A 57,671-nucleotide genomic window follows, 5' to 3' on the forward strand; every position below is an offset into this window, starting at 1 on the left:
AACGCGCGACCTTGCCAAGGTCGAGACCGCGGGTTCGAGCCCCGTCTATCGCTCTCATCGAAGGATGAAGATTTATAATTTCATAACTGCGGGTGTAGTTCAATGGTAGAACACCAGCCTTCCAAGCTGGATACGTGGGTTCGATTCCCATCACCCGCTTGTGCGATAGTGGCGTAGTTGGTAACGCGCGACCTTGCCAAGGTCGAGACCGCGGGTTCGAGCCCCGTCTATCGCTCTTCGGAACTCTGAGGATGATCAGAGTTCTTTTTTGTTGCGAAAAAATCCTCTGCTTTATTTTTATGCAGCAGAGGATTTTTCGCGTTATGTGTTACTGCGTAGCTTATTCAGTTGTTTCACCCTGATCGATCAGAGTATAGAAGGTCAGAAGATAAAGCCCACATAAGCCTACAAGTCCGTAGATGATCCGGGAGAGCCAGCTCATGCTTCCGAACAGGAATGCTACCAGATTAAAATTAAAGAAGCCGATCAGACCCCAGTTTATGGCACCGACCACAGCAATGGTCAGGGTGAAGTACTGCAGACATTTATTTGACATAAGTCACCATCCTTTCGTTATACAGGAAATAGTTTTTCATAGAATCGAAAAAATATACACAGGAATGAGAAAAAGAAAAACGGAAATTTCTGCCAGCCATGAAAAAATCATGAAGGAGAAATTTCCGTTTTCCTTTCATATGCAAGATAAAATGTAAATTTCCGGTTTATCGAATTTGGATCGTAAATATCCGCCAGGCGATTCCGATATCTTACTTCAGCTTCAGAATCTGAGAGGTTGTCTGTCCGCCGCTTACATTCAGAGTTTCTTTGCCCTGAAGCGTTACATCACTGGTAGTATCCTTCAGAAGAAATACCTGGCATACAGTGACGGTTTTTCCGGGATCAATGGTGCTCATGTAGTTATCTACAGCATCATCGCTGGCTTCCGGATAAGTTCCTTCCAGAACTTCTCCGTTCTGGGAAGCCTGTAGGGTGAAGTCTACAAATGCACTGGACTGGGAATCACCGGAGTTTGTATAGTCGTAGTAGATCATCAGACAGGGATTTCCGCCGTAGTCCTTGGAAATCGCAAACTGTTTGAAACGGACGGAGAATTTGTCAGTTGTAATATCAATGGATGCACTTGTGCCCTCAGCAGAAGCCGTGCTGTCTGGGGTGGAAGAATCCTCTGCAGCGGCAGAACTGCTATCTGTGCTGTCATCCGTAAGCTGGGATGATATTTCGTCTTTTACGCTTTTGAAGTTTGCACACATAACCTTGACTGTGGTGTCATCCAGAGAAACGATCTTCCAGTCGCTGCCGATTTTGATCAGAGGATAGGTAATATCGATCTCACTGTATTTCTCATCAGCTGTGGAAGCATTTTCGGCAAGAAGTGCAGCGAGCATTTCCTGGATATCATCCTGTGTCATTTCCTTTCCGGCATAGGCTGCGACAGCAACCTTACGGGTGTATTCCTGAATAGTTGCTGCATAGATATTGGTTCCGTCAATATATTTCATGTGAACCGTTATCCTGGCAGTTCCGTTCTGGATGTCAAATTTGTTTTTGGTGATCTTGTAGGTCATTTTTTTGTTGACGGTAGTGAAGAAATCTGTGTAAGCAGAATCACGGATATCTGCATCATCCAGAGCACTGAGATCATGACTCTGGAGAAGGTTCTCCATTGTGGTAAAATCCATGTTCTGCATGCCTGTGAGAAATTCTTCTGTGGCTTCTACCGGTTTATGGCGCTGCATCATATACCAGGCGGTTCCGCCGGCTGTGGCAGCGATCAGAAGGATGATCAGACAGATCACGAGAGGCTTTTTGCTTTTTTTCTTTCTGTGGGGAGTGTCGCCTTCAAAATCATTGGAGATCAATGATCTGGAGAGCTCATCGTCATAAAAATCATTATTGTCTTCTGTATTCATTATTCCTCCTTACAATAAGTCATTCTGGTTTTCGGGTGGGTAAGTCAGAGGATATCTGTTTGCATTTGCGGGCAAACAGCATCACCCTATGTTACCGTAACGATTATATCATAGGTTTACTGTTTGAGAAACCCCCTGTGTTATGATATACTGGAAGACACAGAAAAAGTGGTTGAGTACAGGTGACAAAGCGGAATGCGAATGCCCGCTTTATGCAGCAGAAAAGGTGAGGTGAAATATATGTTACGGACAATTCAGTATTCATTTCCTTCAAAAGCAGACGGATTGGAAATTTCCTGCTTAGCAGTAGTGCCGGAGTTGGAACGTAATGAGAAATACCGTGGGATCATACAGATCGTTCACGGAATGAGTGAGTACAAGGAACGCTACATTCCTTTTATGGAATATATGGCAGAGCGAAAATATATAAGTGTGATCCATGATCACCGTGGCCATGGGAAAAGCGTACGCAGTAAAGAGGATCTTGGGTATATGTACGGTGGTGGGGCGGATGCCATGCTGCAGGATATCCATACGGTGAACTGCTTGATCAAGGATCATTTCCCGGGTATTCCGCTGATCCTTTTCGGACACAGCATGGGCTCTCTGGCAGTTCGTGCCTATGCAGCTCATCATGACAGCTGTATGGATATGCTGATCGTCTGCGGCTCACCCAGCTATAATGTATTTCGTCCGGTCGGAGTAGCTCTGGCAAAGGCGGGAAAGACTGTTTTCGGGCCTAAACACAGTGCGGGTCTGATCGAGATGATGTCTTTTGGAAGCTATGCAATGCACTTTAAAAAAGAAAAAAACCGTTTTTCCTGGATTTGCTCTGATCCGCAGGTTGTGCAGGATTATTCGGATTCAGAATACTGTGGATTTACATTTACGGATGATGCATATCTGGCACTTTTTGACCTGATGAAAAGAGCCTATGATGTGAAGCACTGGAAGTGTACAAAGCCGGAAATGCCGGTGCTGTTTATCAGTGGGGCGGAGGATCCCTGCATGGGAAATGTGAGACAGTTTGCGAAGGCTGTCCGTGCTATGCGTTGTGCAGGATACCGGGATGTCCGGGGAAAATTATATCCGGGAATGCGCCACGAGATCCTGAATGAGAAAGACAGGGAAAAGGTTTATCATGATATATTTACATATATCTGCAAAAAAGGACTTTGAACGCTCTGTGACAGAGTGATATAATAAAAATCTGAGTGCTCCTGCAGACATCTGTGAGAGGGCGCAACTACTGAGAAAACAGGAGGATTCGTAAATTATGAGAGCAAGTGGGATTTTACTTCCAGTGTCCAGTCTGCCATCGAAATATGGGATCGGATGCTTTTCTGAGGAAGCATATGAGTTTGTAGACCAGCTGGCAAGAGCAGGACAGAAATACTGGCAGATTCTTCCTCTCGGACCTACCGGATATGGAGATTCACCATACCAGTCTTTTTCTACCTTTGCGGGAAATCCGTATTTTATTGATCTGGAGGCTTTTGTAAAAGAGGGATATCTGGATAAAAGTGATTGCGAGGACTGTGACTGGGGTACAAACGAGAGCTATGTGGATTATGAGAAGATTTATAATTCCAGATTTCGGCTTTTGAGAAAAGCCTTTGAAAATTATGACTGTGAGACAGACCAGGAGTACCGTAAGTTTGTAAAAGAAAATGCTGCTTGGCTGGAAGATTACAGCCTGTATATGGCAATCAAGGACAGCCTGAATGGGATCAGCTGGATCGAATGGCCTACGGAACTTAAAAACAGAGAAAAAGCTGCATTGGCTGAAGAAAGAGAGAAGCTTGCAAAAGAAGTGGGATTTTACTGTTTCCAGCAGTTCTGCTTTTTTAAACAGTGGACAGCACTGAAAGCTTATGCAAATGCTAAGGGAGTGGAGATGATCGGAGACATCCCGATCTACGTTGCGTTTGACAGTGCGGATGCCTGGGCACAGCCGGAATTGTTCCAGTTTGATAAGGAAAATATTCCGATCGGCGTTGCCGGATGTCCGCCGGATGCTTTTTCCGCCACAGGGCAGCTCTGGGGAAATCCGCTTTATGACTGGGAATATCACAAGAAAACAGGCTATGCATGGTGGACACGCCGAATGGCAAATTGTATGAAGCTTTATGATGTGGTAAGGATCGACCATTTCAGAGGCTTTGATGAGTATTATTCCATTCCGTACGGAGATAAAACTGCCCAGTTCGGTCACTGGGAAAAGGGACCGGGAATGGATCTGTTCCGTGCGCTTGAAAAGAATCTTGGAAAGCTGGATGTGATCGCAGAGGATCTTGGTCTCCTTACAGACAGTGTGATCGAGATGGTGGAAGAATCCGGATTCCCGGGAATGAAGGTATTGCAGTTTGCTTTTGACGAGAATGAGGACAGTCCGTATCTGACGCACAGATATGAAAGGAATTGCATTGTTTACACAGGTACTCATGACAATGAGACAACAAGAGGATGGTTCCGCAATCTGAGCCAGCATGACCGAAATTTTGCCAGGGCCTATATTGGCTGTGAGGGCAAGCATGAGACTGCGGCAGTGTGGAGCATGATACGTGCGGCGATGTCCAGTGTTGCAGATCGCTGTGTGATCCCGGTACAGGATTATCTCTGCCTTGGAAATGAGGCAAGGATCAATGAACCGTCAACTCTTGGTGACAACTGGAAGTGGCGTATGAAAAAAGGCCAGCTCAATGAAACAATTATTCAGAAGATTTATAAAATGACAAAGCTTTATGGAAGACTTGTAAAAGAAGAAACGGAAGAGAAGGAAAAAACAGAAGCTGACAGGGAAAAGATATCTGACAAATAGAGAAATATAAGGATATCAGAAAGGACAGAAATACATCATGGAAGAACAGAAAAGAGAAAATAAGGAAGAGCTGCAGCAGGAAACTGCTGAGGAAAAGAATTCCGGACAGGGAAATTCTTCCACAAGAAGCAGTCTTCTGTGGATCTTTGCAGGAGGCTATCTTGTGTATACAGGATATCGTCTCTGCGCCAGTGTCATAAGCGGAGCAGAAGACTCCGGTGTGGTATTTCTGGCAGCGGGAGGTATTTTTGTTGTGATCGGAGCAGTGCTTTTGATCATGGCGATCCGTAATCTTGCAAAGGCTGGCGCACAGAAACATGAGCTGGAAGAAGCTGCTGCGAAAAAAGCGGCAGAGGAAGCTTCTCAAAATCCGGAAAACGTGGCAAAGAAAAAAATGTCAATTGCGGAGCGGGCGCATCTTGCGGAAAATCTGGATGACGCACCGGAGGAGAAAGACGAAAAATAAAACTGGATGCAGGTGAGAGTAAAATGCCTGCTGAGATATGACGATTAGTAATAGCAAAAACGGAACATCATAAGGCCAAAAAATCCTTATGTATGTTCCGTTTTTTAGGTCAGGCAGATCACAAAACAGTTATCTGCGTCTTTGCGCGTTTCTGCGCTTTTTTCGAGATTTTTTTCTGTTGGGGGTATGTAAGGTAGACCAGCAGAATGCCTGTACCAGCAAAATTCCGATCATTGCTCCGCAGCTGTCGATCCCTACATCCCTTACGGAAGGTCCGCGGGCCTCTACAAAAGACTGGTGGTATTCATCCAGTCCGGCAAATCCCACACATACAAATCCGGCAAGAAGCATCAGCCAGATTCCCCGAACTCCGTATACATAGAGGGGGAAGGAAATAGATATGGCCAACAGGCAGTATTCTGTCATGTGAGCAGCCTTACGGACATAAAATTCGATACCGGAAGCTTCCTGGGAAAGCTGTTCCAGGCTTTTGCCGGAAGCTAATATTTCGTTTTTGGTTTCTACGATCTGGTAGCTGATCTTGTAGCTCAAGGCACCGGAAACATCTCCGGTCTGTGCGGAAAAAGAGTAGATCACGCACATCATCAGGATCGTAGGTGCAAAAGAAAAAGGTTTTAATAATGTAATCAGTATTTTCATGGCTCTTAATATAGCACTCCCGCATGGAAAAGTCCAGAAAAATACAGAAAAAGAACAGGGAAAAGGAAAAACAGGGAGAGAAGGTTAAATGGGAAGTGGACAGTAAGGACTGAAATGTGTTAGAATATAAAATAAATTTCAGGGGCATTTTTAAGAAAAAAAGCAGCCCGGGATCGAATAGAAGAAAATTACAGGAGGAAATCAACAAATGAGTCTTGCAGATAATATATTCATTGACATGTGCAAAGATGTCATAGAAAACGGAACCAGCACAGAAGGTGAGAAGGTACGTCCTGTGTGGGAGGATGGAACTCCGGCTTATACCATCAAGAGATTTGGTGTTGTGAACCGTTATGATCTCCGGAAGGAGTTTCCGGCACTGACTTTAAGAAAAACAGCGTTAAAGAGTGCAATGGATGAGATTCTATGGATCTGGCAGCAGAAATCCAATAATATCCATGATCTTCACAGCCACATCTGGGACAGCTGGGCAGATGAGAACGGTTCCATCGGAAAAGCCTACGGCTATCAGTTAGGTGTGAAGCATCAGTATAAAGAGGGAATGATGGATCAGGTAGACAGAGTTCTTTTTGATCTTAAGAACAATCCGTACAGCAGAAGGATCATGACCAATATTTATGTACATCAGGATCTCCACGAGATGAATCTTTACCCATGTGCCTATTCCATGACTTTCAATGTAACCAAGGAACCCGGAAAAGACAAGCTGGTCCTTAATGCGGTGCTGAACCAGAGATCTCAGGATATCCTGGCTGCAAACAACTGGAATGTGTGTCAGTATTCTCTTCTTCTCATGATGATCGCACAGGTCTGCGATATGGAAGCCGGAGAGCTTGTTCATGTGATCGCAGACTGCCATATTTATGATCGTCATATTCCGGTAATTAAAGAACTGATCTCCAGAAAACCGTATCCTGCACCGACAGTAAAACTGAATCCGGAGATAAAGGATTTTTATAAATTCACCACCGATGATCTGATCGTGGAGAATTATGAGACATGGCCACAGATCAAAAATATTCCCATTGCAGTATAATTGCATAAAGAAAGAAAGGAAGAAAGAATGAATATTATTGTTGCAGCAGATAAAAACTGGGGAATCGGAAGAAATAATGAACTTCTGGTAAGTATTCCGGCAGATATGAAGATGTTCCGTGAGGAAACTACAGGAAAAGTGGTTGTTATGGGAAGAAAAACACTGGAGTCTTTTCCAAACGGACTTCCTCTGAAAAACAGAACCAACATTGTGATCACCGGCAACCGGGATTATCAGGTAAAAGGTGCGGTGATCGTTCACAGCATCGAGGAAGCACTGAAGGAAGTGGAGAAATATCCGGCAGAGGATGTGTACTGTATCGGCGGAGACAGTATTTACAAACAGATGCTCCCGTACTGTGATACAGCTCATGTGACAAAAATCGATTTTGCATATGAAGCGGATGCGTATTTTCCAAACCTGGATGAGGACCCGGACTGGGAGATCACAGCGGAGAGTGAAGAACAGACATACTTTGATCTGGAATATGCGTTTGTGAAATATGAGAGAAAAGATAGATAATGTGAGCACAGATCATAAAGCAGAATGAGACTGCCCGCTTTGTACAGAAAAACAATGAAGAAATAATAAAAAAACAGACCACCGAAAAAAATACGGCGGTCTGTTTTTTGGTGCTTAATGTTATGTATAATGACGAAAATCCGGTAATTACTCGATTACGTGGATCCATCCCTTCGGTGCTTCGATGCGTCCCATCTGGATACCGGTCAGTGTGTCGTACAGCTTCTGGATGACCGGACCCATCTTCTCCATTCCGCTTGGGAAGCAGATTTCTTTGCCGTGATCATTGATCTTTCCGACAGGAGAGATAACTGCAGCAGTACCGCAAAGACCACACTCTGCAAAATCTTTAACCTCATCGAAGTAGACCTCACGCTCTTCAGCTTCCAGTCCAAGGTACTCCTTTGCAACGTAGATCAGAGAACGACGTGTGATGGAAGGAAGGATGCTGTCAGACTTCGGTGTTACAACCTTGCCGTCTTTAGTAACGAAGATGAAGTTTGCTCCGCCTGTCTCCTCAACTTTTGTACGAGTCTTGGGATCAAGGTACATGTTCTCATCAAAGCCCTGTTTGTGAGCATCTACGATAGCATGAAGGCTCATTGCGTAGTTCAGGCCAGCCTTGATGTTACCGGTTCCGCAAGGTGCGGCACGGTCATAGTCGCTGACACGGATCGTGATCGGTTTGGCGCCGCCTTTAAAGTACGGACCAACCGGTGTTGTAAGGATACGGAACTGATATTCGTCAGCCGGTTTAACACCGATCACGGCGTTGGAACCAAACATGTACGGGCGAAGATAAAGTGTTGCGCCGGAACCATATGGCGGAACCCATGCAGCATTTGCCTTAACAACCTGCTCAACAGCGTCGATAAATCTTTCCTTCGGGAATACCGGCATTTCAAGTCTTGCTGCAGATGCAGCCATACGCTCTGCGTTCAGGTCAGGACGGAAAGTAACGATATGTCCGTCTTCTGTTGTGTATGCCTTCAGACCCTCGAATACACTCTGAGAATACTGAAGCACACCAGCACACTCGTTGAGTACGATATTAGGGTCTGTGCTTAAAGTACCCTCATCCCATTTTCCATCTTTAAAATTAGACACGTATCTGTAGTCGGTTGGCATGTAAGCGAATCCGATGCTGGACCAGTCGATGTTCTTTTTTTCCATAACGATTCCTCCGTTTACAATTTTTACTTTTTACCATTGTAAAACTTTTACGTGATGACTTCAATAGTTTTTTCTTCCTTTTTTTCATTTGCTTGTAATTTTAATATGATTTCGATATAATAAAAATTATCTATGGACTGGAGGGAAAAATGGACAATCACGAATTTGAAGACCTTGGAAAAAAGATTCAGGATATTGTAGATAATGCAGTGAATTCAAACAGCTATCACGAATTAAGCCATACGATCAACCAGACAGTAAATAAGGCCATTGATTCCGGAAGCGAAGCGCTGAAAAATGCGCTGAATTCCGTGTTTGATCCGGGTGCTGATCCGGAATTCCGTAAGAAAAGCTATACATACCAGAGCCCTTATTACGGAAGAAGCAGAAAAGCAAAGCAGCAGGCTGCAAGGAAACAGTCGGAACTGCTCTACGGAAAGACTACCGGTGAGAATCTCAAAGGCATGATGATGGCAGTTTCCGGTGGGATACTTTTAAGTGGCATGGGGCTTGGAGCCATGGTGCTTCTGATCTGGATGGGCATTGGACACAGCGGTGCACTTGCAGCAGGTGTGCTTGGAGTGATGTGTGCAGGCGCAGCAGGTGGCGGTGCTCTTTTGGGAGCAGGAACAAGCCGTCTCGGAAGACTGGGACGTTTCCAGAAATATATCCGTGCGCTGGGAGACCACACCTACTGTAATTTTCAGAAGCTTGCCCAGGCAGCAGGAAAGAACGAGAAATTTGTAAAAAAAGATATCAGCAGAATGATCCAGAAGGGCTGGTTTCTGGAAGGCCATGTGGATGAGCAGGGAACCTGTCTGATCACCAGTAATGAGACCTATCAGCAGTATCTGGAAACACAGAAGCAGCTGGAACTTCGTAAACAGGAAGCAGATCCTAAGGTTCAGCTGGAGGAGAACATGAGTCCGGAAGCCCAGGAAGTCCTGAGAAAAGGAAATGAATTTCTTGTAAAGATCCGTGAGAGCAATGACGCCATTCCCGGGGAAGAAATTTCCGCAAAGATTTCCAGGATGGAAATGATCGTTCAGAAAATTTTTGAGCGTGCAGGAGAGCATCCGGAGGTGATTCCGGATCTTAAGAAAATGATGGATTACTATCTGCCCATGACTGTGAAGCTTCTGGATGCTTATGAGGATATGGATGGACAGCCTGTACAGGGCGAGAATATCACGGCTTCCAAGAAAGAAATTGAAGAAACCATTGATACACTGAATATTGCTTTTGAGAAACTTCTGGATTCCATATTCCGGGATACCGCATGGGATGTATCCACCGATATTTCTGTGTTGCATACAGTTCTGGCACAGGAAGGGCTGACAGAGGATGATTTCGAAAAAATGAAACAGAATGCGGAAATGAAATAAGTACAACGAGCAGATCAGAAGCTGGAATACAGACATCTGCCGGAAGGTACAGTTGATCAAGGAGAATGCTTATGGGAGAAGAATTTAAAGACTTTGAGGTAGAAGCACCGGTGCTGACTTTGGAACCGGATCTCACGGAAGAAAAAGAAGAAATTGCAAAAAAAGAACCGGAGAAACCCCAGGAGCCTGCAGTAGAGGAACCGGTGTTATCTCCCCAGGAACAGAAAATCGTAGAAGATTTTGCAGCAAAGATCGATATTGAAAATACAAACCAGATCCTGCAGTACGGAGCCGGCACTCAGAAGAAGATGGCAGATTTTTCTGATGCAGCGCTGGTAAATGTGAAGACACAGGATCTTGGGGAGGCAGGAGAGCTTCTTGCAAATGTGGTAGGAGAATTGAAGGATTTTGATGCCACAGAGGAAAAGGGATTTTTCGGCTTTTTCAAAAAACAGACAGCGAAGGTGGAAACTCTGAAAAACCGTTACACAAAGGCCGAGGGAAATGTGACGAAGATCACGGAAGCTCTGGAGCAGCACCAGATGCGTCTGATGAAAGATTCTGCCGTGCTGGATAAAATGTATGAGCAGAACCTTGCATACTTTAAAGAACTTTCCATGTACATTCTTGCGGGTAAAAAGAAGCTTAGGGAAGTCAGAGAAGGCAAGCTCAACGAATTGCATCAGAAGGCAGCGGCAAGCGGACTTCCGGAAGATGCACAGGCTGCCAATGATCTGGAAAGCAAATGTGACCGCTTTGAGAAAAAGCTTCATGATCTGGAGCTTACCAGAACCATTTCTATGCAGACTGCACCGCAGATCCGCATGATCCAGAACAATGATACGACGATGATCGAGAAGATCCAGACAACCATTGTAAATACCATTCCTCTCTGGAAAAGCCAGATGGTGCTGGCTCTAGGGATCGCGCACTCCACAGAAGCCGCACAGGCACAACGGCAGGTTACGGATTTTACCAATGAACTTCTGAAGAAAAATGCGGAAACGCTTCACCTGGCATCTGTGGAAACTGCAAAGGAATCCCAGCGTGGTATTGTAGATATTGAAACTCTGAAAAAAACCAATCAGGAACTGATCCAGACACTGGATGATGTGATGAAGATCCAGCAGGAAGGCCGTGAAAAACGTCAGGCAGCAGAGGCAGATATGAGACGTATGGAAAACGAACTGAAAACAAAGCTGCTGGAGATCCGACGTTAGGAGTAAGAGTAAAAAGATAGTTCGGAAAGGAAAGGCAGGGCGTTTGAAGACACCTGCCTTTCAGGATTCATAAAGGAGATTTTTATGTACAGAGATCATACAAAAGTAATAAAAATTGGAAATCGTGTTATCGGAGGAGGAAATCCGATCCTTATCCAGTCCATGACCAATACGAAAACTGAAGATGTAGAAGCAACGGTTGCGCAGATCCTTTCACTGGAAAAAGCAGGCTGTGATATTATCCGCTGCGCAGTTCCTACTATGGAAGCTGCGAAGGCTTTATCCCAGATCAAAAAACAGATCCATATTCCGCTGGTTGCGGACATCCATTTTGATTATCGCCTTGCCATTGCAGCCATGGAGAACGGTGCGGACAAGATCCGTATCAATCCGGGAAATATCGGTTCCAAAGAGAGGATCCAGGCAGTTGTGGATACAGCAAAGGAACGGAATATCCCTATTCGTGTAGGAGTAAACAGCGGTTCCCTTGAAAAAGAACTGGTAGAAAAATATCACGGTGTTACAGCCGAAGGACTTGTGGAGAGTGCTCTTGATAAGGTGCACATCATTGAAGAGATGGGATATGACAATCTTGTGATCAGCATCAAATCTTCTGATGTTCTCATGTGCGCCAGAGCCCATGAACTGATCGCAGAAAAAACACAGTATCCTCTTCATGTGGGAATTACAGAAGCAGGAACTCTGTATTCGGGAAATATCAAATCAGCTATCGGACTTGGGATCATCCTGTATCAGGGAATCGGAGATACCATCCGTGTTTCTCTGACAGGCGCGCCGCTGGAAGAAGTGAAATCAGCCAAAAGGATCCTGAAAACGCTGGGACTTCGCAAAGGAGGCGTGGAGGTTGTTTCCTGTCCGACCTGCGGAAGAACAAAAATCGATCTGATCGGCCTTGCAAACCAGGTAGAGACCATGGTACAGGATATTCCTCTTGATATCAAGGTTGCGGTTATGGGCTGTGTGGTAAACGGACCGGGAGAGGCAAAGGAAGCAGATCTCGGAATTGCAGGAGGCGATGGTGTTGGTCTTCTGATCCGGCATGGAGAGGTTGTAAAAAAAGTACCGGAAACGGATCTTCTGGATACACTTCGTCAGGAACTTCTTACCTGGAATGAGCAGGAGTCATAATGGAGAAAGATTTTTTTGATGTATTTCCGCATCTTAAAGTGAAGAAAGAGCTGGAAGAACTTCTGGACATGGTATTTGTGACAAAGGTTTCCATGAACCCCGGAAGAACTCATCTGAGGGTTTATATCGAAAGCAGCCGCTGGATACACAAGAAGAATATTTTTGCGCTGGAGGATGAGATCGAACGGCAGTGCTTTCCGGGGATTCCCATGACTGTAACAGTTGTGGAAAAATTTCATCTTTCCGAGCAGTATACACCGGAGAACTTTCTGGAAAGCTACCGTTCCAGTATGGAGATGGAGCTGCGCAACTATAACATGCTGGAGTACAATCTGTTCCGTAGATCAAAAATCATTTTTACAGGAAAAGATACCTTGCGTATGGAGCTTCCGGATACGGTTATTTCCAGACAGAAAAGCGAAATACTTGTTGAATATTTTCATAAGGTTTTCTGTGAACGCTGCGGTATGGATCTGAAAGTGGAACTGGATTTTGTGGAAGTGAAAGAGAGTAAATACCGGAAAAATGCTGCACTTCAGATCAAACAGGAAGTGGAAAATGTCCTGAAGCATGCCAAACTCAGCGGGGATCAGGAAAGCGAACCGAAGCAGGAGGATACAGCCAGGGAAGAGACAAAGAAAACCTCTGGAGATAAGAGCGGCGAAAAGACAAACGAGAAGAAATCCGTTGACAAAAAACAGCAGAAGGTTCAGAAGGGGGATTTCCGCGGCAGCTTCGGATTCCGCAGGGACAGCAATCCGGATGTGGTTTACGGCAGAGATTTTGATGGAGAAACGATTCCGCTGGAGAGCATTACCGGTGAGATGGGTGAGGTTATCATCCGATGTCAGGTTATGGATGTGGAAGCTCGTGAGATCCGAAATGAGAAAACGATCCTGATCTTCCCTGTGACCGATTTTACGGACAGTATTGTTGTGAAGATGTTTCTGCGTAACGAGCAGGTTCCGGAAGTGACGGAAAGTGTAAAAAAAGGCGCATTCCTGAAGCTGAAGGGAGTTACCACCATTGACCGTTTTGACAGTGAGCTTACTATTGGAAATATTACAGGTATCAAGAAAATCGCCAATTTTACCAGCACAAGAATGGATACCAGTCCTCAGAAGCGTGTGGAGCTTCACTGTCACACCAAGATGAGCGATATGGATGGTGTCAGCGATGCAAAGGCATTGGTAAAACGTGCCTATGAGTGGGGACATAAGGCTATCGCTATCACGGATCATGGCGTGGTGCAGTCCTTCCCGGAGGCAAATCACTGCTTTGATGCCTGGGGCGGTTGTGTTCCAAAGGAGTCTGATTTTAAGGTGCTCTATGGAATGGAAGCGTATCTGGTAGACGATCTGAAGGGTATGGTCACCAATTCCAAAGGGCAGCGGCTGGATGGAGATTTTGTTGTTTTTGATATTGAGACTACGGGATTCTCAGCACTAACCTGCAGGATCATTGAGATTGGCGCGGTAAAAGTGGAAAAAGGACAGATCACAGATCGTTTTTCCACCTTTGTAAACCCGGAAGTGCCCATTCCGTTCCGTATTGAGCAGCTGACAAGCATCAATGATTCCATGGTCCTGGATGCACCTTTGATAGAGGAAGTACTGCCGAAATTCCTGGAATTCTGTGAGGGCTGCGTGATGGTGGCCCATAATGCGGACTTTGATATGAGCTTTATTATTGAAAACTGTAAACGGCAGGGGATTTCGGATGATTTTACTTATGTGGATACCGTTGGTATGGCTAGATTCCTTCTTCCTGCCCTGAACCGTTTTAAACTGGATACGGTAGCCAAGGCAGTAGGTGTTTCTCTTGATCATCACCACAGAGCTGTGGATGATGCGGCATGTACCGCAGAGATTTTTGTGCGGTTTGTAAAGATGCTGGAAGAAAGAGATATTTTTGATGTGGATGAGATGAACAGGCAGGGTGCGGTTTCACCGGATACCATCCGAAAGCTGCCCACATACCATGCTATTGTTTTTGCAAGAAATGAGACCGGAAGGATCAATCTGTACAAGCTGGTAAGCCAGTCCCATTTAAAGTACTATCACAGAAGACCAAGGGTTCCCAAAAGCATGCTGGAAAAATACAGGGAAGGCCTTCTGGTGGGAAGTGCCTGCGAGGCAGGAGAGCTTTATCAGGCACTTCTTCGCAATGCACCGGATCAGGAGATCGCCAGACTGGTAAATTTTTATGACTATCTGGAAATCCAGCCTCTTGGGAACAATGCGTTTATGCTTGCGGATGAAAAACATGATATGATCAATTCTGAGGAAGACTTAAAAGAGATAAACCGGAAGATCGTAAAACTTGGAGAACAGTTCAAAAAACCGGTGGTTGCCACCTGTGATGTGCATTTTATGGATCCTCAGGACGAGGTTTACCGACGGATCATCATGGCAGGAAACGGATTTTCTGATGCAGATAACCAGGCCCCGCTTTATCTTCGTACAACGGAGGAAATGCTGGAGGAATTTTCATATCTGGGAAGTGAAAAGGCGGAAGAGGTGGTGATCACCAATACCAATAAGATCGCGGATATGATCGAGAAGATATCACCGATCCATCCGGATAAATTTCCACCGGTCATTGAGAACTCCGAGCAGGATCTTAAGAATATCTGTTTCACGAAGGCCCACGAAATGTACGGAGATCCGTTGCCGAAGATCGTGGAGGACCGTCTGGACAGGGAGCTGAATTCTATTATCTCCAATGGTTATGCGGTAATGTATATCATTGCACAGAAGCTTGTGTGGAAGTCCAATGAGGACGGCTATCTGGTTGGATCCCGTGGTTCTGTAGGTTCTTCTCTGGCAGCGACCATGTCCGGTATCACGGAGGTAAACCCTCTGCCGCCTCATTATCTCTGTCCGAATCCGGACTGTAAATACAGTGATTTTGATTCCCCTGAGGTGAAAAAATACGCGGGTATGGCAGGATGTGATATGCCGGATAAGATCTGTCCGAAATGCGGTGCCAGGATGAACAAGGAAGGCTTTGATATTCCTTTTGAGACATTCCTTGGTTTTAAAGGTGATAAGGAGCCGGATATCGACCTGAACTTTTCCGGTGAATATCAGGCCAATGCCCACCGGTATACGGAGGTTATCTTCGGAAAAGGGCAGACCTTTAAGGCGGGAACCATTGGTACCCTTGCGGAAAAAACCGCATTTGGTTATGTGAAGAACTATTATGAGGAACGGGGGCAGCACAAGCGTTACTGTGAGATCAACCGTATCGTGAAGGGCTGTACCGGTGTCCGCCGTACCACTGGCCAGCATCCGGGAGGTATCATCGTACTGCCTATGGGTGAGGAGATTGAGAAATTTACACCTGTGCAGCACCCGGCCAATGATGTGAACAGTGATATCATCACCACACATTTTGATTACCATTCCATTGACGGAAATCTTCTGAAGCTTGATATACTTGGACACGATGATCCGACCATGATCCGTATGCTGGAGGATCTGACCGGCATCAGTGCAAGAACAGTTCCGCTGGACCAGAGAGATGTCATGTCCCTGTTTGCGGGAACGCAGGCTCTGGGGATCAGCCCGGAGGATATCGGCGGCTGCAGGCTGGGATGCCTCGGGATCCCGGAGTTTGGTACAGACTTTGCCATGCAGATGTTGATCGATACCAAGCCGAAATATTTTTCCGACCTGGTACGTATTGCTGGACTTTCCCACGGCACGGATGTATGGCTTGGAAATGCCCAGGTATTGATCCAGAATGGTACAGCTACCATTTCCACAGCAATCTGTACGCGAGATGATATTATGATCTATCTCATCGGAAAAGGAGTGGAAAGTGGTCTGGCGTTTACCATCATGGAGAGTGTCCGTAAGGGAAAGGGTCTTCGTGAGGAATGGATCCAGACTATGAAAGAGCATGATGTTCCGGACTGGTATATCTGGTCCTGTAAGCTGATCAAGTACATGTTCCCGAAAGCCCATGCGGCAGCCTATGTTATGATGGCGTATCGTATCGCTTGGTATAAAGTGTTTCATCCACTGGCTTATTATGCAGCATTTTTCAGTATCCGTGCCACTTCCTTTTCCTATGAACTGATGTGCATGGGAAAAGAACGTCTGGAATATTATATGGCAGAGATCCGGAAAAAAGGTGATGAGGCATCCAAGAAGGAACAGGATACACTGAAGGATATGAGGATCGTACAGGAAATGTACGCCAGAGGTTTTGATTTTGTGCCGATCGATCTTTATAAGGCAAAGGCACACCGGTTCCAGATCATCGGAGATAAACTGATGCCTGCTCTGGATACCATAGAGGGTCTTGGAGATAAGGCAGCAGAGGCAGTTGTGGATGCTGCCGCAAAAGGCAGATTCCTTTCCAAGGATGATTTCCGTGATCGTACCAAGGTCAGCAAGACCGTTATCGATCTGATGGATGATATGGATCTTTTTGGAGATATCCCGCAGTCCAATCAGATGTCACTGTTTGATTTTACGGGTTGATATATGATACCGGAAGGGCTTACAATAAATAAAAAATACTGCCGTTTATCCTGAAGGCTGATCTGGCAGTGAGAACTCCCAGGAGGATACCAGATACTATGAAAAAAGAAGAATTAAGATACCTGCAGCGACTTGCGGAGCTATATCCTACTATAGCAAAGGCTTCAACAGAGATCATCAATCTGCAGTCTATATTAAACCTTCCGAAAGGTACCGAGCATTTCATGTCGGACATTCATGGAGAATACGATGCGTTTTCCCATGTTCTTCGGAATGGATCAGGGGCTGTACGAAAAAAGATCGATGATGTATTCGGACATACCTTAAGCAACAGCGACAAACGTTCTCTTGCCACACTGATCTATTATCCGAAGGAAAAGATGGAGGTTGTAAAAAAACAGGAAGAAGACATGGAGAACTGGTACAAGATCACACTTTATCGTCTGATCGAAGTATGCAAGACAACGGCATCCAAATATACCCGTTCCAAGGTCCGTAAGGCACTTCCTGCAGACTATGCCTATGTGATCGAGGAGCTGATCACAGAGAAAGCGGAAGTTCTGGACAAAGAAGCATATTACGATGCCATCGTCAATACGATCATTGAGATCGGCCGGGCGGAGAATTTTATCATTGCCCTGGCAGAACTGATCCAGCGTCTTGTTGTGGATCATCTTCATGTGCTGGGAGATATTTATGACAGAGGTCCGGGCCCGCATTTCATCATGGATCGTTTGATGAAATATCATTCGCTGGATATCCAGTGGGGAAATCATGATGTGGTCTGGATGGGAGCTGCTACAGGACAGAAAGCCTGCATTGCAACGGTGATCCGGAACAGCATCCGTTACCGAAATATGGATATTCTTGAGGATGGATATGGGATCAATCTCATGCCTCTGGCAACCTTTGCAATGGAGGCTTATAAGGATGATCCATGTACTGCTTTTGAGATGAAGGGAGATGCCAATAACTATAGTATTCTGGAAGAAGAGCTTGGACGGAAAATGCACAAGGCTATTGCCATTATCCAGTTTAAGCTGGAGGGTCAGCTGATCCGCCGGCACAAAGAATTCCATATGGAAAAGCGTTGTTTGCTTCATAGGATCGATCCGAAAAAGGGAATGATCACACTTCCGGACGGAAAAGAATATCCGCTGACCGATACATATTTTCCTACTATTGACTGGAAAAAGCCATATGAACTTACTACAGAGGAAAAGGATGTAATGGAACGCTTGGATTCCGCGTTCCGAAACTGCGAGAAACTGCAGAATCATGTCCGGCTTCTTCTGGACAAGGGAGGCCTTTATAAAACTTATAATGGAAATCTTCTGTTCCATGGAAGTATTCCGCTTAATGAGGATGGAAGTCTGAAAGAAGTCCAGATTTATGGAAAAACCTACAAAGGAAAAGAATTGTACGATGTTCTTGAGACTTATGTGCGCCGGGCGTTTTTCTCTGTAAATGAGGATGAAAAGCGTAAAGGCAGGGATATTATGTGGTATATCTGGGCAGCTCCGAATTCACCGCTGTTCGGAAAAGACAAGATGACCACCTTTGAACGTTATTTTATTAAAGATAAGGAAACACATAAAGAAACTAAAAATGCCTACTATCATCTTCTGGAAAATGAGGATGTTGTAGATGATCTGCTCCGTGAATTCGAACTGGATCCGGAAAAAGGTCACATCATCAACGGGCATGTGCCGGTTCACCAGAGTGAGGGAGAGAGTCCTGTAAAATGCAATGGCAAAGTTCTTGTGATCGACGGCGGTTTTTCCAGACCATATCAGAAGGTTACGGGGATTGCCGGTTATACACTGGTTTATAACTCCTACGGGCTGATCCTGTCTGCTCATGAGCCTTTTACTTCTGCGGAAGAAGCGGTAGCCAAGGAGCAGGATATTGTTTCCAACAGGGTGGCAGTTCACTACAATAACAAACGTACTCTGGTCGGTGATACCGATACCGGAACTGCTCTGAAGGAAAGGATCAGTGAGCTGATCCAGCTTCTGGAAGCTTACAGAAAAGGTATCATCAAAGAAAAAAAATAAGCAGAATTGAGAAATACAAGAAGAGTTTCCTGTATGCTATAGTAAACAGAGGTGATGCAGATGAGAAAAAACAAAAGAAGAAAAAAACGGCTGAGAGCGGTTCTGATCCTGTTGATCATTCTGTTTATTCTGGCAGGACTGGGAGGGATGCTGTATGTTTCCCACAGGGATAAAGTGGAAAAAGAACAACGAAGAGAGGCCGCATTGGCTGCATTGGACAGTATTCCGGAGGTGACAGCAACTCCGGCAGCAACAGCAACACCGGTTCCGACAGCGACGCCGACACCGTCATTGACACCGGTCCCGACAATCCTTCCGGCATTTGAACCGGAAAATTATCAGGGAATCTGGTACAGCGAAGACGGGCTGACAACGATCGATATTTATGATATCAGTCTGAAATCTGTTTCCTTTACCTATAAGAGAGTGAATGGAAAAGATCCTTCCATGACCGCAGAAGTAGATGTGACTGCAGAGGTAGCAGGAAATGCCACACAGTTCCGTTTTAAGGATTCCGAAGGGAATAAGGCAAAAGGAGAGTTTGTTTTCGATAAAAGTGGTGAGCTTTATGTGAAGGTAAAAACATATGAACGGGGAGAGGGATCTCTGACCTATCCGAAAACAGAGTCTATTATGACCCGGCAGGAGCCATCCCTGGAAGTATCCGAAAATTCCGAAGAGGATGCTTCCTATAATGAAAGCAACGAAAATTCCTATGAACAGGAATCCTACAGCGAAAGCAGTGAAGATTCTTCTGATGAGAATACAGAAGAATATGAGATTCCCTACGGAGAAGAAGAAACCTATTATACGGAATGATCAAAAAAAATAAAACACGATAAAATAAAGAATCCCCGGATTTTGGCAATCAGGGAATCCCGATACAGGAATTCCCGAAACTGTTCCACATTTCCGGGGATCTCTTTATTTGATCATTTTTTTGCGGTCTGTGCGGCCGACGAGATAATCGATGCTGGTGTCGTAATAATTTGCCAGCCGGATAAGCATTTCGATAGGAATATTACGGGATCCCGTTTCATAATGGGAATAAGAACGCTGACTGATATGAAGAATCTCACTTAATTCTCTCTGGGACAGATCCGCGTCTGTACGTAAATCCTGAATACGCTGAAATTTCATTGTGCTCACCTCTTCTTTCTATTGAAAGTATAAAACAGAACGAAATGCACCCTTGCAAAAGGGAGCAAAATGGACTATACTAAATTTATTATCTTCTAAAATTCAGAAAATGTCTATCTGAAAATTCCCTTGTTTTTAACCAATGCGGATTTCGAATATCCGCCTGACCTGAAAAGACGAAAAGATGGAAGATCGGGATCCGTTTTTTCGCAGAAAGGAATGTATTTGTTTGCGAGTGTTTTATCAGCAGCGATCTACGGAATGGAAGTACGTGAGATCCAGGTTGAGGCAGATGTCAGTGATGGTCTGCCTTCTTTTGCTATGGTAGGATTTCCCTCTGCCCAGGTGAGAGAGGCCCAGGAAAGAGTCCGGACTGCATTTAAGAACAACCGGCTTTGTCTGCCACCAAAAAAAGTAACTGTAAATTTTGCACCTGCCGATATGAAAAAGGAAGGAGCCGGTTTTGATCTGCCTGTGGCGGCTGCAGTACTTGCGGCTGCCGGAATTCTGGAACCGGATCTTCTGGAAGGAGTTATGATCGTAGGAGAGATCAGTCTGAATGGAGAGATCCATGGGGTTGCCGGAGTTTTGCCTCGGGTGATCCGCGCAAGAGAGCTGGGCTTACGCTTTTGCGTTATTCCGGAGGAAAACATCCGGGAGGGGAATCTGGTGAAGGATATGCCGGTGTTTGGAGTAAAAAGTCTGAATGACATGATCCGGTGTCTGAGAGACCCAAACACTTATACAGCTGCGTATCAGGAAAAAGAAAAAACAGAAAACAAACCGGAAATACCAAAGGTTGATTTTGCGGACATCTGCGGGCAGGAAGGAGCCAGGCGGGCGGCAGAGATCGCAGTGAGCGGTTTTCATAATATTCTTTTTATCGGACCGCCAGGATCCGGAAAGACCATGCTGGCAAGACGTCTGCCTACCATTATGCCGGAGATGACATTTGAGGAAAGCCTGGAGATCACCAAGGTATACAGTGTGGCAGGACTTCTCACGGAAAAAGATCCGCTGATCCGGCAGAGGCCTTTTCGAAGTCCGCATCATACCAGTTCCCCTCAGGCTTTGGCAGGTGGCGGCAGGATACCGGGGCCGGGGGAGATCACTCTTGCACACAGAGGTGTTCTTTTTCTGGATGAGATGCCGGAATTTTCCAGAAAAAGCCTGGAGATCCTGCGTCAGCCGCTGGAAGATAAGGAGATCCATCTGTCCAGAGCTGCAGGAACCTATGTTTTTCCGGCCAGTTTTATGCTGGCGGCAGCGATGAATCCCTGTCCCTGCGGATTTTACCCGGATATGAACAGATGTCGTTGTACGTCAGGGGAGATCACGCATTATCTTGGAAAGATCAGCCAGCCTCTCCTGGAGCGTATTGATATCTGCACAGAAGTTCCGGCAGTGAGTTTTTCAAAAATGAAAAAGAAAATTGCAGGGGAATCCTCTGCGCAAATAAGAAAGAGGGTGGAAGCAGTACAGGAGATCCAGAGAGAACGTTACAAAAAGGAAAAATTTTGCTTCAATGGGGAGCTTGACGGAAGAAAACTGGAAAAATACTGTGTAATGACGGGAGGGGCAGACAAACTTCTGGAGCAGGCATATGAGCAGTTTCAATTCAGTACCAGAGCATATCATAAGATCCTGAAAACGGCCAGGACCATCGCGGATATGGAATCTTCCGAAAAGATAAAGGAAGAACATATCTGCGAGGCGTTGGCTTACCGGGCATATGACAAGAAATACTGGTCATAAAACAGAAAAAAGGAAGGTATTTTATATGGAAGAAATACAGCAAACAAGGATCCGGTGTGCCCGGAAGGACAGTAGTGTTTATCCGGCAAGACTTAAGGAACTTCCTGGTATGCCAAAACAATTATATTACATTGGAAGCTTTCCGGATGATGCCAAACCTACAGCGGCGATCGTGGGAGCAAGGCTGTGCAGTCCTTACGGACGGATACAGGCCTTTAATTACGGAAAATTCTTAAGCGAACATGGGGTACAGGTGATCAGCGGTATGGCGGCCGGCATTGATGCTGAGGGCCACAAGGGTGCTCTGGAAGGTGGTACCCCGACCTTTGCCGTGCTGGGAAATGGTGTGGACATCTGTTATCCTTCATCCAGCAGAGGTATTTACCGGAGAATCCCCGAAAAAAACGGAGGGATCATCAGCGAATATGAACCAGGTACCAAAGGCAGGGCATATTATTTTCCGGCAAGGAACCGGATCATCAGCGGACTGGCAGATCTGGTGCTTGTGGTGGAAGCAAAAGAAAAGAGCGGATCACTGATCACAGCTACCTGTGCACTGGAACAGGGGAAGATGGTATACGCCATTCCGGGAGCAGTAAATGATGCGCTGAGCCGAGGCTGTCACAAGCTGATCTACGACGGAGCAGGAATTGCATACTCTCCGGAAATACTTCTGGATGAGTGGGGATTATCTGTGAAAAAAAAGACAAATTTGTCTGAAAAAAGCAAGTTAGGACTTGCAACGGATTTGGATTTGGTGTATAGTTGTCTCGATTTACGACCAAAAAATCTGGATCATATTATCAGAAAAACCGGTTTTTCACCGGGAAAAACAGCCGGGATCCTGGGACAGCTTATTTTGATGGGGCTTGTGAAGGAAACCGGGAGACAGTATTATATCAGACTTGAATAAATGCTTTTTTGCCCGGAGATTTAGCAGGAGTTTTTAAGCCGGACAGGAAGGCAGAATGAGATTAGGAGAGGTAAAATGGCCAAAAATCTGGTGATAGTAGAGTCACCTGCTAAAATGAAGACAGTAAAGAAATTTCTGGGGGCAAATTATACAGTAGAAGCGTCCAACGGTCATGTGAGGGATTTTCCCAAGAGCCAGTTTGGTATTGACGTGGACAATGATTTTGAACCGAAGTATATTACAATACGGGGAAAGGGTGAGCTTCTTGCAAAACTTCGTAAAGAAGCAAAAAAAGCAGATAAGATCTATCTTGCAACTGACCCTGACCGTGAGGGAGAAGCAATTTCCTGGCATCTGATGCAGGCTTTGAAGACAGATACTGCAAAGATGCACAGGATCACATTTAATGAAGTAACAAAAACAGCAGTTAAGGCGTCCATCAAGCAGGCCAGGGAACTGGACATGAATCTGGTAGATGCACAGCAGGCAAGGCGTATGCTGGATCGTATGGTAGGTTATACCATCAGTCCGCTGCTCTGGGCCAAGGTAAAAAGAGGCTTAAGTGCAGGCCGTGTACAGTCTGTGGCACTGCGTATCATCTGTGACAGAGAAGATGAGATCAATGCATTCATTCCTGAAGAATACTGGAGCCTGGAGGGTGAATTTCAGGTAAAGGGTGAGAAGAAACCGTTGACAGCCAAGTTCTATGGAACAGATAAAAAACTTCCGATCAGAAACCGTCAGGAAATGGATGAGATCCTGAAAAGTCTGGAAGACTGTAAATATGAGATCACAGAAGTAAAAAAAGGCGAGAGAATCAAAAACGCTCCCCTTCCGTTTACCACAAGTACTCTGCAGCAGGAAGCTGCCAAGACACTGAATTTTTCTACGCAGAAGACTATGCGCCTGGCACAGCAGTTATATGAAGGTGTGGATGTAAAAGGCAGTGGTACGGTAGGTCTGATCTCCTATCTGCGTACAGATTCTACTCGAATTTCAGAGGAAGCAGATGCAGCAGCAAGAACTTATATTTCTGAGCAGTATGGTTTGGATTATGTTTCTCAGACAGAGAAGGCAATCAAAAACGGACAGAAGATACAGGATGCTCATGAGGCGATCCGTCCTACAGATATTGCGAGGACACCAGTTCTGGTGAAGGAATCCCTGACCAGGGATCAGTTCCGTTTATATCAGCTGATCTGGAGACGTTTTGCGGCGAGCAGAATGGCACCGGCACGTTATGAGACCACGTCTGTCAAGATCGGAGCAGGTGAGTATGTGTTTACGGTTGCAGCATCCAAGGTTGCCTTTGATGGCTTTATGTCTGTGTACACAGAAGAGGGCGATGACAAAAAGGGCAATGTTTTAAGTCAAAGTCTGGAAAAGGGTATGGAGCTGAAGCTGAAAGAACTGAAGCCGGAGCAGCATTTTACACAGCCGCCGGCACATTACACAGAGGCTTCACTTGTAAAGACTATGGAAGAGCTTGGAATCGGACGTCCAAGTACGTATGCGCCGACCATCACAACGATCATCAGCAGACGCTATGTATCCAAGGAACAGAAAAATCTTTACGTCACAGAGCTTGGAGAGGTTGTTAATAATATTATGAAACAGGCTTTTCCAAGTATTGTGGATGTAAACTTTACAGCAACTATGGAGGGACTTTTGGACTGCGTGGAAGCAGGTACTGTACAGTGGAAAACGGTTGTACGTAACTTCTATCCGGATCTGAAGCATGATGTGGATGAGGCTGAGAAAGAGCTTGAGAAAGTTGATATACAGGATGAGGTTACGGATGTGATCTGCGACAACTGTGGCCGCAACATGGTGATCAAGTACGGTCCTCATGGAAGATTTCTTGCATGCCCCGGATTTCCGGACTGCCGTAATACAAAACCATATTATGAGAAGATCGGTGTTGCATGTCCGAAGTGCGGCGGCGAAATTGTCATGAAAAAAACGAAAAAAGGCAGAAAATATTACGGATGTGAGAATAATCCGGAATGTGATTTTATGTCCTGGCAGAAACCTTCTGCAAAGAAATGTCCGAAATGTGGTAATTATATGCTCGAAAAGGGAAATAAGCTGGTTTGCAGCCAGGAAACCTGCGGATATGTGGAACAAAAACCAAAAGATGAAGATTGATTGAATAAATGCTTTTCCACCAATTTTCAGAAAATCCCGTTAAAAATAAAAAAATATAAAAAAGTCTTGTAAATTTCCAGAATAACGTGTAATATTAGACTAGAAAAACGATTTCTTTCAAGGTACGAAAGTGAAAGGAGGAAAAATGAGCGTTCAGTTGCTAGATAAAACTAGAAAAATCAATAAGCTTCTGCATAACAGCAGCTCAAGCAAGGTAGTGTTTAACGACATTTGCCAGGTGCTCATGGAAACCTTAAGTTCCAATATCCTGGTACTCAGTAAGAAAGGTAAGGTTCTGGGAGTCAGTATCTGCCCGGGTGTGGATGAGATCACAGAGCTGATCGATGACAAGATCGGCGGACATATCGACCCGTTATTGAATGAGAGATTTCTTGGTGTTCTTTCCACAAAGGAGAATGTCAATCTCCAGACACTTGGCTTTGAGCATGTACCCGGAAATTATCAGGGAATCGTGAATCCGATCGATATTGCAGGTGAGAGACTGGGAACGTTATTCATGTACCGCAATGATCATCCCTATGATATTGAGGATATTATCGTCAGCGAGTATGGTACAACAGTTGTTGGCCTGGAAATGATGCGTGCGGTTCATGACGAGAACGCAGAAGAAGACAGAAAACAGCAGATCGTTAAATCGGCATTCAGTACACTGTCCTTCTCAGAGCTTGAGGCGATCATCCATATTTTTGATGAGCTGGATGGGGATGAGGGTATCCTGGTTGCCAGCAAGATCGCTGACCGTGTAGGTATCACCAGATCCGTGATCGTAAATGCACTGCGTAAATTCGAGAGTGCAGGTGTGATCGAATCCCGTTCATCCGGTATGAAGGGAACTTACATTAAAGTTCTTAATGAAGTGATCTTTGATGAGCTTGAAGAGATAAAAGCACAGAGAAGCAAGAAGGCATAATGTGATCAGCACTGTCAGATGCTTGATATAAGATAAAGAACGTGACAAAAGAGACTTCCCGCTATCGTGGGAGTCTCTTTTTTGTCTGTTTCATAAAATCAAAATAAATAATGAAATTAAGAAAACAAGAGAAAATAAGAGTATAAAAGAGATAAAACCAGAATAATACAGAAAAACCATATCTTAAAAGGGTTGCGAAAATATGTGAAATTCACTAATATAGCCATAGTGATTAGCACTCGTATAAAGTGAGTGCTAGCAGGCAAAGATGGAACTTATAAAGGAGGAACATAGATCATGAAGTTAGTACCTTTAGGCGACAGAGTAGTATTAAAACAGGTTGAAGCAGAAGAGACAACAGCATCCGGAATCGTGCTTCCGGGACAGGCACAGGAGAAACCACAGCAGGCAGAGGTTATTGCAGTTGGACCTGGCGGAGTTGTAAACGGAAAAGAAGTAAAAATGGAAGTAGAAGTCGGAAATACTGTTATCTATTCCAAATATGCAGGAACAGAAGTAAAGATGGATGGAACGGATTATATTATTGTAAAGCAGGAAGATATCCTGGCAATCATTAAATAATATAAACATCTTATCGTATATCAATATAAATAGGAGGTCATTTTATCATGGCAAAAGAGATCAAATACGGCGCAGAAGCAAGAGCAGCACTTGAAGCTGGTGTAAATAAACTTGCAGATACAGTAAGAGTAACACTTGGACCGAAAGGAAGAAATGTAGTACTTGACAAATCTTTCGGTGCTCCGCTTATCACAAACGATGGTGTTTCCATTGCAAAAGAGATCGAGCTTGAGGACGGATTCGAGAATATGGGTGCTCAGATTATCAAAGAGGTTGCATCTAAGACAAACGATGTAGCTGGTGATGGTACTACAACAGCAACCGTACTTGCACAGGCAATGGTACATGAGGGAATGAAGAACCTGGCAGCAGGAGCGAACCCGATCATCCTCAGAAAAGGAATGAAAAAAGCAACAGATGTTGCAGTAGAAGCAATCAAGAACATGAGCCAGGCAATCAACGGAAAAGCTCAGATCGCTAATGTAGCCGCAATCTCTGCAAGTGATGAGCAGGTTGGACAGCTGGTTGCAGATGCTATGGAGAAGGTTTCCAAGGATGGTGTTATCACTGTTGAGGAGTCCAAGACCATGCATACAGAGCTTGACCTTGTTGAAGGTATGCAGTTTGACCGTGGATATATTTCCGCATATATGTCTACAGATATGGAGAAGATGGAGGCAACTCTTGATGATCCGTATATTCTGATCACAGATAAGAAGATCAGCAACATCCAGGAGATCCTTCCGCTTCTTGAGCAGGTTGTTCAGGCTGGTGCAAAGCTTCTCATCATTGCAGAAGATGTTGAGGGTGAGGCTCTCACAACCCTGATCGTTAACAAACTGAGAGGAACCTTCCAGGTAGTAGCTGTTAAAGCACCTGGCTATGGTGACAGAAGAAAAGAGATGCTTCAGGATATCGCGATCCTGACAGGCGGACAGGTGATCTCTGACGAGCTCGGTCTTGATCTGAAGGAAGCTAAAATGGAGCAGCTCGGACGTGCAAAATCCGTTAAGGTTGCAAAAGAGAATACAGTTATCGTTGACGGCCTTGGCGACAAAGATGCCATCGCAAAACGTGTTGCTCAGATCCGTGCGCAGATCGAGGAGACAAAATCCGAGTTTGATAAAGAAAAACTTCAGGAAAGACTTGCAAAACTGGCAGGCGGCGTAGCTGTTATCCGTGTAGGTGCTGCTACTGAGACAGAGATGAAGGAAGCAAAGCTTCGTCTTGAGGATGCTCTTGCAGCAACAAGAGCAGCTGTTGAGGAAGGTATCATCGCAGGCGGCGGCTCTGCTTATATCCATGCTTCCAAAGAGGTTGCAAAACTTGCAGCAACACTTGAGGGAGATGAGAAGACAGGTGCTTATGTGATCCTGAAAGCCCTTGAGGCTCCGTTGTTCCACATTGCTGCAAACGCAGGACTGGAAGGCGCTGTTATCATCAACAAGGTAAGAGAGTCTGAGGTAGGTACAGGCTTTGATGCTCTGAATGAGAAATATGTAAACATGGTTGAGAATGGAATCCTTGATCCTGCAAAGGTTACAAGAAGTGCACTTCAGAACGCAACAAGTGTTGCATCTACACTTCTTACAACAGAGGCTGTAGTTTCTACGATCAAAGAGGATACTCCTGCTCCGGCACCAAACCCGGGAATGGGAATGATGTAATTTCAAGCAGGCAGGTAAATAATTTACAAAATGAGAGGGCCTGCGTCATGGACGCGGCTCTCTTTTTGTGTTATAATCAAAAGAAATCAGTAAATTACGAAAGGAAGAAGCAAATGAGTGACTTATATTCAGAACTTCTGGTAAAGAAGAAACAGACAGGGAAGGATCTTGCTATAAAATACGGTCTTATTGCACTGACCGTGATCATGGTTCTGGGAGGTCTGGTGCTGAATGCACTTCTTCTGGTTCCGGCTATCGCTCTTGGTGTTGCATGCTATTTTGTAATTCCGAAAACAGACCTGGAATATGAATATCTGTTTGTTAACGGGGAACTGGATATTGATATGATCATGTCCAAGTCAAAGAGGAAAAGAGTAAAATCACTTCAGCTTGCGGAGGCTGATCTTGTGGCACCTCTGAAATCCCACAGAATGGATTATTACAACGGAAATCAGAAGATGAAAACCATAGACTTTTCTTCAGGTATTGAGGATCATAAGCGCTATGCCATGATCGTAAGAGACAGCGGAGAAACCTGCAAGGTGATCCTGGAGCTGGATGATGAACTTGCCAATACCATGAAAAATTCTGCACCGAGTAAAGTTTTTTTGGATTGACATGAATCTTGTTTTTTGTTACACTAGTTCACAAATTTAAAATATCTTACACAAAGGGAGGAAATGCAATGGGTACTATTATTGGTGAAGGCATTACGTTTGATGATGTCCTGCTGGTTCCGGCTTATTCTAAAGTAATTCCGAATCAGGTTGATGTTTCAACGTATTTAACCAAGAAAGTAAAGCTGAATATCCCCATGATGAGTGCGGGAATGGACACAGTTACAGAGCACAGAATGGCAATTGCTATGGCCAGACAGGGTGGTATCGGTATCATTCACAAGAATATGTCCATTGAGGCACAGGCAGAAGAGGTTGACAAAGTTAAACGTTCTGAGAACGGTGTTATCACCGATCCATTTTATCTTTCAGCAGAGCATACACTGAAGGATGCCAATGATCTGATGGCGAAATACCGTATTTCCGGTGTTCCGATCACAGAAGGCAGAAAACTGGTAGGTATTATCACAAACCGTGATCTTAAATTTGAGACAGATTTCAGCAGAAAGATCAAGGAGTGCATGACTTCAGAAGGACTGATCACAGCTAAGGAAGGAATCACACTTGAGGATGCCAAGAAGATCCTTGCGAAATCCCGTAAGGAGAAATTACCCATTGTAGATGATGACTTTAATTTAAAAGGACTCATTACCATCAAGGATATCGAGAAACAGATCAAGTATCCGCTTGCAGCCAAGGATGCACAGGGAAGACTTCTCTGTGGTGCTGCGGTTGGCATCACAGCAAATGTGCTTGCACGTGTTGATGCGCTTGTGAAGGCTAATGTAGATGTGATCGTAATTGATTCTGCACATGGTCATTCAGAAAACATTTTAAAAGCAGTCCGCGAGATCAAGGCAACATATCCGGAGCTTCAGGTAATCGCAGGTAATGTTGCAACAGGCGAAGCTACCAAGGCTCTGATCGAGGCTGGAGTAGATGCAGTCAAAGTTGGTATCGGACCGGGATCTATCTGTACAACACGTGTTGTTGCAGGTATTGGTGTTCCGCAGGTTACTGCAGTTATGGATTGTTATGAAGTGGCTAACAGCTACGGAATCCCGATCATTGCAGACGGCGGTATCAAATATTCCGGAGATATCACCAAGGCCATCGCAGCAGGTGCCAATGTCTGCATGATGGGAAGCATGTTCGCAGGATGCGATGAGAGCCCGGGAACATTCGAACTTTATCAGGGAAGAAAATATAAAGTATATCGTGGAATGGGATCTATCGCAGCTATGGAGAATGGCAGCAAGGATCGTTATTTCCAGGAGAATGCAAAGAAGCTTGTGCCGGAGGGTGTTGAGGGTCGTGTTGCGTATAAAGGACATGTTGAGGATACCGTATTCCAGCTGATCGGTGGTTTAAGATCCGGTATGGGTTACTGTGGAGCAGAGAACATTGAGAAGCTGAAGACAACAGGCAGATTCATCAAGATTTCAGCTGCATCTCTTAAAGAGTCACATCCACATGACATCCACATCACAAAAGAGGCTCCAAACTACAGTGTAGATGAATAATAAAGGAAAAAAAGGTAAGACCGGTAAAAAGTCACCCAGGCCGTCCCATAGCGGGCGGCCTGTTTCCGTAAAGAAAACTTCCTCCGGGTCTTCCAGAAGAAAAAAGAAGTCTTTGAGAAAAAAGAACCCGATCAAGATCCTGCAGAGGATTGTGCTGATATGTATCATTGTGATCGTTGCTTTTGCTGCGTGTGCGTTAGGATACGCATTTTTTGAGATGCGCATGGAACAGAGTAAAATTCAGTCCGGACAGGAAGAAATATCCGGGAATGCCAGCGGAAATGGCGGACCGGAACAATGGCAGGCAGAAGGAGCACCTTTTATTGATGTGGAGCTTCTGACACCGAATTCCTATTCTAGACCACAGATTTCTATCGAACAGGTAAATTATATAGCCATTCATTATACGGCCAATCCGGGATCTACTGCCGTATCCAATCGGAATTATTTTGAAAATCTTGCGACAACGCAGGACAACAAAGTCAGCAGTCATTTTGTGATAGGGTTGGAGGGAGAAGTGGTACAATGTATTCCCACTTCGGAAATATCCTATGCCACAAATTCCAGAAATGTAGATACCATATCCATTGAATGCTGCCATCCGGATGAAACAGGGCAGTTTAATACAGCAACCTATGATTCGGCGGTAAAGCTGACAGCGTGGCTTTGTACACGCTTTGGACTGACTTCGGATCAGGTGATCCGTCATTATGATGTCACAGGTAAAGACTGTCCGAAGTATTACGTGGAAAATCCCGATGCATGGATCCAGATGAAATCAGACATTGCAGCACAGATCCAGACAGATTATGCATTACAGGGGAAATAAAGTGTTATTGTTTATTTTGTGAGCAACAAGAAGTCTGGAAAAATAATTTCTGAAAATAGGGGCTTGAAAATTAAGAAGAAGTATTGTAGTATAACAGCAGAAGCTGCATGACTGGCGGAAAGTAGGATTACCTACAGGGAGTGCAGTGAAGTGAGAAGCCGACCGCCTGGGCAGCCTGATAAGGGGGTGTCCAGGCGGTTTTTTGTTACCGTTCATATCCTGGGATAAGCCCCGGGCCTTACATTAGACAAGGAGGACTGTGAAAAATGACGACATTTTCACTTGAAAAAGAACTGAAAGAAAATTCCTATCCGGGAAGAGGAATTGTGATCGGACGTTCCGCTGACGGGAAACATGCAGTTACTGCATATTTTATTATGGGAAGAAGCGAGAACAGCAGAAACCGTATTTTTGTTGAGGATGGGGAAGGAATCCGTACACAGGCTTTTGATCCATCCAAGCTTACAGACCCGAGCCTGATCATTTATGCACCGGTACGTGTCCTTGGAAATAAGACCATCGTAACAAACGGTGATCAGACAGATACGATCTATGAGGGAATGGACAGACAGCTCACCTTTGAACAGTCTCTCCGCAGCAGAGAGTTTGAGCCGGATGCGCCGAACTATACACCTCGTATTTCAGGCGTTCTTCATGTTGAAAACGGTAAATTCAATTATGCGATGTCTATTTTAAAGAGCAATAACGGAAATCCGGATTCCTGTCTTCGTTATACATTCGCCTATGAGAATGCGGCAGCAGGGCAGGGACGTTTTATCCATACTTATAAATGCGATGGAAATCCACTTCCAAGTTTCGAGGGAGAGCCGAAGCTGGTAGAGATCCCAAACGATATTGATGAGTTTGCGGATCTCCTCTGGAAGAGCCTGAACCAGGATAATAAAGTTTCTCTCTTTGTTCGCTTTATTGACATTGAGACAGGAAATTATGAATCCAGGATCGTAAACAAGAATAAATAAGAAAATAGGGATATCACAGAGAACGGAGGAGCTTTTTCATGAAAGAATTACAGTTAAAATACGGATGTAACCCAAATCAGAAACCATCAAAGATCTATATGGCAGATGGAAGTGAGCTTCCGATCCAGGTACTCTCCGGAAGACCAGGATACATCAACTTCCTGGATGCCTTTAATGGCTGGCAGCTGGTACGTGACCTTAAGAAAGCAACCGGACTTCCGGCAGCAACTTCATTTAAGCATGTATCTCCGGCAGGTGCTTCCATCGGACTTCCGCTGAATGAGACACTGGCAAAGATCTACTGGGTAGATGATATGGACTGGAAGAATTTTTCCCCGCTTGCATGTGCGTATGCAAGAGCAAGAGGTGCAGATCGTATGTCATCATTTGGTGATTTCATTTCTCTTTCTGATGTCTGCGACAAAGATACCGCGATGCTGATCAAGAGAGAGGTTTCTGATGGTGTGATCGCACCTGGATATACAGAGGAGGCTCTTGAAATTCTGAAGCAGAAGAAAAAAGGCAATTACAATGTGATCCAGATCGATGAAAACTATGTTCCGGAACCTTTGGAGCACAAACAGGTATTTGGAGTCACTTTTGAGCAGGGCCGCCAGGAGCTGGCAATTGATGATGCGCTGATCTCCAATATTGTAACAGAGAATAAAGAGCTTACGGAAGAAGCCAAGAGAGATATGAAGGTTTCTCTGATCATCCTGAAATATACACAGTCCAATTCCGTATGCTTTGTTAAGGACGGACAGGCTATCGGCGTTGGTGCAGGACAGCAGTCCCGTGTACATTGTACACGCCTTGCAGGCCAGAAGGCAGATAACTGGTACCTCCGTCAGTGCCCGAAGGTACTGGAGCTTCCGTTTAAAGACACGATCACACGTGCGGAGAGAGATAATGCCATTGATGTTTACATTGGTGAGGAATATATGGATGTCCTTGCAGATGGTGCATGGGAAAAGACATTCACAGAGAAGCCTGAAGTGTTCACAAAAGAAGAGAAGAGAGCATGGCTGGATGGTCTTACCGGCGTGACACTGGGATCCGATGCATTCTTCCCGTTCAGTGATAATATCGAGCGCGCATATAAGAGCGGTGTAAAATATATTGCAGAGCCGGGTGGATCTGTACGTGATGACGCAGTTATCGATACATGTAATAAGTATGGAATGGTGATGGCATTTACAGGAATCCGCCTTTTCCACCACTAAAAGATGCATGCCTTGGCCATGATATGCAGTTGAAATAAAAGATAAAAAATATAAAGTCCCGAATCTGGATTTCTGGAAAAAAGAGATCAGACCCGGGACTTTTTGATCGAAAAAGGATAGTTTTAAAAATAAAAAAAGAACTCTGAAAAACTCAGAGTTCTGAAGAGCGATAGACGGGGCTCGAACCCGCGGTCTCGACCTTGGCAAGGTCGCGCGTTACCAACTACGCCACTATCGCATATGCATTATCGCTTCACGTATTTCCCTCAGCGACAAGACATATATTAGCATAGATTTTATATTCTGTCAAATGTTTTTTGGAATTTTTTTGAAATTATATACAACATATAAAGTTTATTCCAGACATCTGAAATAGAACTTGTATATGACAATATTTCGGTGGTTTATGAGTTATTGTCTAAGTGGTAATAGCGCAAAACATGATCCGGATAGTATTGGTCACCATAGTCCCATGGACCGGCAGGATCATGAAGGGGATCATCTTCATCACGTTGTGTGTTGCCGCTTGCCATCTGAGCAAAGGCCTGAGCACTTTGGGCCGTCCACACAGTCTGACCGTTTTCTTCCAGATAAGCAAAATAGGAATCGGCTCCGAAATTGTATGCCTGCAGAGCCAGACGGATCTTGGAAAGATCAGTCGGACCGGTACAGCCGGCTTTATCCAGAGCATATTTCAGCTCCTGGATGCCACAGGAAATAGAGTAAGAAGGATCTGTGATACCATTGGGCTGCTGCGGATATCTGGTGTTGTAGGCTCCTTCTGAAGACTGCATGGGATCAGTACCCTGCCCGGAGCTTTCCTGCATCATCACAGCCAGAATCAGGTCTACATAGTCGGACATATCATATTGTGCGGCTTCGCTGGAAACCTCATCGCGATAAGCTTCACAGGCTGCATTGATCTGATGGGCTTCCTCCTGCCTGCCGGAAAATTTGGAAAAACGCAGAAGGATACAGCCCACGATCAGCAGAAAAAGACATGTCAGAAAGATCTTCTGCCTTCGCACCTGCTGTACACGGAGTCTGTGGCGCTGTTTTTTAGTAAGGGTTGGTTTCTTGTGTTTTATATTCATATAAGTATTGTATCCGTTACGGATAGATTTGACCAGTTAAAAAATATGATCTTTTTGTTAAAAATTTCTGAAGACTGTCCTGTGAAATTGCAAAATATGATCTGATATGCTATGATAGTCGGGACAAACCGTAGAATGCCGGAATAAAGGAGGCAAGATTTCATGCGAAAAAAGCTTCTGGCAGTTATTTTATGTGCTTCTATGCTTTTCCCTGCATCCGTATCAGCAGAGGTACTGGGATATGAAGCAACATTGGATACATATACAAAGGAGAAAAAAACACCTCAGCAGTTTCAGATCGATGATGGGGCGGGAAATACAGTAAATGCTCTGGCGAAGAGTGATACGCTTTATGTTACAGCGAAAAATACGGAAATCCGGTCCAATCCGGGAGACAGTGGTACAGAACTGCGTTCTGTGATCTTGGGAACGAAACTTGAAAGAGTTGCAGTCTGTGACAATGGCTGGAGCAAGGTGACCTTCCAAAAGAAAGGTGAGGACAAGATCATCGGTTATGTTTCGGATAGCGTGCTCAGTGATACGGAGATCGTAAATAAATTTACGGATACAGTTACAGCGGCACAGGACAGTGATATCCTGGATTATCCCGGCAAGAAGGACGGAGAGGTTGTAGGAGAGGTCCTTCAGGATGATGAGCTGAAAAGAACAGGTACGGTAGATGCTATCTGGAGCAGGATCGTTTACACAGATGACAGTGGTTCAGATCACGTCGGCTATATTCCGACCAGCTGTCTGGAAGGTTATCAGGCTACGGAAGTGGCCAAGGCAGAGCAGGAAAAGAATACAAAAGCAGGATCCCTTACCAAGAGTTCCGGGGAGGGCGTTTTTGCGGATGCGGTGGATGGTGTAACTTCCACAGGTGGATCCGGAAGTACCGCAGCTGGCGTACAGATCGGAACGCCGGTATCAGTATCTTCGGACGCGACACTAAAACCACTGGGAACATTCCGGATCACGCATTATTGTCCGTGTAGCATCTGCTGCGGACCATGGGCGAATGGAATTACTTCCACAGGAGTAACGGCCACTACCAACCGTACGATCGCAGTGGATCCGAGTCAGATCCCATACGGTTCCAAAGTAGTGATCAATGGACAGGTTTATGTTGCAGAGGACTGTGGAGGAGCGATCCGGACCAATTGCATTGATGTATATGTGGCAACACACTCCGAAGCAGAGCAGAAGGGCGTGTTTTATACAGAAGTTTATTTGCTTCAGTGATCAGAAAAAGACTGCTGTAGATTCCACAAGGGATTTGCAGCAGTTTTTTGTATAAAAAAACTCTGACCAGCAGAGGCTATTCTGCGATCAGAGTAAAAAAATAATGCCCAGAGCCGGAATCGAACCAGCGACACGAGGATTTTCAGTCCTCTGCTCTACCAACTGAGCTATCTGGGCATGTCTCTTTCGAGTACTTTGTTACTTTAACACATTTATGTAGAGAATGCAAGGAAAAAATAAAAAAAGCAGATGTTTTTCTGAAAAATCTGATTTTCAAAAAAACATCTACAATATTATGGCTACAGATTTATCTGGCAGCAAGATAGATTTTTTCCATATCTTTCATGTTCAGCTGTTTGAACACACCGATGGTACGGGTGTCTTCAAAGCTGCATTTAAACGCTAGATCATGGATCTCCTTTTCTGTAAGATCAAGACCAAGCTCATGAAGGCTGGTAGGCATCTGGATGGAACGGAAATAATCTTCCATGGCTTCTATGCCGGCAAGAGCAGTTTTGTTGAAGTCGATACTGCAGGGAATGTCAAAGATATTGACTGCAAACTGGGCAAAGCGTTCCGGATTTGCATCATAAACGTAACGTGCCCAGCTTCCCCACAAAGCGGCAAGACCGGCTCCGTGAGCCACATCGTAGGTGCCGCCCAGTTCATGCTCCAGCTGGTGACAGGCCCAGTCACCACTGCCGGTTCCGCAGCCGGTAAGTCCATTGTGGGAAAGACTGCCGGCCCACATGATCTCTGCCCGTGCAGTATAATTATCCGTCTCCTTCATCAGGATCCGGGAGTTATAGATCACGGTCTGCATCAGAGATTCGCTGATACTGTCGGTGATCTCCATGGTTTCGATATTTACAAAGTACCGTTCCATAGTATGCATCAGGATATCCACACAGCCGCTTTCGGTCTGATATTGCGGCAGGGTATAGGTGAGGCGGGGATTTAAAATAGCAAAACGTGGGCGGCACAGATCGTTGCGGGCACTACTCCGTTTCAGCCAGCCCTCTTCATTGGTGATCACACAGGATCCGCTCATTTCACTTCCGGAAGCTGCGATCGTCAGGATAACGCCTACAGGAAGACAGGCTTTTGGGGTTTCGGTGCGGAGAAAAAAGTTCCATACATCTGTATCCGGATTGGCAAGTCCATAGCCGATGGCCTTGCAGGAATCAATAACGCTGCCACCGCCAACAGCCAAAAGAAAATCAACCTGTTCTTTGCGGCAAAGCTCAATACCCTCACGTACCTTGGAGAGACGGGGATTGGGAACCACACCGCCAAGAGTGACATAGGAAATTCCAGATTCATCCAGAGAAGATCGGATCTCATCGATCAGACCGGAGCTTACTGCACTGTGGCTGCCATAATGGATCAGTACTTTGTTGCAGTTCTGCTCTTTTAGAACAGTGCCGATCTTAAGGTGTGTATCTTTTCCGAAAATAACCCGGGTAGGGGTAAAATATTCAAAATTTCTCATAGAGATTAGGCTCCTTTTTATGATTCATGATCTATTGATAAATATAAGGAATCCGTTTCCTTACAGGTCAAGCAGATATTTATGATCCCGCAGGGGTATCATCTTGATTCATTTAATTGGTTTAAAGTCGTTATAATAATAGCATAGAAGAGAAACAGACGCAAATAAAAGCTATTGAAAAAAAGGTGTAATTTTGGGGGAATGTGGTATAATGACTTCTGTGAAGGAAAAGTGACCTGATCACAGAAACAGACCAATGCGAAGCGTATATTATAGAACAGATCCAAACGAAGAAGAAAGCAGGTGTCTGAAATGGAGAATATCATTATCATAGGAGCAGGTCCGGCCGGGATCTCGGCAGCACTTTATGCGGCAAGAGGAAATATGGATCCGCTGATCATAAATACAGGGATCGGTTCACTGGAAAAAGCGGAGAAGATCGAGAACTATTACGGACTGGAACAGCCGCTGTCCGGCAGAGAGCTTTTCGAAAGAGGTCTTGCCCAGGCAAGAGCACTTGGAGTACGGATCCTGGATGCCCAGGTTGTGGGAATGGGTGGTTTTGATACTTTTGAGGTGAAAACTACCGCAGGAGATTTTGAGGCACGCAGCGTGATCCTGGCAACCGGAAGCAGGAGAGCTTCTGCCAGGATTCCGGGAGTAAAGGAATTTGAGGGAAAAGGTGTCAGCTACTGCGCAGTATGTGACGCATTTTTTTACAGAGGAAAAGAAGTGGCAGTGCTTGGAAACAGTGATTTTGCTCTTCACGAGGCGGAAGAACTTTCTCATACCGCTTCCCGTGTGACGATCTTTACAGATGGAAAGAAACCGGAATTTTCAAGAGAAAATCCGCTTCCGGTTAACACCATGAAGATCCAGGCGATCGAAGGGGATGAGCGTGTTTCCGGCATCCGCCTGAAAAGTGATGTGTCCATGCAGGAAGCAGGTACCGGAGCAGATTCTTTTGTGCCGGCAGAGGGAGTCTTTGTAGCACTTGGTACAGCCGGAAGCTCGGAGATGGCCCGCCAGATCGGAGCGGAACTGAATGAAAAAGGAAATATCCGGGTCAATGAAGAGATGGAGACTACAGTTCCGGGACTGTATGCAGCAGGTGATTGCACCGGTGGACTTCTCCAGGTGGCAAAAGCTGTTCATGACGGTGCCCAGGCAGGACTTTCCGCCTGTCAGTATGTGCGGAAGCTTCTGAAGGCGTAAGCATAAGCTGATACTAAAAATAAATACAGGATCAAGGAGGAATTTTATCATGGCAAAAGTTTTTACAACAGACAATTTTGAAACTGAGGTATTAAAGGCAGAAAAGCCGGTACTGGTAGATTTTTGGGCAACCTGGTGCGGACCATGCAGACGTCAGGCTCCGGTCGTGGAAGAGCTTGCAGAAGCCGGATATGAGGTTGGAAAGGTTGACGTAGACAAAGAGCCATCACTGGCACAGCAGTACAAGATCATGAGTATCCCCACACTGCTGGTATTCAAAGAAGGAAAAGAGACCGCACGTTTTGTGGGACTGACATCAAAGACAGAGCTTGAGGCAGCGCTTCAGTAACCAAAACAGAAAACAGAAAAAACAGATACAGCTCTGGGAACCGAAACGGTTTCCAGAGCATTGTTGGCTTACTGAAAATTTAGACAAGGGTTAATCAAAATATGGATGAGAAAATAATAAAAAAGAATGCAGTGCCTGTGATCGCGGCAATGATCACAGCGCTGGCCTTTTCTTTTACGGGCCTTCCAATGGATGGAAATACTTCTGTAGAAAAAATGAGCGATGTTTATAATGGATTGGGATGCACGGGCTTGCTTGCATGGATCCTGCTTCTTATTTTATACGTGAAAGGATGGGAGGGCTACCGGAAATACAGAAACTGGCAGGCACATGTTTTGGCAGTGATCTTTTCGGCGGGAATGCTTCTTGGAACTTCTTATTTTACAAATGGAAACTGGGATTTTCTGTTTGGCGCAAAGAAACAGATCCTGATCTCAGCCGGATGCTTTATAGGATTTTATATTATCTGTGATATGGGAATCACTTATTTCTGGAGGATTCCTGAGATGGAGTTCTTCCGAAAGGCCTGCGGGCGTATCCCGGCCAGAGAGGAAGAAGTAATGTGGTTCCGCCTGGCAAAGATATCTATGATCATTGGATGGACACCGTTTATCCTGGCATTTCTCCCAGGTTCGATCCCGGCAGATGGATTTCGGCAGCTGGATGTATTTTTGGGAGCTATGCCGCTGGACAATCATCATCCATGGGTCCTGACGATGATCATGGGTGGACTGCTGACACTTGGAAAAACTATCTGGTGTTATAATTTTGGAGTATTTTTGATCGTCATTGTGTTTACTTCTGTGGAAATCTGGTGTTACAGTGCGGTAGTCCGCTATCTGTACAGATGGAAGGCTCCAAAATGGATACTTTTTGGTACTGTTCTGCTGTTTGCATTTGTTCCCATATTTGGAAGCTATGCCCAGGCAGTGATCAAAGATGGATTATATACGGCAGTCATTACTTTGTATTTTGCAGTGTATATAGATATTTGTCATTCCTTTTCCAAGAGAAAGGCAGTATATTTATTTCTTCTGGGAATCAGTGTTTGTCTTACCCGAAATAATGGCATTCATCTGGTCCTGCCTTCTTTGATCCTTTTGTTTTTCTTCCTGGTAAAGGGCGCGAGGAAATATGCATTTATTGTAGCTGTCTGTGTTTTTGCCTGTTATCTGGGCGTAGAAAAGGGGGCAGCACCTGCCCTTGGCGTGGCACCTGGATCCCGATGTGAAATGCTTTCGGTACCGTTTCAGCAGACTGCCCGATATCTGAGAGAATATCCGGATGATGTAACCGCAAGTGAGAAGAAAGCGATCAACAGGATCCTGGATTATGATGTTCTTGCCGAGAAGTATAATCCGGAACTGTCGGATCCTGTGAAAATTACATTCAGGTTCAGAGATGATGATAATGATCCTAAATTGGATGGATACATGAAAGATTATTTTAAAGCCTGGTTTGCCATGTTCTGTCGTCATCCGGGAGTATATGTCCAGGCGACATTGAATAACACCTACAGCTATAATGATCCGTTCCATATGGGAAGAGGACAGCAGGGCGTGTACCGGTTCTACATAGATAAACTGTATCAGAAGAAATCCGGGATCGATGTCAGTTATGTTGGGCCAAAAAAAATCCAGTATATATTCCGGCTTTATGATGAATTATGGATGCGCGCACCTGGCCTGGGACTTATTTTAAGTGCAGGAACGTATACCTGGCTTACTCTGTTGCTGATGGGATATCTTCTGGTGAAGAAGCAATGGAAAAAACTCCTGATCTTTGCCATACCGGTGCTGAATATACTGATATGTCTTGTGTCTCCTGTAAATGGGATGATCCGTTATATGTGGCCGGTAATGACTATTATGCCGATGCTGTTCTGGTGGATCCTGCAGCCGGCACCTAAAACATCTTCAAATTAAAAAGTATTCATCATTTCATAAAGACGTCTTTTATCCAGAATGCGGATCGATCCCCGTGAGATCTGGATAGAGCCGTCTTTATTCATTTTTTTAAGGCTGCGGCTGACAGCTTCTCTGGCACTTCCGATGGAGCGGGCGATGGCTTCCTGTGTGAGAGCGAGCTCATCGGAACCGGTATCTGCAGCTTCATCCAGAAGAAAGGCTGCGATTCTCTGAGTCAGGGTCATAAAAAATGTCCGTTCGATTCCTGCGATCACATCTGAGAAATGTTCAGTTGTCCGTTTGTAGATGAAATTTTCCAGATAGATATTGTTTTTCATCAGCCGGGAAAAAGGAACTGCCGGAAGCAGAAGCAGATCACAGTCTGTTTCTGCATCGATCTGTACATCAAATGTAATGGCAGAAAGCATGCAGGAGGCGGAAAGAGTGCAGATGTCACTGTCCCTTAAACGGTAAAGGGTTGCTTCTTTTCCCTGAGCGGACAGTAGATAAACACGGAGAACTCCCTTCAGAAGAAAAAGAGTTCCCAGGCACTGGCGCTCTTCAGACTGTATGGCAGCACCTGCCGGGTAATGAAGCTCGCGAATGTTATCAAGAAGAAAATTCCGATCTTCTTCCGTCATATGTTCCCAGAAGGGAAACGCCTGAAAATAATTCAGACAGCTGTTTCGATCCATAAAAAGATTACTCCTTTATAAAAATATATAGTACTCATTTTAACGCTGTTTGGATGGAAATACAACAAAAACGGCATTTTTGCGGCAGGAGGGAAATCCCTGTTTGTTACTGTTCACTCCGTTCTCAGCAACACGCTTCGCGATGCACAGAATTTATGCTGATCGCATAAATTCGCGCGGTATGTCTCGGGTTTTCTGTGACCTTCGCTCACAAAAAACACCTCGCGGAATATTACCAGTGAACAGTAACCCCTGTTTTTCTATTTACATCCGGTGGCGGGAACGTTATAATCATAAAGCGAAAAGGATCAACAGAGAAATAATGAAAACTGCCGGGGAAAGAAATTATCCGACAGAAGTTAGGAGAATATAAAATTTGAAAATCTTACTTGCAGCATGCAATGCAAAATATATCCATTCCAATCTTGCGGTATATAACCTGAAATCCTGTTCCGGAGAATACAGCTCCAGGGTTGTGGTCAAAGAGTATACGATCAATCAGATCAGGGATGACATTTTAAAAGATATTTATCTGGAGCAGCCGGATGTGGTCTGCTTTTCCTGCTATATCTGGAATATTTCCTTTGTCAGGGAGCTGGTGCCGGATCTTAAGAAAATCCTTCCACAGGTGGAGTTTTGGGCAGGAGGCCCGGAGGTATCCTACGATGCGGTGGAATTTCTGAAAAAGAATCCTGCGTTTTTTGGAGTGATGGTGGGAGAAGGAGAGGAAACCTTCCATGAACTGGCAGGTTATTATATAGAAAGAAAACAGGAAACTTTGAGCGGGATCCGCGGAGTAGCTTTTCGTGATGAAAACAAAGGCAGGGATATTGTACACACGGGCTGGCGGGAATTGATGGATTTAAGTAAAGTTCCGTTTGCATACAGCAATCTTACAGAGTTTAAAAACCGCATTATTTATTATGAGAGCAGCAGGGGATGCCCCTTTTCCTGCAGCTACTGCCTTTCTTCCATAGATAAGAAGCTTCGGTTCCGTGATATTGAGCTTGTAAAAAAGGAATTGCAGTTTTTTATTGATAATAAAGTTCCTCAGGTCAAATTTGTGGATCGTACCTTCAACTGCAAGCATGACCATGCCATGGAGATCTGGAGGTATATTACGGAGAATGATAACGGGATCACCAATTTTCATTTTGAGATTTCAGCAGATCTTCTCCGTGCGGAGGAGCTGGCGCTGATGAAAACCATGCGTCCGGGCCTGATCCAGCTGGAGATTGGTGTACAGTCCACCAATCCTCAGACCATCAAAGCCATTCGTAGAACCATGGATTTTGAAAAGCTGAAAGGGATTGTAGAGCAGATCCACAGCTTTGGAAATATCCACCAGCATCTGGATCTGATCGCAGGACTTCCCTATGAGGGATACGACAGCTTCCACAAGTCCTTCTGCGATGTTTACGCACTGCGTCCGGAACAGTTTCAGCTTGGTTTTCTGAAGGTGCTGAAGGGCTCACACATGATGGAAATGACAGGGGAATATCAGATTCTTTACAAGGATCGGGAACCCTATGAGGTACTTTCCACAGCCTGGCTGACCTACGGGGAGATTTTAAGGCTGAAAATGGTGGAAAGTATGGTGGAAGTGTATTATAATAGTGGGCAGTTCAAAAATACCCTTGTATTTCTGGAGAAGTATTTTGACGATCCTTTCCGGATGTATGAGGCACTTGGCAGATTTTATGAGAAAAAAGGATACTCGGAGATCTCTCATTCCAGGATGAGGCGCTATGAGATCCTTATGGAGTTTGCCGGAGAACAGAAAGAGATCCCGTCGGAAGCACTTTCCGATGTAATGCTCCTGGATCTTTATCTTCGAGAGAATTTAAAGAGCAGGCCATCCTTTGCTTCAGACCAGAAGCCGTATGAGCGGCTGATCTGGGATTACCGGAAAGCGAAAAAAATCCCGAAAACCGCCCATATCGAGGTGTTCCGGGATGGAAAGAAGCTTCTTTTTGATTATACAGACAGGGATCCTTTGACCAACAATGCGCAATTAACGGATATTACAGATGAGGTGAATGATAATTATGGGAATGTTTGATCCGAAAAAAAGAAAAGTGATCACAGCGATCATCGCAGTTATTCTGGTACTGGCAATGGTAGTTCCGACTGTGCTTTCGCTGATCATTTATTAAGGCGGCAGTTATGAAACTTGGAAAAAAAGCACTGGAGGCGCTTCAGGCAGAGATAGACGGACGGCTTATGCCGGGAGACGAGCTGATCGTGGCAGGCCCTGTGGCAGCAGAAGGAACTGCATGGATCACAAAGAATTATCATGACAGGCTGCGGGAGTTTTTTGCAGAACGGTTTCTCGAGGATGCTGTAAAGCTTCCTGAGGTTTACGGAACAGGAACAGAGAATGATAAAATTTGGAAAATGGCGGAAGAATCCGGAGCCAGTGCCCGATATCGGATGGGAGAAGGCGGCTTTCTTGCTGCCCTCTGGAAAATGGCGGAGGCATCCGGAGTAGGTCTTAGTGCAGATCTTCGAAGTGTGCCCATCCGACAGGAAACCATAGAGATCTGTGAGATCCTTGATGTGAATCCGTACAAGCTGCTTTCCGGCGGAAGTATTCTTATGGGAATCCATGGCGGTGATGCGTTTGTGCAGCAGTTGCGGCGAGAGGGGATCATGGCAGCAGTGATCGGGCAGACCGATTCCGGAAATAACAGGCTTCTTTACAGCGGCGGAAATGCCAGATATCTGGAACGCCCGGCAGAAGATGAGACCAAAAAGCTTGGCTTTTTGATCTCATGAGCAAGCAGCGAAGCGGATTGCGAATGCATATTTTGTATATTTAATGCTATGTAGAAAAGAGGAAAAAAATAAATGGGAGTTTTGAATATTGTGCTCCATGAGCCGGAAATTCCGGCAAATACAGGAAATATCGGAAGAACCTGTGTGGCAACAGGAACCAGGCTGCATCTGATCGAACCGCTTGGTTTTCGCCTGAATGAAAAGGCCATCAAGCGTGCAGGTATGGATTATTGGGAACATCTGGATGTGACCAGATATCTAGACTATGAGGATTTTCTCAAAAAGAATCCGGGAGCAAAGATTTATTACGCAACCACCAAGGCACCTCAGACTTATACAGATGTGCAGTATGAGGATGACTGTTTCATTATGTTTGGCAAGGAGAGTGCGGGAATCCCGGAGGATATCTTGGTAAACAATCAGGAAACCTGCGTGCGAATCCCGATGATCGGAGATATCCGTTCCCTGAATTTAAGCAATTCAGTTGCCATTGTGCTTTATGAGGCGCTGCGACAGCATAATTTTACGCATATGAATCTGGAAGGCCACCTGAGAAATTACGATTGGAAATAAGCCTGCAAAGAGTAAATAAAAACCGCTGATCCGGAAATACTGTAGGAGATATTGAGAGATATTTCTTTTACAGCCTTCCGGATCAGAGGTTTTTTGATGTTTTATTTTGCTTTTTCCAGTGTAAAGATAAATTCTGTTCCAACACCTACGGTGCTGATCACATTGATATTCTGCTTATGAGCGTTGATGATCTCTTTTACAATGGCAAGGCCAAGCCCGGTACCCTTGCGGTCTTTTCCACGGGAGACATCGATCTTATAGAAACGGTCCCAGATCCTGGAAAGACTTTCCTTTGGAATTCCGCTTCCATGGTCTTTGACTGAGACAAAAACCTTGCCATGATTGACTGTGGTTTCCAGTGTGATAGAAGAATTGTCGTTGCTGAATTTTACTGCATTGTCCAATAAATTGTACAGTACCTGCTGGATCTGTTCCATATCTGCACGGACAAAAAGCTCTTTTCCCGCAAGGAGGAGCTCCAGACGGATGTTTCGTTCCGAACAGGTTCCCTCAAAGGTGGCGGCTGTGGTACGGATCGTTTCATTGATATCAAAACGCCGCATATGCATCATACGCTTTTTGACATCCAGTTCGTTTAAGGTAAGGAGACTTCGGGTAAGCTTCTCCAGACGGGTGGATTCAAAAGCAATGACTTTCAGATAACGTTCCTGCATTTCCGGTGGGATGGTACCGTCCAGCATGGCTTCCACATAGCCTTTGATGGAGGTCAGAGGCGAGCGGAAATCATGGGACACATTGGAAATGAATTGTCGTTGATACTCTCCGTTTTTGTTTAGCTTGTCTGCCATGTAATTCAGGGAGTGGGAAAGATATCCCATCTCATCTTCAGAATCTACGGGGATCGTGTAGGTAAGATTTCCGTTGGCAAATTCCAGGGCACCCTTTAAGATTTCTTTCAGAGGTTTGTGGACCCTGTAAAAATAGATCAGAAGAAAACTGAAAAACAGTGCATAGATCACAATAAAGATCAGGACCATAACCTCTACGATATTGCTGCGGCTTTCGTAGAGGTTTTTCATAGGGTAGTGGATCACCAGATAACCAGTCACCAGATCCGTATCTTTTATGGGAACGACTGTGCTTAGCTGTGTGGTTTTTAATGTCCCGTAAAACGTACCGGAGGAATAGCAGGTATCTTCGTAATCTTCCGGTCGGAAGTTCCTGACGGTGATATCACCGGAATCAGAGGACTGCTGGTTTGTGTTTATCAGAACGTTCCCATCTGTATCCATAACCCAGAAATCTGCATTTTGAAAGGCTGCTGCAGAGGAAAGAGCCAGGGTGAGGGATTCGTTTTTGGGGTTTTTTACAGCCTGACGAAGTTCATTTTTGGAAACCAGTTGGCTGGCAGTGCGGTAAAGGGACTCTCCGGTAGAGCGCTCCAGCCTTTTTTCTACCAGGTAGGAGCCACCGGAGGAAAGCAGCAGAAAGCAGATTCCGCCCAGCATAAAGTACAGGATCAGCAGTTTAGTATAAAGATGCTGTTTCATGAATCCTTTACCTCAAATTTGTAACCGATCCCCCAGACTGTGGAAAGAGCCCAGTTTGGGTTATCCTTGATCTTCTCACGGAGACGTTTGATGTGAACGTCTACGGTTCTGGTATCGCCAATGTATTCATAGCCCCAGATGTGATCCAGAAGCTGTTCTCTTGTGAAAACCTGATTGGGAGAAGCTGCCAGGAAATAGAGAAGCTCCAGCTCCTTTGGCGGCATATCGATCTGGTGTCCCATATAAGTTACAGAATAGTTGGTCAGGTTGATCACCAGATCCGGATAGGAAACACATTTTTCCTTTGGTGCGGCAGACGGAGATTTTACATGAAATCTGCGCAGTACCGCACGGACACGTGCCACCAGCTCTTTGGAGTCAAAAGGCTTGATGATGTAATCATCCGCTCCAAGTTCCAGTCCCAGGACTTTGTCAAAGGTTTCTCCCTTGGCGGAAAGCATAATGATCGGTACATCGGAGGTGTGACGGATCTCACGGCATACCTGGTATCCGTCAATGCCCGGAAGCATGAGATCCAGAAGGATCAGATCCGGGTGAAAAATATGGAACTGCTTCAGGGCTTCCTCGCCGTCATTTACGATCTTAGTCTCAAAGCATTCTTTTGTGAGATAGAGAGCAACCAGCTCTGCAATGTTGTTGTCATCGTCAACAATGAGGATTTTCTGTTTTATAGCCATGGCTTCAGCTCCTTTTTATTTCTTGAATTCTACAATGGTCACGCCGGCATCGCCTTCTCCGAATTCGCCGAGACGGAAAGAAGCTACGTGCTTTTGGCGCTTCAGGTAATTGTGGACACCTTTGCGGAGGGCACCGGTACCTTTTCCGTGAACGATACGGACGGATTTCATGTGTGCGATATAGGCGTCATCCAGATATTTATCCAGCTCTGCAACTGCCTCATCTACGGTTTTCCCCAGAAGATTGATCTCTGTGGAAATGCTGGCTGCCTTGGACATACGGATCTTTCCGGCGCCGGTACGCTGCATGGACGGAGTGGTGATCACCGGCTCGTCCACAAGCTCCAGATCGGAGATATGAACCTTGGAACGGATGATACCCATCTGCACAAAGAGATATCCTCTGGAATCCGGATGACTGGAAACTGTTCCCTTGAGATTCAGGCTGAGCACCTTTACGGTATCGCCAAGAGAAAGATCGGATGGCTTCAGCTGTTTCTTTGGCTTTTGCTTCTGCTGCCTGGAAGACATTCCATTTTCGGCTTTTGACATACGTTTTTTCAGGTTCTGGCGCTCTTTTTCCACGGAAGCGGTATCTACGTGATCCTTCTGGAATTTATGGAAAAGCTTCATGGTCTGATCTGCGTATTCCTTGGTATCGCGGAGAATCGCATGTGCCTGTTCATTGGCTTCTCTGAGAATCCGCTCTTTACGTTCATCCAGTTTTTCTTCTTTTTCCTGAAGGGATTTTTTCAGCTCTTCTACCTGTTCTTTGTAACGGGCAATTTCAGCACGCTCGTTTTCGATGGTGACGCGGCTCTGCTCCAGGGATGTCAGAACATCTTCAAAAGATTCATCCTGCTCGCTGATCTGTTCCTTTGCTTTGTCGATGATGAAATCCGGAAGCCCCAGCTTGGAAGAAATGGCAAATGCGTTACTTTTTCCCGGAACACCGATCAGAAGGCGGTAGGTCGGACGTAAGGTTTCCACATCGAATTCACAGCAGGCATTTTCCACACCTGGAGTGGAGAGGGCATAGATCTTCAGTTCGCTGTAATGGGTGGTTGCCATGGTACGGATACCCTGCTCGTGAAGATGTGACAGGATCGCAATGGCAAGAGCGGCACCCTCGGTAGGGTCCGTACCTGCACCAAGCTCATCGAAGAGGACCAGGGAATCCTGATCTGCGGATTTCAGGAAGGAAACCACGTTTGTCATATGAGAGGAGAAGGTACTTAAGGACTGTTCAATGCTCTGCTCATCTCCGATATCAGCATAAACCTCGCGGAAAAGTGCAAGTTCGGAACGATCCAGCGCCGGGATATGGAGACCCGACTGTCCCATCATGGTAAGAAGACCTACGGTTTTCAGAGAAACAGTTTTACCACCGGTGTTTGGTCCGGTGACAACCAGGAGGTCAAAATCATCCCCGAGACGGATGTCAATAGGAACGGCTTTTTTCTTATCGATCAGTGGATGACGGGCCTGGCGAAGCCGGATCCGGCCTTCTGTGTTGAAAACAGGTTCACTGGCGTTCATGTCCATGGCAAGTGCGGCACGGGCAAAAATAAAGTCCAGCTGTACCATGATGGAAAGATCTGCGTGAATAGCCTCCAGCTCAGCAGCTACCTGCTGGCTTAAGGATGCAAGGATCACTTCGATCTCTTTCTGCTCTTTCAGCTCCAGCTCGCGGATATCGTTGTTCAGCTTGACAACAGCCATGGGCTCAATGAAAAGAGTGGAACCTGTGGCGGACTGGTCGTGAATCATACCGGGAACCTGGCCTTTATATTCAGCCTTTACCGGGATACAGTAGCGGCCGTCGCGCATGGTGATAACGGAATCCTGAAGATAATTCCTGGCACTTCCTGCAACCAGAGAAGAAAGCTGGGTGTGTATCCGGTCATTGGTGGCCTTGATGCTGCGGCGGATCTGGCGAAGCGTGCTGCTGGCATCGTCACTGATCTCATCCTCGGAAAGGATACAGCGGCGGATCTCTGTGCTGAGTGGTGTCAGAGGTTCCAGTGCCGCAAACATTCCGTCAAGGGAATCGGTCATTCCGTCATCACGGTCACTTCTGGAATAGGCCTTTACACGACCGGTATTCTCAAGAAGACTGCAGACAGAAAGCAGCTCCGGTGCATTCAGGGCGCTGCCAACAGTAAGACGTTTTAATGTGCCACGGATGTCCTTGACACTGCCGAAGGAAATGCCGCCTTTTTTGAACAGGCGTGCAAGGGCATCGTGTGTCTGCAGCTGCATGGACCGGATCTCTTCAATGTCTGTGGAAGGGGTAAGCTTCCGACAGAGATCCTTTCCCATGGGGGAGGAGGCCTTGTCTGTGAGCAGATCTATGATTTTATAGTATTCAAGTGCTTTGTATGCTTTTTTGTTCATTGTTGCTGTAGTTACTCCTTTTTGTTACTTCTGTTGATTCCGTGTTTTTCTGCGTAACACAGGATATGCAAAAAAACACTTCGTTTCCTATTTTACATGATTTCCATAGCAAAGGAAAGTAAAATGTGTTATGATACTGAATAAAGCCCGGAAGTAAGTGGAAACTGTGCAAAAATGCCAGAAAGCCCGGACCGGGATGCGGCCAAAGATCATAAAGAAAGTCTGGCTATGAATGCAAAGTGTGAAGCGGATGTGTTCGTGAGTATGTCTGCTTTGAAAGTAAAAAGAACAGAAAGGCAAGAATTTTATGCGTTTTTTAAATGAATTACATGAGGGAGACAGAGTAAACGGGATCTATCTCTGCAAACAGAAACAGGCAGCTACAACGAAGAATGGCAAGCCCTATGAGAATCTGATCCTTCAGGATAAAACAGGTGTGATCGATGGTAAGATCTGGGATCCCAATTCTCTGGGAATTGATGAGTTTGATACTCTTGATTACATTGAGATCATGGGAGATGTGACAAGCTTTGCAGGCGCCATGCAGCTGAATATCAAGAGAGCACGCAAGGCAGGAGAAGGGGAGTATGATCCGGCAGATTATCTTCCTACCAGTGAGAACAGTGTGGATGATATGCAGAGCCAGCTACGAGAGCTTATCAACAGTGTGAAGAATCCCTATCTTTCCCAGCTTCTGAAGAAGCTCTTTGTGGAAGATCAGGAATTTATGAAGATATTTGAGGGACATTCTGCAGCGAAGACCGTACATCATGGCTTTATCGGCGGGCTGATGGAGCACACTCTTGGAGTGACCCGTCTCTGCGATTATATGGCGAATGCATATCCACTATTGAACCGAGATCTTCTGATCACAACCGCACTTCTTCATGATGTGGGCAAAACGAAGGAGCTTTCTGCTTTTCCGATGAATGATTATACAGATGAGGGACAGCTTCTTGGACATATTGTGATCGGGGCACAGATGGTGCATGATCTTGCAAAAGAGATCCCGGATTTTCCGGAGAAGCTTGAAAATCAGGTGATCCACTGTATTCTTGCACATCATGGTGAGCTTGAGTACGGTTCTCCCAAGAAACCGGCACTTGCAGAGGCAGTTGCCCTGAATCTGGCAGACAATACAGATGCAAGGATGGAGACACTGACAGAAATTTTTCACGCAGACAAAGGCAAAAAAGAATGGCTTGGTTTCAACCGGCTTTTTGAGTCCAATTTAAGAAGAACAGGAGATATTTAATACATGGAATTCCGTAAAAACGATATACTCACTTTAGATATAGAGGATTGCGGAGTTGACGGTGAAGGTATCGGGAAAGCCGATGGCTTCACCGTTTTTGTGAAAGACGCCGTGATCGGAGACCGGATCAAAGCCAAGATCATCAAGGCAAAAAAGAACTATGGCTATGGCCGCCTGATGGAGGTGATCACACCGTCTCCATACCGTGTGAAACCTGTCTGCTCTATTGCCCGCCAGTGCGGAGGATGCCAGCTTCAGGCATTATCCTACGAGCAGCAGCTGAAATTTAAAGAGAAAAAGGTTCGTGGACATCTGGAAAGAATCGGAGGTTTTCAGAATCTTGATATGGAACCGATCATGGGGATGGAAGACCCCTATCATTATCGAAACAAGGCACAGTTTCCGGTAGGAAAAAATAAAGACGGAAAGATCATCACAGGCTTTTATGCAGGAAGAACCCACTCCATCATTGATAACCGAGAATGTATTCTGGGAGTGAAACAGAATAAAGAGGTTTTGGACCGTGTGATCGGACACATGGAAAAATATCATGTACAGCCCTACGATGAGGCCACGGGAAAAGGTCTTGTACGTCATATTATGATTCGTTACGGCTTCCATACAGATGAGATGATGGTCTGTCTGATCTTAAACGGAGATAAGATCCCTGCAGAAAAGGCTCTTGTGGAATCACTCTGTGAAATTCCGGAAATGACCAGCATTACCATCAATGTTAATAAAAAACGGAACAATGTGATCCTGGGTGATCAGCTTCGCCTCCTTTGGGGACAGTCCTATATAACGGACAGCATCGGAGATATTTCCTATCAGATCTCTCCCCTGTCCTTTTTCCAGGTCAATCCCATCCAGACCGAAAAACTGTATGGAAAGGCTCTGGAGTACGCCGGCCTTACGGGAAATGAAACTGTCTGGGATCTGTACTGCGGAATCGGAACTATCTCCCTGTTCCTGGCCCAGAAAGCAAAATTCGTCCGCGGCGTGGAGATCGTACCACAGGCCATTGACAATGCAAGAGAGAATGCGAAGCTCAATGGCATTGAGAATGTAGAGTTTTTTGTCGGAAAAGCAGAGGAAGTGCTGCCGAGAGAGTATGAGAAGAATGGCGTTTATGCAGACGTTATCGTGGTAGACCCGCCACGGAAGGGCTGTGATGAGGTACTTCTGAATACGATCCTTAAAATGAAGCCGGAGAGGGTTGTGTATGTGAGCTGTGACAGTGCGACACTGGCGAGGGATCTGAAGGTGCTGTGTGCGGAGGATTATGAACTGGTGCGGGTTTCTACTACTGATATGTTTCCGCAGGGAGTCCATGTGGAGACTGTGGTTCTTTTGTCCCAACTGAAACAAAAGCCGGCATGAAGGTTTCCAATCTGTATATCTCACAGGTAAAGAGAAAATGCGGAATTGAGGTTGGAAAGAATTATAATTTACCTAAAAATGAAGATAGCAGGCAACCGCAGTGTCCAGAAGATAAAGAGAGTGCAATTGTGGAGGCATTGAAGCATTTTAAGATGAATAGTTAATAAAGAGAGGTCAGATGCTATGCCAGGTATACTCGTGGTTGAAGATGATGAAAATTTAAATCGTGGAATTACATTTTCACTGAAAAAATCCGGATATGAGGTTTTTTCAGCAGAATCAGTGAAAAAAGCGAAAAGAATTGCAAGTGATAATAATGTGGATGTTACCATTTGTGATGTGAATCTTCCGGATGGGAATGGACTGGAATTTGTAAGGTGGATGAGATGCAATTATAATACATACATTATTTGTCTTACAGCACTAGATCAGGAGATGGATCAGGTCATGGGATATGAAGCAGGGGCAGATGATTATATTACAAAGCCGTTTAGTCTTTCGTTACTTCTTTTGAAAATAGAAGCACATTTCCGCCGCAGACAGGAGAAAACGGAAGCCGGAAAGATGATTTCGGGAGATATCGTATTTATCGCAGGAGAAATGAAAGTCCTGATAAAGAGTCGTGAAATCAGTCTGACAAAAACGGAGTTGAAAATGCTGACTTTTTTTCTTCAGAATCCGAAACAGATTCTTTCAAAAACACAAATATTGGAAAATGTGTTTGATCTGGAAGGGGATTTTGTGGATGAAAATACAATCGCTGTCAATATCAGAAGACTCCGTGAGAAAATTGAAGACAATCCGGCTGCACCGGTCTATATAAAGAATATCAGAGGTCTTGGGTATATATGGAATCAGGAGGTAAGGCAGTGACAAAGAGATATCACAGGAAACTCACATCAGCCTTGTCTTTGGTATTGCCGGTCATATTAGTGTTTGTAATATTAAATTGCTTTACCACGTATGTGTTTTATGAAGATTATAAATATAAAATGAATCTTATGACAGAGATTGCTGCAAAGGAAGAATTTTCCGGGCTGGATGCTGTTTCGGAATTGCTTAAGGATAAGGATATTGAAACTAACGAACAGGGAAGGCGATTATTGGAGCAATATGGATACTGGGGGAATAAAGGGAATGCATTTTATTCGCAATTCCGGCATCAGGTTATGGTGACCGGTGCTGTAAGCATTGTGATATGCGTGCTTCTTTTGACTTTTTTACTTTATTGGAAGAAAAAAGAAGATGCGTGTCATCAGAAAATTTTAGACCAGTTGGAAGAAATTCTGATCAGATTCCGTGAAAATAAATTTGATGATTTACTGAAAACGGAAAATCATGCAGAACTGGAAAAATTGAATGACCAGCTTGAAGCAATCGGACATCATATTCAGTTGATAAAGGAAGAAGCAAGGGCAGAAAAGGAGAACACGAAAGAAATGGTTTCTGATATTTCTCACCAGTTAAAGACACCGGTTGCAGCTTTGGATACATGTTTTAGTGTGCTGATGCAGAATGACTTAAGTGCCACAGAACAGGAGGAGTTTCGTATCCGTTGTCGGAGTGCTCTGGATGGACTGGAGACATTATTGCAGTCGCTTCTTGAAATATCCAAGATGGAAACTAGACTGATTCAGATTAATAAGAAAAAACTTCCGCTTATGGATACTGTCATATCTGCTGTGAACCGCACTTATCCTAAAGCGGATGAGAAAGAAATTGAATTCGTTTTTGACTATGAAAAAGAGCTGGAAACATGCACGATTATGCAGGATAAAAGGTGGCTTGGTGAAGCTGTGATCAACGTTCTGGATAATGCGGTCAAGTACAGTCCGTGTGGTTCAAAAATATTTATCCGGTTACAAAAAAGAAACGATCTTGTAAGAATGGAAATTGAGGATCAGGGAATTGGTATTCCGCAGAATGAGTATCACAAAATTTTCCAACGATTTTACAGAGGAAGTTCCAAGGAGGTCATGGAAAAGAGTGGTACAGGAATCGGACTTTTTCTATCGAGAGAAATTATCGAAAAACACGCAGGTACGATTACGGTAACCTCCGGCAAAAAGAAAAAAGGAAGCACGTTTGTGATTCAATTACCATATGTTGGTTAAATTTTAAGTGAGCAGAAATCTTACAATTCTGTAAGATTTCTGCTCGTTTTTTGAAAGTGAAATGAAAGATTGTCCTGATACAATTTGGATGTAGGTTGAAAAATGACCAAATATATAAACAGGCAAAGAAAGCGTGCTGAAAAGGTACGCTTTACAGAATTGAAAAGGAGGCAACACATGAGTGTGATATTAGAAACCAAGCAGCTTTGTAAGTTTTATGGCGCAGGTGAGAATCAGGTCAAAGCGGTCAATCAGGTGGACATTCAGATTGAGCAGGGAGAATTTGTCGCAATTGTTGGAAAGTCAGGTTCCGGTAAAAGTACATTACTTCATATGCTTGGAGGGCTTGATACCCCGACAAAAGGCAGTGTTACTTTAGCAGGGAAAGATTTATACAGGATGAAGGAAGATGCCCTTGCTGTTTTCCGCAGAAGAAAAATCGGATTTGTTTTTCAGGCATTTAATCTGGTTTCATCTGTTAATGTCTGGGAAAATATTGTACTGCCACTGGGGCTGGATGGAAGAAAAGTGGATGAAGCGTATGTAAATGATATTATTGCAACTCTGGGGATTGAAAACCGGATTTATAATCTGCCAAATCAGTTATCCGGAGGACAGCAGCAGAGAGTAGCAATTGCAAGAGCACTGGTGAATCGTCCGGAAATTATATTTGCAGATGAGCCGACAGGAAATCTTGATTCTAAGACCAGTGATGAGGTAATCGCTCTGCTTAAGATGACAGCAAAAAAATATGGACAGACAATTGTAATGATTACCCATGATGACGAAATTGCACAGGTCGCTGACCGTATTCTGGTGATTGAGGACGGACAGGTGGTGGATTTCAGATGAAGACAATAAGCAGGATTGCATATAGCAATGACAAAAGGAACAGGACAAGAAGTATACTGATCATGATGGCAATCTGTCTGACCACGATGCTGCTTGTTATCATCAGTACTGTGGGAAATGGGGTAATTCATTTACAGAAAAGTCAGGCGGCAGGATCATATGGAAGCAATTATGGTCTGTTTGTTTCCGCAGACGGATCGCAGTTAAAAGAAGTAAACCGCCGTGCGGAAATAGATGCTACAGGCACTATGTGCACCGAAGGTATCATAAAAGGCAATGAAAAAGGCGGGTTTGTCTGCATGGATGAGACTGCAAGAAAAATGCTTCCTTATAATAAAGAATATGAGTTGAAGGAAGGAAAGTATCCGGAAAAAATGCAGGAAATTGCCGCAGGAAGAGCATTTTTTCGTGCAATGGGGTATGGTGATGTAAAGATCGGAGATACGGTTACACTGGATTACCGCGCAGGGATGCAGTCAGAATATAAGCCGGAAGAATTTGTTGTCAGCGGAATCCTATATGATCGGGATAAGTATACCATCGAGGCATCTTATGTTGCTTTCGGGTCACAGGAGTTTTATGATGAGCACGTCGCAGAGAATGACAGACAGTATAATATTTATTTTACTTTAAATGATTCTGCAAATGTATCTATGAATAATATTGATTCGGTTATAAAGCAGATTGCAGCAGCTTGTGGGATCGAAGAAAAAAACGTTATAGTCAATGATCTCTATTTGCAATGGGTCTTGCAGCCGAGTTATGAAACGATTGCGGTATGCGGGGTTTTGATTTTTGCAATTGTACTTTTCTCTGTTGTGGTCATTTATAATATTTTTCAGGTTGGTATTGCCAACAAGATACAGGAGTATGGAAAAATCAAGGCTCTGGGAGCGACAAAAAAGCAGATGAAACAACTGATCTTCAGAGAGGGTATGTTTTTGACAATTTCTTCAATACCAGTTGGATTGCTTCTTGGTTTTCTGATTGCAAAATGCGGTTTTAACTGGCTGGTAGAACAGGGAAAACTTGTATCAACCGGAACTGGCTCTATGGGAGTCCAAAATCAGCAGATGCCACTGTTTTCCCTGCCTGTTATGCTTCTATGTATTTTCGTGTCATTTTTTACCGTTGCTTTGGCGCTGCGTAAACCAATGAAAATTGTTTCACGGATTTCACCTATCGAAGCAACACGGTATTTAGAAAATGCAGAAACACACAAAAAAGGAAAACGAAATGGCAGAAAAAATGTCACCGTGTTTTCTATGGCAATGGCAAATATAACGGGTAATCCAAAAAGAACCATTGGTACCATCCTCACACTGGGGCTTTCCTGCGCATTGTTTGTGATTATCTCTAATTATGTAGGAAATATTGATACGGAGCATGAAGCACGTCTTTCCGTTAATCATGGACAATTTGAACTGCAGCTTGACTATTCTGCTGAGTACGATGAAAGATATCCGGAGAATAATCTGGATACGATTCTGACGGATAATCCATTGAATGATTCAATGATTGAAGAAATCAAAAGCATTCCAGGAGTGACAGATGTCATGACGAGAGAGATTGTCTCTGTAAATCTGAACGGAACAAGATTTCCGGCTGATATTGTGAGTAAAAATGATTTTGATTTTATGCGCCAAGACGGGGATATTGGCTCTATGGACTATGATCAGGCGGTAAAGAATGGTGAAATTTTCTTTGGTTGGTTGATGTGGATGGAACAAGATGGATATGCTCCGGGTGAATCCATTGCATTTGACTTTGAGAATGGAAGTGAAACCTATACCTATCAGGGAAAGATTGCAGGATCCTTTGTAAGCGCGGACACTTATCTTGTCATTCCGGAAGGTGTATACCGTTCCATGAATCCGAGGGGAACAGCCTATGGCTATCTGTGGGTGGACTGTGATAAAAAAGATGTTGCATCTGTGGAACAGAGTCTGAATACTTTGATTTCTAATACTTCGCATATAAAAATGGATACCTATCATGCACAGTTACAATCTGCAGAATTCACAGCTCGCATGATGAAGCTTGGCTGTTATCTGTTTATGGCGGTTGTAGGACTCATCGGTTTTATGAATATGGCAAACACCATAATCATGAATATTACGACAAAAAAGCAGGAATATGGTGTATTACAGGCTGTGGGTATGACAAATAAACAATTAAATTTATGTCTGCAGTTACAGGGAATGATGTTTACGGTTGGTACCATATGCGTAGCTTTGATCATTGGTCTGCCGCTCGGCTATGCACTTTTTTCCTATGCAAAACATAATGGAATATTTGGAATGAATATCTATCATGTTCCAATCGTACCAATTTTTATTATGATTTTTTTGGTCGGTCTGTTGCAGATTGTACTTTCCTGCGTTTTAAGCAGTAATCTGAAAAAAGAAACGCTGGTAGAAAGAATAAGGTATCAGGGATAGCACCTACCCACATCTGTAAATTGCCCTCAAGATATAATCTCGCATATTCAAGTGGTTCATCGACTGCAAGTGAAGTCAATGCACAGTCTGATCCGGGTGTGGTTTTTAAATCCTTTTCGGCTTCCCAGCAGTCAATGCGAAGCATATAGCCAACATTTGTATAAATGTCAATGCTGTTTCGTTGTGGATTGTATTCTGCAAATATTGTTCTCATCGTATCCCATCTCCTTATCATTTAATCAATCATTAGTAGCAAAAATTAAGAAGCATTTCAATCAGTCCACCATGTCACTTTTATTTTATGTTATACTGTTTTATATAATTTTTTTGCCCTTGTATTTGCCCTTATCAGAGTTCATAAACACTGATGGGACGATATAACACAAGGGAAAAAATAAGGGAAAGCTCACCTGCGACAAATCCAGTGTTTTCAAGG

47 protein-coding genes, 4 tRNA genes and 1 riboswitch are annotated in these 57,671 nt (G+C 44.7%); of the genes, 37 read left to right on the forward strand and 14 right to left on the reverse strand.

Translation table 11 applies throughout. From position 1 onward, the window contains the following. The first annotated feature begins 88 nt into the window (after positions 1–88). Both LI091_RS12240 and LI091_RS12245 read left to right on the forward strand, forming a co-directional pair. A tRNA-Gly gene (locus tag LI091_RS12240) sits at positions 89–159 on the forward strand. Between the two features lie 3 nt (positions 160–162). Then, positions 163–235, forward strand: a tRNA-Gly gene (locus LI091_RS12245). Between the two features lie 105 nt (positions 236–340). On the opposite strand, the gene LI091_RS12250 is transcribed toward LI091_RS12245, so the two are convergent. Next, on the reverse strand, positions 341–556 hold the full coding sequence (locus tag LI091_RS12250; protein WP_015524323.1) for a DUF378 domain-containing protein: 216 nt from the start codon (positions 554–556) through the stop codon (positions 341–343). A gap of 211 nt (positions 557–767) precedes the next feature. Next, the gene (locus tag LI091_RS12255) at positions 768–1,931 is read right to left on the reverse strand and encodes a DUF5067 domain-containing protein (RefSeq protein WP_242872605.1); all 1,164 of its coding nucleotides are present in this window, start codon (positions 1,929–1,931) and stop codon (positions 768–770) included. A gap of 240 nt (positions 1,932–2,171) precedes the next feature. Between LI091_RS12255 and LI091_RS12260 the strand changes: the two genes are divergently transcribed. The 3 genes from LI091_RS12260 (at position 2,172) to LI091_RS12270 (ending at position 5,218) form a co-directional block, all read left to right on the forward strand. Continuing rightward, entirely contained in the window at positions 2,172–3,110 is a 939-nt protein-coding gene (locus tag LI091_RS12260; protein WP_092071513.1) for an alpha/beta fold hydrolase, read from the forward strand. Positions 3,111–3,207: 97 nt separating this feature from the next. Next, positions 3,208–4,752 carry a 4-alpha-glucanotransferase gene (gene malQ, locus LI091_RS12265; protein WP_118609046.1) on the forward strand — a complete coding sequence of 515 codons (1,545 nt, stop codon included), beginning with the start codon at positions 3,208–3,210 and terminating at the stop codon, positions 4,750–4,752. Positions 4,753–4,789: 37 nt separating this feature from the next. Further along, entirely contained in the window at positions 4,790–5,218 is a 429-nt protein-coding gene (locus LI091_RS12270; RefSeq protein ID WP_237972627.1) for a hypothetical protein, read from the forward strand. A 129-nt stretch (positions 5,219–5,347) separates the two neighbouring features. Here the strand turns inward: LI091_RS12270 and LI091_RS12275 are convergent, their stop codons facing one another. Continuing rightward, positions 5,348–5,878: a VanZ family protein gene (locus LI091_RS12275; protein ID WP_265191193.1), complete on the reverse strand. Its 531-nt coding sequence runs from the start codon at positions 5,876–5,878 to the stop codon at positions 5,348–5,350. Between the two features lie 208 nt (positions 5,879–6,086). Between LI091_RS12275 and thyA the strand changes: the two genes are divergently transcribed. Further along, a complete protein-coding gene (gene thyA / locus LI091_RS12280; protein WP_059085424.1) occupies positions 6,087–6,935 on the forward strand; it encodes a thymidylate synthase in 849 nt (282 codons plus the stop codon). Positions 6,936–6,962: 27 nt separating this feature from the next. Further along, positions 6,963–7,457, forward strand: a complete 495-nt coding sequence (locus LI091_RS12285) for a dihydrofolate reductase (protein WP_015524334.1) — start codon at positions 6,963–6,965, stop codon at positions 7,455–7,457. 147 nt (positions 7,458–7,604) lie between these two features. Here LI091_RS12285 and LI091_RS12290 read toward each other — a convergent pair whose 3' ends face one another. Further along, positions 7,605–8,630, reverse strand: coding sequence for a branched-chain amino acid aminotransferase (locus LI091_RS12290; protein ID WP_059085425.1), 1,026 nt, complete (start codon positions 8,628–8,630; stop codon positions 7,605–7,607). A 149-nt stretch (positions 8,631–8,779) separates the two neighbouring features. Here LI091_RS12290 and LI091_RS12295 point away from each other — a divergent pair, with 149 nt between their 5' ends. From LI091_RS12295 to LI091_RS12320, 6 genes are all read left to right on the forward strand, one after another. Next, entirely contained in the window at positions 8,780–10,015 is a 1,236-nt protein-coding gene (locus LI091_RS12295) for a 5-bromo-4-chloroindolyl phosphate hydrolysis family protein (RefSeq protein ID WP_129975631.1), read from the forward strand. A gap of 71 nt (positions 10,016–10,086) precedes the next feature. Continuing rightward, complete coding sequence (locus LI091_RS12300; protein ID WP_059085427.1) at positions 10,087–11,235, forward strand: toxic anion resistance protein; 1,149 nt, start codon at positions 10,087–10,089, stop codon at positions 11,233–11,235. 84 nt (positions 11,236–11,319) lie between these two features. Further along, positions 11,320–12,384 (forward strand): flavodoxin-dependent (E)-4-hydroxy-3-methylbut-2-enyl-diphosphate synthase, encoded by a 1,065-nt coding sequence (gene ispG, locus LI091_RS12305; protein WP_021651821.1) that lies wholly within the window; start codon positions 11,320–11,322, stop codon positions 12,382–12,384. Beyond that, entirely contained in the window at positions 12,384–16,877 is a 4,494-nt protein-coding gene (locus tag LI091_RS12310) for a PolC-type DNA polymerase III (protein WP_265191194.1), read from the forward strand. Before ispG ends, LI091_RS12310 begins: the two co-directional genes overlap by 1 nt. Before the next feature lie 98 nt (positions 16,878–16,975). Then, positions 16,976–18,934, forward strand: coding sequence for a fructose-1,6-bisphosphatase (locus LI091_RS12315; protein WP_114001709.1), 1,959 nt, complete (start codon positions 16,976–16,978; stop codon positions 18,932–18,934). Between the two features lie 60 nt (positions 18,935–18,994). Then, positions 18,995–19,753, forward strand: a complete 759-nt coding sequence (locus LI091_RS12320; protein ID WP_059085428.1) for a hypothetical protein — start codon at positions 18,995–18,997, stop codon at positions 19,751–19,753. Between the two features lie 105 nt (positions 19,754–19,858). Here the strand turns inward: LI091_RS12320 and LI091_RS12325 are convergent, their stop codons facing one another. Then, positions 19,859–20,074, reverse strand: a complete 216-nt coding sequence (locus LI091_RS12325; RefSeq protein WP_015524345.1) for a helix-turn-helix domain-containing protein — start codon at positions 20,072–20,074, stop codon at positions 19,859–19,861. Between the two features lie 219 nt (positions 20,075–20,293). Here LI091_RS12325 and LI091_RS12330 point away from each other — a divergent pair, with 219 nt between their 5' ends. The 11 genes from LI091_RS12330 to LI091_RS12380 all read left to right on the forward strand — a co-directional run bounded on the left by LI091_RS12330 (position 20,294) and on the right by LI091_RS12380 (position 33,242). Continuing rightward, entirely contained in the window at positions 20,294–21,829 is a 1,536-nt protein-coding gene (locus tag LI091_RS12330; RefSeq protein WP_265191195.1) for a YifB family Mg chelatase-like AAA ATPase, read from the forward strand. Between the two features lie 25 nt (positions 21,830–21,854). Further along, positions 21,855–22,742, forward strand: coding sequence for a DNA-processing protein DprA (gene dprA, locus LI091_RS12335; protein WP_265191197.1), 888 nt, complete (start codon positions 21,855–21,857; stop codon positions 22,740–22,742). Positions 22,743–22,817: 75 nt separating this feature from the next. Further along, complete coding sequence (topA, locus tag LI091_RS12340; protein WP_021651815.1) at positions 22,818–24,890, forward strand: type I DNA topoisomerase; 2,073 nt, start codon at positions 22,818–22,820, stop codon at positions 24,888–24,890. A gap of 145 nt (positions 24,891–25,035) precedes the next feature. Further along, on the forward strand, positions 25,036–25,821 hold the full coding sequence (gene codY, locus LI091_RS12345; RefSeq protein WP_015524350.1) for a GTP-sensing pleiotropic transcriptional regulator CodY: 786 nt from the start codon (positions 25,036–25,038) through the stop codon (positions 25,819–25,821). A 297-nt stretch (positions 25,822–26,118) separates the two neighbouring features. After that, on the forward strand, positions 26,119–26,403 hold the full coding sequence (gene groES, locus LI091_RS12350; RefSeq protein ID WP_015524351.1) for a co-chaperone GroES: 285 nt from the start codon (positions 26,119–26,121) through the stop codon (positions 26,401–26,403). A gap of 47 nt (positions 26,404–26,450) precedes the next feature. Then, on the forward strand, positions 26,451–28,070 hold the full coding sequence (groL, locus tag LI091_RS12355) for a chaperonin GroEL (protein ID WP_022426640.1): 1,620 nt from the start codon (positions 26,451–26,453) through the stop codon (positions 28,068–28,070). 113 nt (positions 28,071–28,183) lie between these two features. Further along, complete coding sequence (locus tag LI091_RS12360; protein ID WP_015524353.1) at positions 28,184–28,687, forward strand: DUF6106 family protein; 504 nt, start codon at positions 28,184–28,186, stop codon at positions 28,685–28,687. 68 nt (positions 28,688–28,755) lie between these two features. Next, entirely contained in the window at positions 28,756–30,210 is a 1,455-nt protein-coding gene (guaB, locus tag LI091_RS12365) for an IMP dehydrogenase (RefSeq protein WP_015524354.1), read from the forward strand. 112 nt (positions 30,211–30,322) lie between these two features. Next, positions 30,323–31,039 (forward strand): peptidoglycan recognition protein family protein, encoded by a 717-nt coding sequence (locus LI091_RS12370; protein ID WP_244094831.1) that lies wholly within the window; start codon positions 30,323–30,325, stop codon positions 31,037–31,039. Between the two features lie 97 nt (positions 31,040–31,136). Beyond that, a riboswitch (ZMP/ZTP riboswitch) is annotated at positions 31,137–31,218 on the forward strand. 87 nt (positions 31,219–31,305) lie between these two features. Then, positions 31,306–32,019 (forward strand): IMP cyclohydrolase, encoded by a 714-nt coding sequence (locus LI091_RS12375; protein WP_118609036.1) that lies wholly within the window; start codon positions 31,306–31,308, stop codon positions 32,017–32,019. A 38-nt stretch (positions 32,020–32,057) separates the two neighbouring features. Next, entirely contained in the window at positions 32,058–33,242 is a 1,185-nt protein-coding gene (locus LI091_RS12380) for a phosphoribosylaminoimidazolecarboxamide formyltransferase (protein WP_015524356.1), read from the forward strand. Between the two features lie 165 nt (positions 33,243–33,407). Here LI091_RS12380 and LI091_RS12385 read toward each other — a convergent pair. Both LI091_RS12385 and LI091_RS12390 read right to left on the reverse strand, forming a co-directional pair. Next, positions 33,408–33,480: transfer RNA gene (locus LI091_RS12385), tRNA-Gly, on the reverse strand. Between the two features lie 166 nt (positions 33,481–33,646). Further along, a complete protein-coding gene (locus LI091_RS12390) occupies positions 33,647–34,336 on the reverse strand; it encodes a lysozyme family protein (protein ID WP_144093867.1) in 690 nt (229 codons plus the stop codon). 162 nt (positions 34,337–34,498) lie between these two features. On the opposite strand from LI091_RS12390, the gene LI091_RS12395 reads away from it, so the two are divergent. Next, on the forward strand, positions 34,499–35,578 hold the full coding sequence (locus LI091_RS12395) for a 3D domain-containing protein (RefSeq protein ID WP_015524358.1): 1,080 nt from the start codon (positions 34,499–34,501) through the stop codon (positions 35,576–35,578). A gap of 104 nt (positions 35,579–35,682) precedes the next feature. On the opposite strand, the gene LI091_RS12400 is transcribed toward LI091_RS12395, so the two are convergent. Together LI091_RS12400 and LI091_RS12405 are read right to left on the reverse strand one after the other, a co-directional pair. Beyond that, positions 35,683–35,755, reverse strand: a tRNA-Phe gene (locus LI091_RS12400). 130 nt (positions 35,756–35,885) lie between these two features. After that, positions 35,886–37,070 (reverse strand): iron-containing alcohol dehydrogenase, encoded by a 1,185-nt coding sequence (locus tag LI091_RS12405; RefSeq protein WP_265191198.1) that lies wholly within the window; start codon positions 37,068–37,070, stop codon positions 35,886–35,888. A 312-nt stretch (positions 37,071–37,382) separates the two neighbouring features. On the opposite strand from LI091_RS12405, the gene LI091_RS12410 reads away from it, so the two are divergent. The 3 genes from LI091_RS12410 (at position 37,383) to LI091_RS12420 (ending at position 40,559) form a co-directional block, all read left to right on the forward strand. Next, a complete protein-coding gene (locus LI091_RS12410) occupies positions 37,383–38,285 on the forward strand; it encodes an NAD(P)/FAD-dependent oxidoreductase (protein ID WP_021651805.1) in 903 nt (300 codons plus the stop codon). Between the two features lie 49 nt (positions 38,286–38,334). After that, positions 38,335–38,634 (forward strand): thioredoxin, encoded by a 300-nt coding sequence (trxA, locus tag LI091_RS12415; RefSeq protein ID WP_021651804.1) that lies wholly within the window; start codon positions 38,335–38,337, stop codon positions 38,632–38,634. A gap of 101 nt (positions 38,635–38,735) precedes the next feature. Beyond that, a complete protein-coding gene (locus tag LI091_RS12420; RefSeq protein WP_227574209.1) occupies positions 38,736–40,559 on the forward strand; it encodes a DUF6020 family protein in 1,824 nt (607 codons plus the stop codon). On the opposite strand, the gene LI091_RS12425 is transcribed toward LI091_RS12420, so the two are convergent. Then, positions 40,556–41,236 (reverse strand): Crp/Fnr family transcriptional regulator, encoded by a 681-nt coding sequence (locus LI091_RS12425; RefSeq protein WP_021651802.1) that lies wholly within the window; start codon positions 41,234–41,236, stop codon positions 40,556–40,558. The genes LI091_RS12420 and LI091_RS12425 overlap by 4 nt on opposite strands. A 376-nt stretch (positions 41,237–41,612) precedes the next feature. On the opposite strand from LI091_RS12425, the gene LI091_RS12430 reads away from it, so the two are divergent. The 3 genes from LI091_RS12430 to trmL all read left to right on the forward strand — a co-directional run bounded on the left by LI091_RS12430 (position 41,613) and on the right by trmL (position 44,587). Then, positions 41,613–43,298: a B12-binding domain-containing radical SAM protein gene (locus LI091_RS12430; protein ID WP_265191199.1), complete on the forward strand. Its 1,686-nt coding sequence runs from the start codon at positions 41,613–41,615 to the stop codon at positions 43,296–43,298. Positions 43,299–43,402: 104 nt separating this feature from the next. After that, positions 43,403–44,014, forward strand: coding sequence for an AIR synthase-related protein (locus tag LI091_RS12435; protein ID WP_110103447.1), 612 nt, complete (start codon positions 43,403–43,405; stop codon positions 44,012–44,014). Between the two features lie 72 nt (positions 44,015–44,086). Beyond that, positions 44,087–44,587, forward strand: a complete 501-nt coding sequence (gene trmL, locus LI091_RS12440) for a tRNA (uridine(34)/cytosine(34)/5-carboxymethylaminomethyluridine(34)-2'-O)-methyltransferase TrmL (protein ID WP_015524365.1) — start codon at positions 44,087–44,089, stop codon at positions 44,585–44,587. Between the two features lie 101 nt (positions 44,588–44,688). Here the strand turns inward: trmL and LI091_RS12445 are convergent, their stop codons facing one another. Genes LI091_RS12445 through LI091_RS12455 form a run of 3 tightly spaced genes read right to left on the reverse strand, consistent with a single transcriptional unit; the run spans position 44,689 to position 49,193 of the window. Continuing rightward, positions 44,689–46,098, reverse strand: coding sequence for a sensor histidine kinase (locus LI091_RS12445; protein ID WP_110103446.1), 1,410 nt, complete (start codon positions 46,096–46,098; stop codon positions 44,689–44,691). Further along, the gene (locus LI091_RS12450; RefSeq protein ID WP_110103445.1) at positions 46,095–46,796 is read right to left on the reverse strand and encodes a response regulator transcription factor; all 702 of its coding nucleotides are present in this window, start codon (positions 46,794–46,796) and stop codon (positions 46,095–46,097) included. Before LI091_RS12450 ends, LI091_RS12445 begins: the two co-directional genes overlap by 4 nt. A gap of 15 nt (positions 46,797–46,811) precedes the next feature. Next, on the reverse strand, positions 46,812–49,193 hold the full coding sequence (locus LI091_RS12455; RefSeq protein ID WP_227574207.1) for an endonuclease MutS2: 2,382 nt from the start codon (positions 49,191–49,193) through the stop codon (positions 46,812–46,814). Between the two features lie 307 nt (positions 49,194–49,500). Here LI091_RS12455 and LI091_RS12460 point away from each other — a divergent pair, with 307 nt between their 5' ends. The 6 genes from LI091_RS12460 to LI091_RS12485 all read left to right on the forward strand — a co-directional run bounded on the left by LI091_RS12460 (position 49,501) and on the right by LI091_RS12485 (position 57,235). Next, entirely contained in the window at positions 49,501–50,448 is a 948-nt protein-coding gene (locus LI091_RS12460) for a 3'-5' exoribonuclease YhaM family protein (protein WP_015524370.1), read from the forward strand. A gap of 3 nt (positions 50,449–50,451) precedes the next feature. Beyond that, complete coding sequence (gene rlmD, locus LI091_RS12465) at positions 50,452–51,828, forward strand: 23S rRNA (uracil(1939)-C(5))-methyltransferase RlmD (RefSeq protein WP_265191201.1); 1,377 nt, start codon at positions 50,452–50,454, stop codon at positions 51,826–51,828. 183 nt (positions 51,829–52,011) lie between these two features. Then, the gene (locus tag LI091_RS12470) at positions 52,012–52,701 is read left to right on the forward strand and encodes a response regulator transcription factor (RefSeq protein WP_265191202.1); all 690 of its coding nucleotides are present in this window, start codon (positions 52,012–52,014) and stop codon (positions 52,699–52,701) included. After that, complete coding sequence (locus LI091_RS12475) at positions 52,677–53,942, forward strand: sensor histidine kinase (protein WP_265191203.1); 1,266 nt, start codon at positions 52,677–52,679, stop codon at positions 53,940–53,942. The genes LI091_RS12470 and LI091_RS12475 overlap by 25 nt, the downstream gene beginning before the upstream one ends. A 177-nt stretch (positions 53,943–54,119) precedes the next feature. After that, positions 54,120–54,794: an ABC transporter ATP-binding protein gene (locus LI091_RS12480; protein ID WP_006426335.1), complete on the forward strand. Its 675-nt coding sequence runs from the start codon at positions 54,120–54,122 to the stop codon at positions 54,792–54,794. Continuing rightward, entirely contained in the window at positions 54,791–57,235 is a 2,445-nt protein-coding gene (locus LI091_RS12485) for an ABC transporter permease (protein WP_110103427.1), read from the forward strand. Before LI091_RS12480 ends, LI091_RS12485 begins: the two co-directional genes overlap by 4 nt. Here the strand turns inward: LI091_RS12485 and LI091_RS12490 are convergent. Then, positions 57,132–57,449, reverse strand: a complete 318-nt coding sequence (locus tag LI091_RS12490; RefSeq protein ID WP_227574206.1) for a DUF6061 family protein — start codon at positions 57,447–57,449, stop codon at positions 57,132–57,134. The genes LI091_RS12485 and LI091_RS12490 overlap by 104 nt on opposite strands. Positions 57,450–57,671: the final 222 nt, after the last annotated feature.

This window comes from Blautia sp. MSK20_18, assembly GCF_020553125.1.
GTDB classification, from domain to species: domain Bacteria; phylum Bacillota; class Clostridia; order Lachnospirales; family Lachnospiraceae; genus Blautia_A; species Blautia_A fusiformis.

Coding starts and splice junctions, on each gene's coding strand:
- LI091_RS12300 (WP_059085427.1), top strand. CDS start 10,087: ATGGGAGAAGAATTTAAAGACTTTGAGGTAGAAGCACCGGTGCTGACT.
- LI091_RS12435 (WP_110103447.1), top strand. CDS start 43,403: ATGAAACTTGGAAAAAAAGCACTGGAGGCGCTTCAGGCAGAGATAGAC.
- malQ (WP_118609046.1), top strand. CDS start 3,208: ATGAGAGCAAGTGGGATTTTACTTCCAGTGTCCAGTCTGCCATCGAAA.
- rlmD (WP_265191201.1), top strand. CDS start 50,452: ATGGAATTCCGTAAAAACGATATACTCACTTTAGATATAGAGGATTGC.
- LI091_RS12405 (WP_265191198.1), bottom strand. CDS start 37,070: ATGAGAAATTTTGAATATTTTACCCCTACCCGGGTTATTTTCGGAAAA.
- topA (WP_021651815.1), top strand. CDS start 22,818: ATGGCCAAAAATCTGGTGATAGTAGAGTCACCTGCTAAAATGAAGACA.
- LI091_RS12470 (WP_265191202.1), top strand. CDS start 52,012: ATGCCAGGTATACTCGTGGTTGAAGATGATGAAAATTTAAATCGTGGA.
- LI091_RS12260 (WP_092071513.1), top strand. CDS start 2,172: ATGTTACGGACAATTCAGTATTCATTTCCTTCAAAAGCAGACGGATTG.
- LI091_RS12460 (WP_015524370.1), top strand. CDS start 49,501: ATGCGTTTTTTAAATGAATTACATGAGGGAGACAGAGTAAACGGGATC.
- LI091_RS12380 (WP_015524356.1), top strand. CDS start 32,058: ATGAAAGAATTACAGTTAAAATACGGATGTAACCCAAATCAGAAACCA.
- LI091_RS12310 (WP_265191194.1), top strand. CDS start 12,384: ATGGAGAAAGATTTTTTTGATGTATTTCCGCATCTTAAAGTGAAGAAA.
- LI091_RS12395 (WP_015524358.1), top strand. CDS start 34,499: ATGCGAAAAAAGCTTCTGGCAGTTATTTTATGTGCTTCTATGCTTTTC.
- LI091_RS12455 (WP_227574207.1), bottom strand. CDS start 49,193: ATGAACAAAAAAGCATACAAAGCACTTGAATACTATAAAATCATAGAT.
- LI091_RS12255 (WP_242872605.1), bottom strand. CDS start 1,931: ATGAATACAGAAGACAATAATGATTTTTATGACGATGAGCTCTCCAGA.
- LI091_RS12450 (WP_110103445.1), bottom strand. CDS start 46,796: ATGGCTATAAAACAGAAAATCCTCATTGTTGACGATGACAACAACATT.
- codY (WP_015524350.1), top strand. CDS start 25,036: ATGAGCGTTCAGTTGCTAGATAAAACTAGAAAAATCAATAAGCTTCTG.
- LI091_RS12360 (WP_015524353.1), top strand. CDS start 28,184: ATGAGTGACTTATATTCAGAACTTCTGGTAAAGAAGAAACAGACAGGG.
- LI091_RS12375 (WP_118609036.1), top strand. CDS start 31,306: ATGACGACATTTTCACTTGAAAAAGAACTGAAAGAAAATTCCTATCCG.
- LI091_RS12270 (WP_237972627.1), top strand. CDS start 4,790: ATGGAAGAACAGAAAAGAGAAAATAAGGAAGAGCTGCAGCAGGAAACT.
- thyA (WP_059085424.1), top strand. CDS start 6,087: ATGAGTCTTGCAGATAATATATTCATTGACATGTGCAAAGATGTCATA.
- LI091_RS12320 (WP_059085428.1), top strand. CDS start 18,995: ATGAGAAAAAACAAAAGAAGAAAAAAACGGCTGAGAGCGGTTCTGATC.
- LI091_RS12295 (WP_129975631.1), top strand. CDS start 8,780: ATGGACAATCACGAATTTGAAGACCTTGGAAAAAAGATTCAGGATATT.
- LI091_RS12490 (WP_227574206.1), bottom strand. CDS start 57,449: ATGAGAACAATATTTGCAGAATACAATCCACAACGAAACAGCATTGAC.
- trxA (WP_021651804.1), top strand. CDS start 38,335: ATGGCAAAAGTTTTTACAACAGACAATTTTGAAACTGAGGTATTAAAG.
- LI091_RS12285 (WP_015524334.1), top strand. CDS start 6,963: ATGAATATTATTGTTGCAGCAGATAAAAACTGGGGAATCGGAAGAAAT.
- groES (WP_015524351.1), top strand. CDS start 26,119: ATGAAGTTAGTACCTTTAGGCGACAGAGTAGTATTAAAACAGGTTGAA.
- LI091_RS12330 (WP_265191195.1), top strand. CDS start 20,294: ATGTATTTGTTTGCGAGTGTTTTATCAGCAGCGATCTACGGAATGGAA.
- LI091_RS12390 (WP_144093867.1), bottom strand. CDS start 34,336: ATGAATATAAAACACAAGAAACCAACCCTTACTAAAAAACAGCGCCAC.
- guaB (WP_015524354.1), top strand. CDS start 28,756: ATGGGTACTATTATTGGTGAAGGCATTACGTTTGATGATGTCCTGCTG.
- ispG (WP_021651821.1), top strand. CDS start 11,320: ATGTACAGAGATCATACAAAAGTAATAAAAATTGGAAATCGTGTTATC.
- LI091_RS12315 (WP_114001709.1), top strand. CDS start 16,976: ATGAAAAAAGAAGAATTAAGATACCTGCAGCGACTTGCGGAGCTATAT.
- LI091_RS12425 (WP_021651802.1), bottom strand. CDS start 41,236: ATGGATCGAAACAGCTGTCTGAATTATTTTCAGGCGTTTCCCTTCTGG.
- dprA (WP_265191197.1), top strand. CDS start 21,855: ATGGAAGAAATACAGCAAACAAGGATCCGGTGTGCCCGGAAGGACAGT.
- LI091_RS12250 (WP_015524323.1), bottom strand. CDS start 556: ATGTCAAATAAATGTCTGCAGTACTTCACCCTGACCATTGCTGTGGTC.
- LI091_RS12420 (WP_227574209.1), top strand. CDS start 38,736: ATGGATGAGAAAATAATAAAAAAGAATGCAGTGCCTGTGATCGCGGCA.
- LI091_RS12485 (WP_110103427.1), top strand. CDS start 54,791: ATGAAGACAATAAGCAGGATTGCATATAGCAATGACAAAAGGAACAGG.
- trmL (WP_015524365.1), top strand. CDS start 44,087: ATGGGAGTTTTGAATATTGTGCTCCATGAGCCGGAAATTCCGGCAAAT.
- LI091_RS12410 (WP_021651805.1), top strand. CDS start 37,383: ATGGAGAATATCATTATCATAGGAGCAGGTCCGGCCGGGATCTCGGCA.
- LI091_RS12475 (WP_265191203.1), top strand. CDS start 52,677: ATGGAATCAGGAGGTAAGGCAGTGACAAAGAGATATCACAGGAAACTC.
- groL (WP_022426640.1), top strand. CDS start 26,451: ATGGCAAAAGAGATCAAATACGGCGCAGAAGCAAGAGCAGCACTTGAA.
- LI091_RS12480 (WP_006426335.1), top strand. CDS start 54,120: ATGAGTGTGATATTAGAAACCAAGCAGCTTTGTAAGTTTTATGGCGCA.
- LI091_RS12445 (WP_110103446.1), bottom strand. CDS start 46,098: ATGAAACAGCATCTTTATACTAAACTGCTGATCCTGTACTTTATGCTG.
- LI091_RS12325 (WP_015524345.1), bottom strand. CDS start 20,074: ATGAAATTTCAGCGTATTCAGGATTTACGTACAGACGCGGATCTGTCC.
- LI091_RS12275 (WP_265191193.1), bottom strand. CDS start 5,878: ATGAAAATACTGATTACATTATTAAAACCTTTTTCTTTTGCACCTACG.
- LI091_RS12290 (WP_059085425.1), bottom strand. CDS start 8,630: ATGGAAAAAAAGAACATCGACTGGTCCAGCATCGGATTCGCTTACATG.